Annotated in this window: 55 protein-coding genes, 1 tRNA gene and 3 pseudogenes (1 of these 59 running past the window's edge); 29 read left to right on the top strand and 30 right to left on the bottom strand. The window is 55.1% G+C overall.

Features of this window, described 5'->3' with window-relative positions; genetic code table 11:
- Positions 1-3 precede the first annotated feature (3 nt).
- The 8 genes from GVK32_RS03240 to GVK32_RS03205 all read right to left on the bottom strand — a co-directional run bounded on the left by GVK32_RS03240 (position 4) and on the right by GVK32_RS03205 (position 6,708).
- Positions 4-1,260 (bottom strand): MFS transporter, encoded by a 1,257-nt coding sequence (locus GVK32_RS03240; protein ID WP_159865091.1) that lies wholly within the window; start codon positions 1,258-1,260, stop codon positions 4-6.
- Positions 1,261-1,286: 26 nt separating this feature from the next.
- Positions 1,287-2,483 carry an NAD(P)/FAD-dependent oxidoreductase gene (locus tag GVK32_RS03235; RefSeq protein WP_159865088.1) on the bottom strand — a complete coding sequence of 399 codons (1,197 nt, stop codon included), beginning with the start codon at positions 2,481-2,483 and terminating at the stop codon, positions 1,287-1,289.
- Positions 2,480-3,406 carry a VOC family protein gene (locus tag GVK32_RS03230; RefSeq protein ID WP_159865085.1) on the bottom strand — a complete coding sequence of 309 codons (927 nt, stop codon included), beginning with the start codon at positions 3,404-3,406 and terminating at the stop codon, positions 2,480-2,482. Before GVK32_RS03230 ends, GVK32_RS03235 begins: the two co-directional genes overlap by 4 nt.
- Before the next feature lie 88 nt (positions 3,407-3,494).
- Positions 3,495-4,283, bottom strand: a complete 789-nt coding sequence (locus tag GVK32_RS03225) for an IclR family transcriptional regulator (protein ID WP_159865082.1) — start codon at positions 4,281-4,283, stop codon at positions 3,495-3,497.
- Positions 4,284-4,297: 14 nt separating this feature from the next.
- Positions 4,298-5,047, bottom strand: coding sequence for an SDR family oxidoreductase (locus tag GVK32_RS03220; RefSeq protein WP_159865079.1), 750 nt, complete (start codon positions 5,045-5,047; stop codon positions 4,298-4,300).
- Positions 5,047-6,069 (bottom strand): aromatic ring-hydroxylating dioxygenase subunit alpha, encoded by a 1,023-nt coding sequence (locus GVK32_RS03215; RefSeq protein ID WP_159865076.1) that lies wholly within the window; start codon positions 6,067-6,069, stop codon positions 5,047-5,049. Before GVK32_RS03215 ends, GVK32_RS03220 begins: the two co-directional genes overlap by 1 nt.
- Before the next feature lie 10 nt (positions 6,070-6,079).
- Entirely contained in the window at positions 6,080-6,388 is a 309-nt protein-coding gene (locus tag GVK32_RS03210; protein WP_159865073.1) for a recombinase-like helix-turn-helix domain-containing protein, read from the bottom strand.
- On the bottom strand, positions 6,385-6,708 hold the full coding sequence (locus GVK32_RS03205) for a non-heme iron oxygenase ferredoxin subunit (RefSeq protein WP_041147189.1): 324 nt from the start codon (positions 6,706-6,708) through the stop codon (positions 6,385-6,387). Before GVK32_RS03205 ends, GVK32_RS03210 begins: the two co-directional genes overlap by 4 nt.
- A 429-nt stretch (positions 6,709-7,137) precedes the next feature.
- Here GVK32_RS03205 and GVK32_RS03200 point away from each other — a divergent pair, with 429 nt between their 5' ends.
- Positions 7,138-8,349 (top strand): MFS transporter, encoded by a 1,212-nt coding sequence (locus GVK32_RS03200; protein WP_159865070.1) that lies wholly within the window; start codon positions 7,138-7,140, stop codon positions 8,347-8,349.
- A gap of 3 nt (positions 8,350-8,352) precedes the next feature.
- Here the strand turns inward: GVK32_RS03200 and speB are convergent, their stop codons facing one another.
- From speB to GVK32_RS29465, 4 genes and pseudogenes are all read right to left on the bottom strand, one after another.
- On the bottom strand, positions 8,353-9,273 hold the full coding sequence (gene speB / locus GVK32_RS03195) for an agmatinase (protein ID WP_159865067.1): 921 nt from the start codon (positions 9,271-9,273) through the stop codon (positions 8,353-8,355).
- Between the two features lie 203 nt (positions 9,274-9,476).
- A complete protein-coding gene (gene speA / locus GVK32_RS03190) occupies positions 9,477-11,453 on the bottom strand; it encodes a biosynthetic arginine decarboxylase (RefSeq protein WP_076946677.1) in 1,977 nt (658 codons plus the stop codon).
- An 8-nt stretch (positions 11,454-11,461) separates the two neighbouring features.
- Positions 11,462-11,593, bottom strand: a complete 132-nt coding sequence (yqgB, locus tag GVK32_RS03185) for an acid stress response protein YqgB (protein ID WP_128879443.1) — start codon at positions 11,591-11,593, stop codon at positions 11,462-11,464.
- A gap of 88 nt (positions 11,594-11,681) precedes the next feature.
- A pseudogene (locus tag GVK32_RS29465) lies at positions 11,682-11,777 on the bottom strand (hypothetical protein); the annotation flags it as partial.
- Positions 11,778-12,294: 517 nt separating this feature from the next.
- Here GVK32_RS29465 and metK point away from each other — a divergent pair.
- From metK to ruvX, 8 genes are all read left to right on the top strand, one after another.
- The gene (gene metK, locus GVK32_RS03180; protein ID WP_159865064.1) at positions 12,295-13,449 is read left to right on the top strand and encodes a methionine adenosyltransferase; all 1,155 of its coding nucleotides are present in this window, start codon (positions 12,295-12,297) and stop codon (positions 13,447-13,449) included.
- A 392-nt stretch (positions 13,450-13,841) separates the two neighbouring features.
- On the top strand, positions 13,842-15,236 hold the full coding sequence (locus tag GVK32_RS03175) for a sugar porter family MFS transporter (RefSeq protein ID WP_159865061.1): 1,395 nt from the start codon (positions 13,842-13,844) through the stop codon (positions 15,234-15,236).
- Positions 15,237-15,312: 76 nt separating this feature from the next.
- Positions 15,313-15,813, top strand: coding sequence for a SprT family zinc-dependent metalloprotease (locus tag GVK32_RS03170; protein WP_159865058.1), 501 nt, complete (start codon positions 15,313-15,315; stop codon positions 15,811-15,813).
- A 94-nt stretch (positions 15,814-15,907) separates the two neighbouring features.
- On the top strand, positions 15,908-16,615 hold the full coding sequence (gene endA / locus GVK32_RS03165; protein ID WP_159865055.1) for a deoxyribonuclease I: 708 nt from the start codon (positions 15,908-15,910) through the stop codon (positions 16,613-16,615).
- 92 nt (positions 16,616-16,707) lie between these two features.
- Positions 16,708-17,439, top strand: a complete 732-nt coding sequence (gene rsmE / locus GVK32_RS03160; protein WP_076946674.1) for a 16S rRNA (uracil(1498)-N(3))-methyltransferase — start codon at positions 16,708-16,710, stop codon at positions 17,437-17,439.
- Between the two features lie 20 nt (positions 17,440-17,459).
- Complete coding sequence (gshB, locus tag GVK32_RS03155; protein WP_076946673.1) at positions 17,460-18,407, top strand: glutathione synthase; 948 nt, start codon at positions 17,460-17,462, stop codon at positions 18,405-18,407.
- A gap of 330 nt (positions 18,408-18,737) precedes the next feature.
- A complete protein-coding gene (locus tag GVK32_RS03150; RefSeq protein ID WP_159865052.1) occupies positions 18,738-19,301 on the top strand; it encodes a YqgE/AlgH family protein in 564 nt (187 codons plus the stop codon).
- Complete coding sequence (gene ruvX, locus GVK32_RS03145; RefSeq protein ID WP_041147200.1) at positions 19,301-19,717, top strand: Holliday junction resolvase RuvX; 417 nt, start codon at positions 19,301-19,303, stop codon at positions 19,715-19,717. Before GVK32_RS03150 ends, ruvX begins: the two co-directional genes overlap by 1 nt.
- Before the next feature lie 44 nt (positions 19,718-19,761).
- On the opposite strand, the gene GVK32_RS03140 is transcribed toward ruvX, so the two are convergent.
- Both GVK32_RS03140 and GVK32_RS03135 read right to left on the bottom strand, forming a co-directional pair.
- Entirely contained in the window at positions 19,762-20,415 is a 654-nt protein-coding gene (locus tag GVK32_RS03140) for a LuxR C-terminal-related transcriptional regulator (RefSeq protein WP_159865049.1), read from the bottom strand.
- A 347-nt stretch (positions 20,416-20,762) separates the two neighbouring features.
- Positions 20,763-21,743 (bottom strand): type IV pilus twitching motility protein PilT, encoded by a 981-nt coding sequence (locus tag GVK32_RS03135; protein WP_159865046.1) that lies wholly within the window; start codon positions 21,741-21,743, stop codon positions 20,763-20,765.
- A gap of 16 nt (positions 21,744-21,759) precedes the next feature.
- Here GVK32_RS03135 and GVK32_RS03130 point away from each other — a divergent pair, with 16 nt between their 5' ends.
- The 8 genes from GVK32_RS03130 to GVK32_RS03095 all read left to right on the top strand — a co-directional run bounded on the left by GVK32_RS03130 (position 21,760) and on the right by GVK32_RS03095 (position 28,575).
- A complete protein-coding gene (locus GVK32_RS03130) occupies positions 21,760-22,464 on the top strand; it encodes a YggS family pyridoxal phosphate-dependent enzyme (RefSeq protein ID WP_159865043.1) in 705 nt (234 codons plus the stop codon).
- A 17-nt stretch (positions 22,465-22,481) separates the two neighbouring features.
- Positions 22,482-23,048 (top strand): YggT family protein, encoded by a 567-nt coding sequence (locus tag GVK32_RS03125; protein ID WP_041147204.1) that lies wholly within the window; start codon positions 22,482-22,484, stop codon positions 23,046-23,048.
- Complete coding sequence (gene yggU, locus GVK32_RS03120) at positions 23,045-23,335, top strand: DUF167 family protein YggU (protein WP_041147205.1); 291 nt, start codon at positions 23,045-23,047, stop codon at positions 23,333-23,335. Before GVK32_RS03125 ends, yggU begins: the two co-directional genes overlap by 4 nt.
- A 26-nt stretch (positions 23,336-23,361) precedes the next feature.
- Positions 23,362-23,955 (top strand): XTP/dITP diphosphatase, encoded by a 594-nt coding sequence (locus GVK32_RS03115; RefSeq protein WP_076946669.1) that lies wholly within the window; start codon positions 23,362-23,364, stop codon positions 23,953-23,955.
- The gene (hemW, locus tag GVK32_RS03110) at positions 23,948-25,087 is read left to right on the top strand and encodes a radical SAM family heme chaperone HemW (RefSeq protein ID WP_159865040.1); all 1,140 of its coding nucleotides are present in this window, start codon (positions 23,948-23,950) and stop codon (positions 25,085-25,087) included. Before GVK32_RS03115 ends, hemW begins: the two co-directional genes overlap by 8 nt.
- A gap of 314 nt (positions 25,088-25,401) precedes the next feature.
- Complete coding sequence (locus GVK32_RS03105; protein WP_159865037.1) at positions 25,402-26,448, top strand: substrate-binding domain-containing protein; 1,047 nt, start codon at positions 25,402-25,404, stop codon at positions 26,446-26,448.
- 62 nt (positions 26,449-26,510) lie between these two features.
- Complete coding sequence (locus GVK32_RS03100; RefSeq protein WP_041147209.1) at positions 26,511-27,323, top strand: ATP-binding cassette domain-containing protein; 813 nt, start codon at positions 26,511-26,513, stop codon at positions 27,321-27,323.
- 4 nt (positions 27,324-27,327) lie between these two features.
- Positions 27,328-28,575 (top strand): sugar ABC transporter permease, encoded by a 1,248-nt coding sequence (locus GVK32_RS03095; protein ID WP_159865034.1) that lies wholly within the window; start codon positions 27,328-27,330, stop codon positions 28,573-28,575.
- A 65-nt stretch (positions 28,576-28,640) separates the two neighbouring features.
- Here the strand turns inward: GVK32_RS03095 and GVK32_RS03090 are convergent, their stop codons facing one another.
- From GVK32_RS03090 to trmB, 3 genes are read right to left on the bottom strand one after another with little or no spacing between them, the layout of a single operon-like run.
- Entirely contained in the window at positions 28,641-29,360 is a 720-nt protein-coding gene (locus tag GVK32_RS03090) for a DUF2884 domain-containing protein (protein WP_041147211.1), read from the bottom strand.
- 50 nt (positions 29,361-29,410) lie between these two features.
- Positions 29,411-29,737, bottom strand: a complete 327-nt coding sequence (locus GVK32_RS03085) for a YggL family protein (RefSeq protein ID WP_041147212.1) — start codon at positions 29,735-29,737, stop codon at positions 29,411-29,413.
- Positions 29,737-30,456, bottom strand: coding sequence for a tRNA (guanosine(46)-N7)-methyltransferase TrmB (gene trmB / locus GVK32_RS03080; protein WP_133600957.1), 720 nt, complete (start codon positions 30,454-30,456; stop codon positions 29,737-29,739). Before trmB ends, GVK32_RS03085 begins: the two co-directional genes overlap by 1 nt.
- Positions 30,457-30,592: 136 nt before the next feature.
- On the opposite strand from trmB, the gene mutY reads away from it, so the two are divergent.
- From mutY to GVK32_RS03060, 4 genes are all read left to right on the top strand, one after another.
- Complete coding sequence (gene mutY / locus GVK32_RS03075; RefSeq protein WP_159865031.1) at positions 30,593-31,651, top strand: A/G-specific adenine glycosylase; 1,059 nt, start codon at positions 30,593-30,595, stop codon at positions 31,649-31,651.
- A gap of 28 nt (positions 31,652-31,679) precedes the next feature.
- The gene (locus GVK32_RS03070) at positions 31,680-31,955 is read left to right on the top strand and encodes an oxidative damage protection protein (protein ID WP_041147215.1); all 276 of its coding nucleotides are present in this window, start codon (positions 31,680-31,682) and stop codon (positions 31,953-31,955) included.
- Between the two features lie 49 nt (positions 31,956-32,004).
- The gene (gene mltC / locus GVK32_RS03065) at positions 32,005-33,087 is read left to right on the top strand and encodes a membrane-bound lytic murein transglycosylase MltC (RefSeq protein WP_159865028.1); all 1,083 of its coding nucleotides are present in this window, start codon (positions 32,005-32,007) and stop codon (positions 33,085-33,087) included.
- A gap of 240 nt (positions 33,088-33,327) precedes the next feature.
- A complete protein-coding gene (locus tag GVK32_RS03060) occupies positions 33,328-34,581 on the top strand; it encodes a nucleoside permease (protein WP_159865025.1) in 1,254 nt (417 codons plus the stop codon).
- Positions 34,582-34,652: 71 nt separating this feature from the next.
- Here GVK32_RS03060 and GVK32_RS03055 read toward each other — a convergent pair whose 3' ends face one another.
- On the bottom strand, positions 34,653-36,791 hold the full coding sequence (locus tag GVK32_RS03055) for an ornithine decarboxylase (protein WP_159865023.1): 2,139 nt from the start codon (positions 36,789-36,791) through the stop codon (positions 34,653-34,655).
- 431 nt (positions 36,792-37,222) lie between these two features.
- On the opposite strand from GVK32_RS03055, the gene GVK32_RS03050 reads away from it, so the two are divergent.
- The 3 genes from GVK32_RS03050 to GVK32_RS03040 all read left to right on the top strand — a co-directional run bounded on the left by GVK32_RS03050 (position 37,223) and on the right by GVK32_RS03040 (position 38,877).
- Positions 37,223-37,936 (top strand): DUF554 domain-containing protein, encoded by a 714-nt coding sequence (locus tag GVK32_RS03050; protein ID WP_123708816.1) that lies wholly within the window; start codon positions 37,223-37,225, stop codon positions 37,934-37,936.
- 105 nt (positions 37,937-38,041) lie between these two features.
- Positions 38,042-38,117, top strand: a tRNA-Phe gene (locus GVK32_RS03045).
- 316 nt (positions 38,118-38,433) lie between these two features.
- Positions 38,434-38,877, top strand: a complete 444-nt coding sequence (locus GVK32_RS03040; protein WP_227697805.1) for a transposase — start codon at positions 38,434-38,436, stop codon at positions 38,875-38,877.
- Here GVK32_RS03040 and uxaC read toward each other — a convergent pair.
- From uxaC to rspA, 5 genes are all read right to left on the bottom strand, one after another.
- Positions 38,874-40,280: a glucuronate isomerase gene (uxaC, locus tag GVK32_RS03035; protein WP_159865020.1), complete on the bottom strand. Its 1,407-nt coding sequence runs from the start codon at positions 40,278-40,280 to the stop codon at positions 38,874-38,876. The two genes, GVK32_RS03040 and uxaC, sit on opposite strands and share 4 nt — an antisense overlap.
- Before the next feature lie 70 nt (positions 40,281-40,350).
- Positions 40,351-41,631 carry a TRAP transporter large permease gene (locus GVK32_RS03030; protein WP_159865017.1) on the bottom strand — a complete coding sequence of 427 codons (1,281 nt, stop codon included), beginning with the start codon at positions 41,629-41,631 and terminating at the stop codon, positions 40,351-40,353.
- Positions 41,628-42,098, bottom strand: a complete 471-nt coding sequence (locus GVK32_RS03025) for a TRAP transporter small permease (protein ID WP_159865014.1) — start codon at positions 42,096-42,098, stop codon at positions 41,628-41,630. Before GVK32_RS03025 ends, GVK32_RS03030 begins: the two co-directional genes overlap by 4 nt.
- A 53-nt stretch (positions 42,099-42,151) precedes the next feature.
- Positions 42,152-43,129 (bottom strand): C4-dicarboxylate TRAP transporter substrate-binding protein, encoded by a 978-nt coding sequence (locus GVK32_RS03020; protein ID WP_159865011.1) that lies wholly within the window; start codon positions 43,127-43,129, stop codon positions 42,152-42,154.
- Between the two features lie 32 nt (positions 43,130-43,161).
- Positions 43,162-44,376: a starvation-sensing protein RspA gene (rspA, locus tag GVK32_RS03015; protein WP_159865008.1), complete on the bottom strand. Its 1,215-nt coding sequence runs from the start codon at positions 44,374-44,376 to the stop codon at positions 43,162-43,164.
- A gap of 571 nt (positions 44,377-44,947) precedes the next feature.
- Between rspA and GVK32_RS29025 the strand changes: the two are divergent.
- Positions 44,948-45,088 (top strand): annotated as a pseudogene (locus GVK32_RS29025) (integrase); the annotation flags it as partial.
- Here GVK32_RS29025 and GVK32_RS03005 read toward each other — a convergent pair.
- Positions 45,084-45,239 (bottom strand): annotated as a pseudogene (locus GVK32_RS03005) (integrase core domain-containing protein); the annotation flags it as partial. The pseudogenes GVK32_RS29025 and GVK32_RS03005 overlap by 5 nt on opposite strands.
- 380 nt (positions 45,240-45,619) lie before the next feature.
- Between GVK32_RS03005 and hxlB the strand changes: the two are divergent.
- Genes hxlB through tkt form a run of 3 tightly spaced genes read left to right on the top strand, consistent with a single transcriptional unit; the run spans position 45,620 to position 49,788 of the window.
- Positions 45,620-46,177: a 6-phospho-3-hexuloisomerase gene (gene hxlB / locus GVK32_RS03000; RefSeq protein ID WP_159865005.1), complete on the top strand. Its 558-nt coding sequence runs from the start codon at positions 45,620-45,622 to the stop codon at positions 46,175-46,177.
- A gap of 44 nt (positions 46,178-46,221) precedes the next feature.
- On the top strand, positions 46,222-47,739 hold the full coding sequence (gene ptsG, locus GVK32_RS02995; RefSeq protein WP_159865002.1) for a glucose-specific PTS transporter subunit IIBC: 1,518 nt from the start codon (positions 46,222-46,224) through the stop codon (positions 47,737-47,739).
- A gap of 51 nt (positions 47,740-47,790) precedes the next feature.
- Complete coding sequence (gene tkt, locus GVK32_RS02990) at positions 47,791-49,788, top strand: transketolase (RefSeq protein ID WP_159864999.1); 1,998 nt, start codon at positions 47,791-47,793, stop codon at positions 49,786-49,788.
- A gap of 48 nt (positions 49,789-49,836) precedes the next feature.
- Here tkt and GVK32_RS02985 read toward each other — a convergent pair whose 3' ends face one another.
- From GVK32_RS02985 to GVK32_RS02960, 6 genes are all read right to left on the bottom strand, one after another.
- Positions 49,837-50,685 carry a MurR/RpiR family transcriptional regulator gene (locus GVK32_RS02985; RefSeq protein WP_159864996.1) on the bottom strand — a complete coding sequence of 283 codons (849 nt, stop codon included), beginning with the start codon at positions 50,683-50,685 and terminating at the stop codon, positions 49,837-49,839.
- A gap of 182 nt (positions 50,686-50,867) precedes the next feature.
- Entirely contained in the window at positions 50,868-51,179 is a 312-nt protein-coding gene (locus GVK32_RS02980) for a hypothetical protein (protein ID WP_159864993.1), read from the bottom strand.
- Positions 51,180-51,292: 113 nt separating this feature from the next.
- Positions 51,293-52,561: a glycerate kinase gene (locus GVK32_RS02975; RefSeq protein WP_159864990.1), complete on the bottom strand. Its 1,269-nt coding sequence runs from the start codon at positions 52,559-52,561 to the stop codon at positions 51,293-51,295.
- Positions 52,562-52,620: 59 nt separating this feature from the next.
- On the bottom strand, positions 52,621-53,412 hold the full coding sequence (locus tag GVK32_RS02970; RefSeq protein ID WP_159864987.1) for an alpha/beta fold hydrolase: 792 nt from the start codon (positions 53,410-53,412) through the stop codon (positions 52,621-52,623).
- An 11-nt stretch (positions 53,413-53,423) separates the two neighbouring features.
- Positions 53,424-54,251, bottom strand: a complete 828-nt coding sequence (locus tag GVK32_RS02965; RefSeq protein ID WP_159864984.1) for a sugar phosphate isomerase/epimerase — start codon at positions 54,249-54,251, stop codon at positions 53,424-53,426.
- Positions 54,251-55,327, bottom strand: a complete 1,077-nt coding sequence (locus GVK32_RS02960; RefSeq protein WP_159864981.1) for a Gfo/Idh/MocA family protein — start codon at positions 55,325-55,327, stop codon at positions 54,251-54,253. Before GVK32_RS02960 ends, GVK32_RS02965 begins: the two co-directional genes overlap by 1 nt.
- 199 nt (positions 55,328-55,526) lie before the next feature.
- On the opposite strand from GVK32_RS02960, the gene GVK32_RS02955 reads away from it, so the two are divergent.
- Positions 55,527-56,798, top strand: partial view of an SgrR family transcriptional regulator gene (locus GVK32_RS02955; RefSeq protein WP_159864978.1) — the 5' portion only. The gene runs 417 nt beyond the window's last position; 1,272 of the gene's 1,689 nt are visible here — the first part of the coding sequence; its start codon is at positions 55,527-55,529; its stop codon lies beyond the right edge, outside the window.

Here is a 56,798-nt window from a genome sequence, read left to right as displayed (position 1 = left end):
TCCTCAGTAACGTCTTAGCAGCGGCAGCAACAGGAGACAGCCTACGACCGCCATCACCGCCAGAAAGATCAGTCCGGAATCCATGCTGTGGGTGAAGGCGATCAGCGCGCCCATCACCGCAGGCGACAGGGCGCCGGCAAAGTTTCCCAACCCGTTGAAAATCCCGCCCGCCGTGGCGCTGACCCGGGGATGGGTCGCCTTCGCCAGCAGCGCAAAAATATTGGGGGCGCCGGTTCCCCACATGAAGGTGCTAAAGCTCATCGCCGCGATAACCGTCAGCGGACTGGTGAAGTGCATCACCGCCGCGAGGCCCACCGCCGCTCCGGCCAGCGAGATAAAGCAGGCGGCCGCGCGTTTATCCACCCGGTCCGAAAGCAACGCCCCGATAATTTCGCCGAGCAGCATGGCGATAAACGGCATCGACGACAGCCAGCCGGCGTGCTCCAGGTGGATACCCTTGCCCTCAATCAGATAGCCCGGAAGCCAGCCGTTGATGCCCCACAGATAGGTCAGGAAGGCAATATTGAAGATGCAGATCATCCAGAAGTGCGGGCTGACAAACAGCTCCCGACGCGCGTTACGCCGCTCTTCCTGCGAGCTGGCAGCCGCGGAGGTTTTGCCCTCCAGCTGGATCCCGCGCAGGCCGATACGGACAAAAATCAGCACCGGTACCGTCAGCATCGCCATCGCAAAGAAGGTGCTTTGCCAGCCGAAGGTGCTGAGCAGCCAGATGGAGAGCGGGAAGCCGATGGCCGCGCCGACCGGCGTGCCGAGCAGCCACAGCATGGTGGCGCGTGCCTGCAGACGCTGCGGGAAGGTGTGGCGCACGATAGCGAAGGCCAGCGGAAACAGCGGCCCCTCGGCGATACCGAGCAGCACGCGCAGCACGATCATGGTGCTGTAGCTGTGGGTGAATCCCATCATCACCATCAATACGCACCACGCCACCATCATGCCGGTGAGCAGGCGCAGCGGCGCGATACGATCGCCCAGCCCGCTGAGCAGAACCGAGGAGAAGCCGTAGCTCAGTAAAAAGGCGCTCATCAGGATGCCGAGGCGCGTGGTATCAAAACCGATGCCCATCGCCTGCTGGAAGTGGCTATCGGAAAACAGCGCCGCAATGCTGATTTTATCGAAGAACGCCAGCAGTACGCAGGCCAGCAGCGCGAGCGGAATAGCCCAACGAACAGCTTTTTCAGGCGCGTGGACGCCCTCACCGCCCGCCACGGAGGGCGCGGTGTTTGTCTCTAATGTGGTCATCTCTCCCCCTTAAGGGTGTGCGGGTGTTATCGCAATGACATCAGCGAAAAGGTCAGATCGTCGAGCGGCACGGCGGAAAGATCTCTCCCCGCCGCCATCCAACGCTTCGCCAGCTTGACGGTGCGCGCATCGTTAAACGCCACCAGCTGGCTGAGCCGGCCGTCGCTATCGAGCGAGAAAAACAGCGGCCCTTTGGCATCGCGGCGAATCACCGTCCGGGTTCCCGGCTGGGGGATCCCGAGGATCTGAATATTGTGCGCGTATTGATCCGACCACAGCCACGGCGCTTCGTCGTAGCCCTCGGCCTGCGGATCGAGCATCGCCTTCGCCGTCGCTACCGCCTGATTCTGGGCAAAGGCCCACGACTGAATGCACAATCCGTACTGGTGATGGCGGGCAACATCGCCGGCGGCGAAAATAGCCGGATCGGCGGTTCGCCCCTGGGCATCGACCACGATCCCGCGATCGACGGGCAGGCCCGCCTCCTGCGCCAGCTCCAGATTAAGCTCGACGCCGATCCCCACCACCACCGCGTCGAAGGTCTGACGTCGGCCGTCGCAGCGGATCACCGGCAGGCCGTCGCTATCTTCGAGGCCCAGCGCGCCGCACCCCGTGCGGACGTTGACCCCCCGATCGCGGTGCAGCCATTCCAGCTCCTGCGACACCTCGCTGCTTACCGAGCGCATGCACAGCGCCTGCTGCTGTTCGTAGAGCGTGACCTCGACGCCGCTTTTACGCGCCGAGGCGGCAATCTCGAGGCCAATCCAGCCGCCGCCGACGATCGCCAGCCGGGTGCTGGCCGCCAGACGCTGCTTCAGGCGCCGGGCATCCTGCCAGTGGCGCAGGGTGTAGACCTGGGGATGCTGCGCCCACGCCTCGCCGGGTAGGCGGGCGCGGCCGCCGGTAGCGATCAGCAGGCGGTCGTAGGCCAGCCGCTCGCCGCCGCTCAGGCGCACGGTTCTCGCCTCACGGTCGATGGCTTCCGCGCGCTGCGGGCGATACCACTTCAGGTTCAGCGCCTGCTGAGCTTCTGCGCTAAACAGACGCGGCAGCGCCGGTTCGGCCTCCAGCAGCGCCGCCTTCGACAGCGGTGGGCGCTCGTAAAAATCCCACTCCTCCTCGGCGATGATGCAAATCTCGCCGTCAAAGCCTTCATCACGCAGCGTTTTTGCCGCCCAGCCGCCGGCCTGGCCGCCGCCGATAATCACTATCCGCACCGTCATACCGCCTCCGGCTTTTTCTGCTGGCGGCGGGTGTCGTGGTCGATACCGCCCTCCACCGCCCACTCGGTAAAGGAAACCAGGGAGTGTTCCAGCTCGCGCGGCTGCCAGTTTTCCGTCAGATAGTCGTCGTTGGTGTAGTACTCGAACGCGCCGCCGGTCGGGCTGTTGACGTACCAGAAGTAGGCCGAAGAGACCGGGTGGCGGCCGGGGCCGATAAAGGTGCTCCACTGGCTTTTGTTCATCGCGATCCCGCCGCCGATCACTTCGTGGATATCGCGCACCGTAAAAGCGACGTGGTTAAGGCCGCGCCTGCGGGTCGGCAGCTGTAATAAGAAGAGATTGTGATGCCCGCCGCGCACGCCGCAGCGCAGGAACACCGCGCGGTTGATATAGCGATCGGACACCTGGAAACCGAGCACCTCGCGGTAGAAACTCTCTACCGCCGCCAGCTCCTCAACGAAGAACACCACGTGGCCGATGTTGATCGGCTGGGCGCGCTCGTAAACCGGGCTCGGCGTATCAATTCGCCGCACGTCGCCCCACTGGTTTATCGGCTCGACGTCCAGCTCAACCGGCGTCTGCTGGCTCACCTGAACCCGCAGCGTCATGCCGTTCGGATCCTGGCATTCGAGGGCGCCGTCCACTTCGCGAAAGGCCGGCTGCTGCGCCAGCTTCGGCCGCAGCGCCTCCAGCGCCGCCCGGTCCGCTACGCCCCAGGTCATCCGGCGCAGGGTATTGCCCGCCTCAAAGGCGGGCGGCAGATCCGGGCTGTTTATCGAGTTGAGCATGATCTGGGCGCCGCTCAGGGTGGTAAAACCCCGGCCGCCGGCATCGCTCGTCAGGCCAAAATCACGCATAAATTTGGCGCTGTGGGTCAGGTCGTCGACGCCAAATTCCAGCTTTTCAATTCCGGTTACACTCATCGTTCGTTGCCTCTTTACCGTTCGGTCGCCCGGATTTGGGCGTAAAACATGCCCGACGCACCCAAGCGCCTGCATTTAACGTATTGATTTAAATAGCCTGAGCTAAATGCCCGAGGAAGCCAGAAATTTTGTCCGCCGCCATGCTGACATCGTTTTGCAGCCGCTCGCGATCGGCCTGCGGGATCTCATCCGACGGCACCAGAACGCTCACCACCGCCGCCACCTGTCCACTGCGATCGTAAACCGGGTAAACGATGGAGGAGATGCCGTGACGGTAGAAGGACTCGCCGATCACAAAGCCCCGCGCCTTATCCTGCTGCACCATCTGCCACAGCGCTTCGCGGTCGTGAATTTGCCCTGGCGTATTGCCCGGCAGCCGCTCGTCAGGGAACAGCTGCTCGAACTCGCGGCGGGAGACATCGGTTAGCAGCATGCGGCCAAGCGAAGTGCAGTGGACCGGCAGGCGGGTGCCGATGCTGACCTGATTAATGCGCGAGCCGGCGGCGCTGACCCGGGCGATGTAGATAATGTCCCGCCCGTCGCGGATCGCCAGGTGGCTGCTGCACTGGCTGGTATCGCGCAGCTGCTCAATCACCGGCTGACCGACCTGCGCCACATCCAGCGAGGCGATGTATTCAAAGCCAAGACGCAGGACGTTCATCCCGAGCGAAAAGGTATTGGTGCGCGGATTGCGCTCCAGAAAGCCCATATATTCCAGCGTCTGCACCACGCGATAAGCGGTCGCTTTCGGCATATCCACCAGCCGATGCAGCTCGGAGAAGGTCAGATCGCGATGCTGCTCGCCAAACGCCAGCAGCAGCTCCAGCCCCCGCTCCAGGCCCGGCACCAGATACTTCACTTCCCGCTCGTTTGCCATACCGCCTCGCCTCTTTAGTTAAAAACAAATCCGCCGTTGACCGGAATCAGTTGCCCGGTGATAAACCGCGACAGCTCGCTGAGCAGCCACACCACGCTGCCGGTGACATCTTCCGGCTGCTGTGCGCCGCTCAGGGCCCGGCCGTTCTCATACAGCTGATGACGTTCAGCCGGAACGTACTCGGTGGCCTCCACGCGGGTCAGCCCCGGGGCGATAGCGTTAATGCGGATGCGCTTCTCCCCGAGCTCCCGCGCCATTGAGCGGGTCATGGCGATCACCGCGCCTTTGCTGGCGACGTAGGCCATCAGGCGCGGCGCGCCCCACAGCGCGGTGTCCGACGCCACGTTAACGATCCCGCTGCCTTCACGCAGCAGCGGCACCGCCGCCCGGGTCACCAGCCACGTGCCCTTGACGTTAACCGACATCACCCGATCCCACAGATCCGGATCGTAATCGATCATATTTTTGCCGCCGACGCCGGTGGCCATCGCGGCGTTATTCACCAGTCCGTCAATGGGACCTCGTTCGCCAATCGCGCTAAACGCCTGCGCGATTGAGTGCGGATCGGCGAGATCGATAACGCAAGACTCGATGGCAAAACCTTGTTCACTGAGCCCATGCGCGCGCTCGGCCAGTTCGCCCTCGAGGATGTCGCACATCACCACCTTCGCGCCCTGCTCCGCACAGGCTTTGGCGAAGTGATAGCCCAGCCCGCGCGCGGCCCCGGTCACCACGATACGTTTTCCGTTCAGCAGCCCGTTCATCAGGCGGCGCCCTGCTGTTCTTCGCGCGCCGCCAGCTGCTCTTTAGCCGCTTTTTGCATCATGCGGCGCAGGCGCGACAGTCCGACGTCGTGCTGATAGAGATATTCGTGGTCGCGGGCGTTCGGCGCCAGGCTCTCCAGCACCACGCGATCCTGCTCGAGCACTTCCCAGTGCAGTTTTTCCAGGCGGTTGCGGTACATGAAGCGCCACATATCGCGCTGCCAGCCCTGCACGCCGCGGATACGCCAGAAAAAGACCCGACAGTTGTCGTTATCTTCCGGCACCACCATGCCGACGATAAAGAAGTGGCCTCCTGGCCCAAAGCGTTTCTGATACGGGATCGACAGGCGCATCCAGCAGGCGCCGCTGTTGCCGAGCTCTACCCAGTCAAAGTTGACGCCGCTCTGCCCCTTCTTCTCAAAAATAAAGCCGGTTTTGGTCGGCTGAAGCACCATGTCCGCTTTACGCTCCCCTTCCGCCATCGAGTGCGAAGAGGAGTGCAGATAGGTACCGTGCATCGGATCCATGACGTTTTCCAGCGCGTACTGATAGTTGCATTTCCACGCGGCGGTGCAGAGGAAGTTGCTGTATTTGTCGCCGTTAGCCAGCTCTTCCGGGAAGGTCAGCTCCTCCGGCTGCTGGTTCGCCGTGGCGCCAAACCATAAGAAGATCGCCCCGTGCGCTTCCTGGACGTTGTAGCTACGTACGCACTGCTGGCCCACCAGCGGGCATTTATCGACTGCCGGTACATCTTTCACTTCGCCGTTGCCGGCCACTTCCACCCCGTGATACCAGCAGGCAATCCGATCGCCGAGGTTCCAGCCCATCGACAGGCGCGCGCCGCGGTGCGGGCAGCGGTCTTCCAGCGCCTGCAGCTGGCCGTCTTTATTACGCCAGATAACGATCTGCTCGCCGAGGCGGGTGATGCCTACCGGCGCGGACTGCACCTCCCAGCTTGCCAGCACCGGATACCACAGGCCGCGTAAACCTTTATCGAGATAGTTTTGTACCGTTGTCGTCATCGCTATGTCCTCAGTATCCGTTTACCTGCAAAAAAGCCTCGAAGCTGGCCTCGCTCCACGGTTCGCCCTGCTGGTCGTGCATTCTCAGGTCGTTCAGCCCGTCTACCAGCTGCGCCAGGCTCTCTGCGCCCTGCTCAAACAGCCCTTCAAGGGTGGCGATAAGCTGCAGCTCCCAGTTTTCCGGGACGCGGCTGCGGGTTTGCCAGATAAGGTTGTGATAGTCGCCCGGCTTATGAATGTTGCCGTTCCCGCCTTCTGCAGGTGGCGTAAACTGGCGGCTTTCCGGCAGCGCCGGGTTGAAGTTCAGGGTTTCGCTCATGCCACGCTCTCCTCGATAAAAGTAATCTGAATCTGATTGTCGAATACCCGCACCGGGTAACGATTGAGGCTACGACCGCCCGGACCGTGCAGGCATTGACCGGTTTTCACATCGAATACCGCTTCATGCAGCGGGCATTCAACCTTGCCGTCTTCCACAAAGCCCTGGCTTAACAGCGCATAGGCATGGGGACACACGTCCTCCAGCGCGTAATACTCGCCATCAATCAGATAAATGCCGATCTCTTTACCGTCGATATTGCCGCTATAAGGGAAATCTTCCTGTACCTGCTCTGCGTCACATACGCCTATCCAGCTCATCACGATCCTCCAGGCTTTGTTTCATATATGAAACTCTGTTTCTTATTTAATACGGTCAATATAAAAGCGTTCAATCTTTCGTCAAGCGGCAATGTGAAGGATTTGTTAACCGACCGTGATTTAATTATCTAAGTGTGCAATCGATCACGAAAAATTGCGGTAATATGAAATTGTGATATTTAAAAGGTGGGCGTGAAAATAAATTCAGCAGGCGCTTAACTTTTCGAAAATGACTATTGACTTCTTTTCCATACAATCATTAAAAATGATAAAGCCGGCTAAACATAAAGTTTCACCGGTGAAACAACTTTCAATAAATTCTTTTTAAAACAACGAGTTTCACCTGTTAACCATTTTACATCCGTAACTATCACCGTTATTTAAAAACAGCGTCCTTGATTCATAATTGACCGGGAGAAAAGAATAATCATGACCGCAAGATGGCAGGGAACAATCGCGCTGATGTTGTTAATTATCATCTCTTATATTGACCGGGTAAATATCTCAGTGATGATACTTAACCCCGAATTTGCGGCCCACTTTCAGCTAAATGAAAACAGAATGTTACAGGGAATGCTGATGACCTGCTTTCTCGTGGGCTATGGAGTGTCGGCACTACTCTTAACGCCGGTGATTGAAAACCGGCTGCACTATCGGCAGGGGCTATTAATCAGCATCGCTATCTGGGCCGCGGTGTGCGCCGTTTCTCCGCTGCTCGGATCGCTGTTCGGGATGCTGATCGCCCGCGTTATCCTAGGTATTGCGGAGGGGCCGCTGTTTTCGCTCAAAACGCGGTTTATCAGCGACAGCTTCGCCGCCGACGAGATCGGCAAACCGAACGCGGTCACCGCGCTCGGGGTCTCGCTGGGGCTGGCGGTGGGCTTCCCGCTGGTCACTTTTTTAATCGGGCATCAGGGGTGGCAGGGCTCTTTTTACAGCCTGGCCGCGCTGAACCTGCTGCTCGGCGGCGGGCTGATCTGGCGCTTCCTGCCGGCTCCTGCTGCGACGACGCAAAGGTCTCGCGCCGGCTTTAAGCAGACGTTTCAGCTGGCCTGGCGTACGCCGCTCCTCGGCTGGATCCTGCTGGTCGAGATCGCCACCCTCAGCTATCTGTGGGGCAGCAGCGCCTGGCTGCCGGCGTGGCTACGCGATGAGCATCACTTCTCGCTACAGGCCACCGGCGTTCTGGCGGCGATCCCCTTTCTGCTCAGCCTGGGCTCTAAATTTCTGGGCGGCGTGCTGCTCGATAAAATGCGTCCCGAGCAGGCTCCGCTGCTGTTTATAAGCGGCGGCCTTCTGACGGCCTGCTCGATACTGGCGCTGATGCTCAGCCACCAGCCGGCGTGGCTAGCGCTGTTTATGCTGTCGGCCAATATATTCTGGGGGCTTCAGGGGGCGGCGATACCGGCGGTGGTGCAGCATCACGCGGCGAAGGGGGCGGTAGGCAGCGCCTACGGCATCATTAACGGTATCGGCAATATCTGCGCGGCGTTTATCCCGCTGCTGATGGGGCTGGTGATGAAGTCGGTCGGGTCGGTCAGTTCAGGATTTTCGGTACTGGTGGCGTCACAGGTCGTTACCCTGCTTGCCGGAGGCGTGCTGCTGCTGCGCATGCGTCGCGCAGCAGCAGTGAGCGCTTAGGGCTTATTCGCCCTTTTTCGCCGCCTGGATATAGAGCATTTCCAGCGCCAGGGTCGCCGCCGCCAGGGCGGTGATCTCGGACTGATCGTAGGCCGGGGCCACTTCCACCACGTCCATCCCAACGATGTTCAGATCCTTCAGGCCGCGCACCAGCTTGATCGCGCGATCCGAGGTCAGCCCACCGATCACCGGCGTACCGGTACCCGGCGCAAACGCCGGATCCAGGCAGTCAATGTCGAAGGTCAGATAGACCGGCATATCGCCAACGATCTGTTTGATCTGAGCGATAACATCGTCAGCGGTGCGATCGTTAACCTGGCCCGCATCCAGCACGGTAAAGCCGTTGTCTTTGTCAAACTCGGTGCGGATACCGATCTGCACCGAGTGGTTCGGGTCAATCAGGCCTTCGTTCGGCGCGGTGTAGAACATGGTGCCGTGATCGAACTCACAGCCGTTGGCGTAGGTGTCGGTATGGGCATCGAAATGTACCAGCGCCATTTTACCGAAATGCTTAGCGTGCGCGCGCAGCAGCGGCAGGGTGACGAAGTGATCGCCGCCGAAGGAAAGCATACGTTTCCCGGCCGCCAGCAGCTTCTCAGCGTGGGCCTGCAAACGTTCGCTCATGTCGCGCGCGTCGCCGAAGGCGTAAACCAGGTCGCCGCAGTCGACAACGTCCAGACGCTCGCGCATGTCGAAGTTCCACGGGAAGCGGTTGCCTTCCCAGGCGAGGTTGGTGGAAACCTGACGGATCGCCGCAGGACCGTGACGCCCGCCCGCGCGGCCGGAGGTTGCCGCATCAAAAGGAACGCCGGTGATCACCCAGTCGGCGTCGCTGTCGTACGGCTGGAAGTTCAGCGGCAGACGCAAAAAACCAAACGCGTTAGAGACCAGGGAATTATCGTATTGATGACCTAAAGTGCTCATGGGTGTGACCTCTTTTTACAGGCGATAGTATTAAAAATGCACATAAAAAAACCCCTCCGCGTCGTTAGGCCCGACGAGGAAGGGTTTGAATAGGGTAACTGCTTGTTGGGCGAATTATCGCCGTTAATGCATGCGGGTTCAAGTCGGTATCGCGTTTGCGTGACCTGTTGCCCCCTCCTTCACCAGAGAGGGCGCGCAGCATGTTACTCGTCTTCCAGATAAGTGTAGCCGTACAGGCCCGCTTCGAACTCTTCGAGGAACTGCTGCTGCAGCGCCTCGTCGAGACCGGAGTTTTTCACCTGATCGCGGAACTGGGTCAGCAGCGTGTTCGGATCCAGCTGCACGTACTGCAGCATATCGGCCACGGTATCCCCTTCGTCGGAGAGCTCAACTTCAACGCTGCCGTCAGGGAAGACGAACACGTCAACCGCTTCGGTATCACCGAACAGGTTATGCATGTTGCCGAGGATCTCCTGGTAGGCGCCGACCATAAAGAAGCCCAGCATCGGCGGGTTATCAGGATCGTATTCCGGCATCGGCATGGTGGTAGCGATCCCGTCACCGTCGACGTAGTGATCGATAGCGCCATCGGAGTCGCAGGTGATATCCAGCAGCACCGCGCGGCGCTCAGGCACCATGTTCAGCCCTTCCAGCGGCATCACTGGGAACAGCTGATCGATACCCCACGCGTCCGGCATCGACTGGAACAGCGAGAAGTTGACGTAAATTTTATCCGCCATCCGCTCCTGCAGCTCGTCAATGATTGGACGGTGCGCGCGGTTGCTCGGATCGAGCTGTTTCTGCACTTCGTGACACATGTTCAGATACAGCTGCTCCGCCCACGCGCGCTCCTGCAGGTTGAAGGTGCCGGAAGAGTAGCCGGTGTGAATATCGTGCAGGTCCATCTGACTGTCGTGCAGCCATTCGCGCAGCGAGCGGCGGTTGCCGGTCTCGTGCATCTCCTGCCAGGTTTCCCACATGCTCTGCAGCGGGCGCGCCGCATCTTCCGCAGGCGGAGTTGCCTCGGTGTATTCGTTACGCTCGACGCCGATAATATTGGAGACCAGCACGGTATGGTGCGCGGTGACCGCACGCCCGGATTCGGTAATCACCGTCGGGTGCGGCAGGCCGTTCTCTTCACAGGCGTCGCCGATCGCCCAGATAATATTGTTCGCGTACTCGTTGAGGCCGTAGTTCACCGAGCAGTCGGACTGCGAACGGGTGCCCTCATAGTCCACGCCCAGGCCGCCGCCGACGTCAAAGCACTGGATATTGACGCCCAGCTTATGCAGCTCGACGTAAAAGCGTGAGGATTCGCGCACGCCGGTGGCGATATCGCGAATGTTGGCCATCTGCGAGCCAAGGTGGAAATGCAGCAGCTGCAGGCTTTCCAGATGCCCCGCCGCGCGCAGAATTTCAACCAGCTGCAGAACCTGCGTCGCCGCGAGGCCGAACTTGGATTTCTCGCCGCCGGAGGACTGCCATTTACCGGAGCCCTGCGAGGCTAAACGCGCGCGGACGCCAAGACGCGGCACCACGTTCAGGCGCGCGGCTTCTTCCAGCACGATGGCGATTTCCGACATCTTTTCGATGACCAGATAGACCTTGTGGCCCATCTTTTCGCCGACCAGCGCGAGGCGGATATATTCACGGTCTTTATAGCCGTTACAGACGATCACGCTGCGGGTCATGCCCGCGTGCGCCAGCACCGCCATCAGTTCGGCCTTTGAACCGGCTTCCAGGCCCAGCGGCTCGCCGGAGTGAATCAGCGACTCAATCACGCGACGATGCTGGTTAACCTTAATCGGGTAAACGAGGAAATAGTCGCCGTTATAGCCGTAGGACTCGCGCGCACGCTTGAAGGCGGCGTTAATCGAGCGCAGGCGATGCTGCAGGATCTGCGGGAAGCAAAACAGTGCAGGCAAGCGCTGCCCCTGCGCTTCACGCGCTTTAACTAATTCGGCAAGATCGACGCGCGCTTGCGGTACGTCAGGATCCGGGCAAACGCTGATATGGCCCAGCTCGTTGACGTCGTAGTAGTTATTACCCCACCAGGCAATATTATAAGTACGTAGCATTTTGCTAGCTTCCTGGGAGCTCATCGCCACCTCCTGCATAGAACGTAGTACACCGTGTTCGCCTGCTGACGAAGGCGAAACCATAGACATGTCGTCAGACATAGCGAACCTCAATTTTTAATAATAAGTGTAAGACAGTTAACTACTATCGCAGTCCAAAGACGCGATAACAACCCATGAACAGTCCTAAACCCCAGCAGATAGTGCTGGCGCTGCGGCTGCGCGACCGGTTTCTTCTTCATATGATAATAAAACACGTACCCGAACCTAATGTGACAGTCCGGAGAAACCACGAGAAAACCCTTGCGATAGCGGCAAGAGAGCCCTTGTTCAGTTTTCTGACGACCTTCCGGCCCTGGAATCCTGAGAAGCGCCGAGATGGGTAGAACATCGGCAGGTGTGCATGAAAGAGATGCAGATTGCGGGATAGTGACGCGCGACGGAACGACGCGACGAATCAGGTGAAAAACGTGGGTTCATTATCTGGTATCACCTCCACACTGCCCCGAAACGGGCCAGCGACAAGCCAAAGCTATCTATCTGGCAGCAGGCGCAAAGGCCGCTGCGGGATTCTGTCAATACAGAGTGCTTAACCCGGCTGGAAGTGGCGTCACGAGGTACTCTTCGTGCGCTGTCATAATGAGCCGTGCGCGGCGTTTTATACCGAGAAGCAGGCTAAAATGCAAAATAAAAATATGCGCGTTGCCGCATCTGGCAGGAAAAATTTCCACCGGCTATTACGCATAAATGCGATGCGCATCAAAAAAGTCTGGAAATGGGATTAAGACTTGACCTAAAATAGCCGTCCAGAAGTTAATCCATCTATACTGATTAACACTCAGACTGCTCGTGTCACTACCTGCAGGCTTTGGTAGAATCATCCACCAAAGCTAATCCACACAACAGTATGAGCTATACGAATACTCCACAGGTAAAATAAAACATGGCAAAACACCTTTTTACGTCCGAGTCCGTATCAGAAGGGCATCCAGACAAAATTGCTGACCAAATCTCCGATGCCGTGCTTGACGCGATCCTGGAACAGGATCCGAAAGCCCGCGTTGCGTGTGAGACCTATGTCAAAACCGGCATGGTTTTGGTTGGCGGTGAAATCACCACCAGCGCATGGGTTGATATCGAAGAGATCACCCGTAATACGGTTCGTGAAATTGGCTACGTGCATTCCGATATGGGCTTTGATGCCAACTCCTGCGCCGTGCTGAGCGCAATCGGCAAGCAGTCTCCGGACATCAACCAGGGCGTTGACCGTGCCGATCCACTGGAGCAGGGCGCGGGCGACCAGGGCCTGATGTTTGGCTATGCCACTAACGAGACCGACGTGCTGATGCCGGCACCGGTCACCTATGCTCACCGTCTGGTGCAGCGTCAGGCTGAAGTGCGTAAAAACGGCACGCTGTCGTGGCTGCGTCCGGATGCGAAGAGCCAGGTGACCTTCCAGTATGACGACGGCAAAATCGTCGGCATCGACGCGGTGGTACTGTCGACCCAGCACGCGGAAGATATCGATCAGAAATCGCTGCAGGAAGCGGTGATGGAAGAGATCATCAAGCCGGTTCTGCCGACCGAATGGCTGAGCAACGCCACCAAATTCTTTATCAACCCAACCGGCCGCTTTGTTATCGGCGGCCCGATGGGTGACTGCGGCCTGACCGGGCGTAAAATCATCGTTGATACCTACGGCGGCATGGCTCGTCACGGCGGCGGCGCGTTCTCCGGTAAGGATCCGTCTAAAGTTGACCGCTCCGCGGCTTACGCAGCGCGCTATGTGGCGAAGAACATCGTCGCTGCAGGCCTGGCCGATCGCTGTGAGATTCAGGTTTCCTACGCAATCGGCGTGGCTGAACCGACTTCTATCATGGTTGAAACCTTCGGCACCGAAAAAATTGCGACCGAGCAGCTGACTCTGCTGGTGCGCGAATTCTTCGACCTGCGTCCGTACGGCCTGATCCAGATGCTGGATCTGCTGCATCCGATCTACAAAGAAACCGCGGCATACGGCCACTTTGGTCGCGAACATTTCCCATGGGAAAAAACCGACAAAGCTGCTCTGCTGCGCGAAGCTGCCGGCCTGAAATAACCGCGCGCTTCACCGTTTCAAAGGCCAGCCTCGTGCTGGCCTTTTTCTTTACTTCTTCCCCTCTTCGCGCCGCGCCCCTCCGCCCTCCGATTCCTAAGCTGTGCAGAAAATGAAAGCGATTACATCAGATTGGAAGCCATTAATTAGCTCCAGATCAGCGTTAATGAAGCAGTATTTCACAATGTTACATACCATTTCAGGAAAGTCTGATTTCCGTTTTTCACCCCATTGACTAAAATTACATACTACATTGATTTATATAAATATTTATTGATTACGTTTCTTTACCTTGGTGTAAGCGATTACACAGGCGTGATTGCAATCACATTTTTTTGCTACGCACTCCCCTACTCTAAGCAGCGACAGAATCAATAACTCAACTGGAGGGCGTTATGCCTGACAACAAAAAACAAGGGCGCTCGAACAAAACGATGACGTTCTTTGTCTGTTTCCTCGCCGCACTGGCCGGCCTGCTTTTTGGCCTTGATATCGGCGTCATTGCGGGTGCCCTACCCTTTATTGCCAACGAGTTTCAGATTACCGCTCACACTCAGGAATGGGTGGTGAGCTCCATGATGTTCGGCGCCGCGGTCGGTGCGGTCGGCAGCGGCTGGCTCTCCTTCAAGCTGGGCCGTAAGAAAAGCCTGATGATCGGCGCCATCCTGTTCGTTGCCGGCTCGCTGTGCTCCGCCGCCGCGCCGAATGTTGAAGTGCTGCTGATCTCCCGCATACTGCTCGGCCTGGCGGTAGGCGTCGCCTCCTACACCGCCCCGCTGTATCTCTCGGAAATTGCGCCGGAGAAAATTCGCGGCAGCATGATCTCGATGTATCAGCTGATGATCACCATCGGTATTCTCGGCGCCTATCTGTCGGATACCGCGTTTAGCTACAGCGGCGCATGGCGCTGGATGCTCGGGGTCATTATCATCCCGGCCATTCTGCTGCTGATTGGCGTCTTCTTCCTGCCGGACAGCCCGCGCTGGTTTGCCGCAAAACGCCGCTTTGTCGACGCTGAGCGCGTGCTGCTGCGCCTGCGTGATACCAGCGCGGAAGCCAAACGTGAGCTCGATGAAATCCGTGAAAGCCTGAAGGTCAAACAGTCCGGCTGGGAGCTGTTTAAAGAGAACAGCAATTTCCGCCGCGCGGTGTTCCTCGGGGTCCTGCTGCAGGTGATGCAGCAGTTCACCGGGATGAACGTCATCATGTACTACGCGCCGAAGATCTTTGAGCTGGCGGGCTACGCCAACACCACCGAGCAGATGTGGGGCACGGTTATCGTCGGCCTGACCAACGTGCTGGCGACCTTTATCGCGATCGGCCTGGTTGACCGCTGGGGCCGTAAGCCAACGCTGATCCTCGGCTTTATCGTCATGGCCGTCGGCATGGGCGTGCTGGGCAGCATGATGCATATCGGCATCCACTCCACGACCGCGCAGTACTTCTCCGTGCTGATGCTGCTGATGTTTATCGTCGGCTTCGCAATGAGCGCTGGCCCGCTAATCTGGGTCCTGTGTTCAGAAATTCAGCCGCTGAAGGGCCGCGATTTCGGCATCACCTGCTCCACGGCCACCAACTGGATTGCCAACATGATTGTCGGTGCGACCTTCCTGACCATGCTGAACTCGCTGGGCAGCGCGAACACCTTCTGGGTCTATGGCGGCCTGAATATCCTGTTCATCTTCCTGACCCTGTGGCTTATTCCGGAAACCAAAAACGTTTCGCTGGAACATATCGAACGTAACCTGATGAAGGGCCGTCCGCTGCGTGAAATCGGCGCTCGCGACTAGTCATCACCGCGCTTCCTCCCCCCGGGAGGAAGCTTCTTCTTGCTCTCCTCTCCTCGCCGCACTATCCTCTGGCGCTATGAAGACACCCCGAATTCCCATCGCTACGCAGCAGGCCGTAATGCGCAGCCTGCGGGAAAAACTCGCCCTCGCGAACCTCAAGCTTGAGCGCCGCTATCCGGAACCCGTGCTGGTCTATCAGCAGCGGGGAACCTCCGCCGGCACCGCCTGGCTGGAGAAGAATGAAATTCGCCTCAACCCGGTGCTGCTGCTGGAGAACCAGCAGGCGTTTATCGATGAGGTTGTGCCGCACGAGCTGGCGCACCTGCTGGTGTGGCAGCATTTTGGACGCGTGGCGCCGCACGGCAAAGAGTGGAAGTGGATGATGGAAAGCGTGCTGGAAGTGCCGGCCCGCCGCACCCACCGCTTCGAACTGGACTCCGTGCGGCAGAATACTTTCCCCTACCGCTGCCAGTGCCAGCAGCACCAGCTCACCGTTCGCCGTCACAACCGTGTGACGCGCGGCGAAGCCACCTACCGCTGCGTTCGCTGCGGCGATCTGCTGGTCGCCGAAGAGTAAATATCGGCTATAACTGGAAATTTTCTGATCTGACTGATTGCATCTGACAATCGCATTCGCTACGTTGCGGGCTCGTTTTGACACGGAGTTCACGATGTCCCGTACTCATATTTTTGCCGCAGCGCTTTTGACTGCGGCCTTTAGCGGTCAGTCAATGGCCGAAGGGATCCATAGTTTTTCCCAGGCAAAAACCGCCGGAGTGAAGGTTAACGCCGATGCCCCCGGCGACTTCTACTGCGGCTGCAAAATCGACTGGCAGGGTAAAAAAGGCGTAATCAATCTACAATCCTGCGGCTATAAAGTGCGTAAAAACGAAAACCGCGCCAGCCGCGTCGAGTGGGAGCACGTCGTCCCGGCGTGGCAGTTTGGCCACCAGCGCCAGTGCTGGCAGGACGGCGGGCGTAAAAACTGCGCCAAAGATCCGGTATACCGCAGGATGGAAAGCGATATGCACAACCTGCAGCCGGCGGTTGGCGAGGTCAACGGCGACCGCGCTAACTATATGTACAGCCAGTGGAAAGGCGGCGAAGGCCAGTACGGCCAGTGCGCGATGAAGGTCGATTTTAAAGAGAAGGTCGCCGAGCCGCCGGCGCGCGCGCGCGGGGCGATTGCGCGGACCTACTTCTATATGCGCGATAGCTATCAGCTCACGCTTTCCCGTCAGCAAACCCAGCTTTTTACCGCCTGGGATAAGACCTACCCGGTCACCCGTTGGGAGTGCGAACGCGATGAGCGTATCGCTAAAGTTCAGGGCAACCACAATCCTTACGTCCAGCAGGCTTGCCAGGCGCAAAAGAGCTAACCTACACTAGCGGCAATTGTTAATTTGCAGGTCCCGCTATTCTCTCGCCGCAGCGGGGAACCGGGGCCTGCGCGAAGAACGGAATATCAAGCATGCGCACTCCCCGCATCCACCACCCCGAACCGATTATCGTCGGCAGCCAGATAGCCCTTTCCGACGACGCGGCGAACCACGTTGGTCGCGTACTGCGAATGGGTAAAGGCCAGGCCATTCAGCTTTTTGACGGTAGTAATCAGGTATTTGAAGCCACAATCGTCGACGCGGGCAAGAAAAACGTGACGGTTGAGATCGTCAGCGGCGAGCGTGACGACCGCGAATCGCCGCTGCATATTCACCTCGGTCAGGTCATGTCGCGCGGCGAAAAGATGGAATTCACCATCCAGAAATCGATCGAGCTCGGGGTAAGCCTCATTACGCCACTGTTTTCCGAGCGCTGCGGGGTTAAACTGGATGCCGAACGCTTGCAGAAAAAGATCCAGCAGTGGCAGAAAATCGCCATTGCCGCCTGCGAGCAGAGCGGCCGCAACGTGGTGCCAGAAATTCGCCCGGCCATGCAGCTGGAGGCATGGTGTGCGGAGCAGGACGACAGCCTGAAGCTGAACCTGCACCCTCGCGCCAGCGCCAGCATTAACACGCTGCCGCTGCCGGTCGAGCGCATTCGTCTGCTGATTGGTCCTGAAGGAGGGCTGTCAGCGGAAGAGATCGCGATGACCGCTCGTTACCAGTTTACTGATATTCTGTTGGGACCGCGCGTTCTGCGTACAGAGACAACTGCGCTAACCGCCATTACCGCGCTACAGGTGCGTTTTGGCGACTTAGGTTGAAGCGTTAACGGAGAATAATAATGATCAAGCTCGGCATCGTGATGGACCCCATCGCAACCATCAACATCAAGAAAGACACCAGCTTCGCCATGCTGCTGGAAGCCCAGCGTCGTGGCTACGAACTCCATTATATGGAGATGAACGACCTGTACTTAATCAACGGCGAAGCCCGCGCCCGTACGCGCACGCTGAGCGTCGAGCAGAATTACGACAAGTGGTACGAGTTCAGCGGTGAGCAGGATCTGCCGCTGGCGGATCTCGACGTGATTCTGATGCGTAAGGATCCGCCGTTCGATACCGAGTTCATTTATGCCACCTATATTCTGGAGCGCGCGGAAGATAAGGGCACGCTTATCGTCAACAAGCCGCAGAGCCTGCGCGACTGTAACGAGAAGCTGTTTACCGCCTGGTTTGCCGACCTGACGCCAGAAACGCTGGTCACCCGCAACAAGGCGCAGCTGAAAGCCTTCTGGGAAAAGCACGGCGATATTATCCTCAAGCCGCTGGACGGCATGGGCGGTTCCTCTATTTTCCGCGTGAAAGAGGGCGATCCTAACCTGCCGGTGATTGCGGAAACGCTGACCGACTTGGGCAGCCGCTACTGCATGGCGCAAAACTATCTGCCGGCCATCAAGGATGGCGATAAGCGCGTGCTGGTCGTCGACGGCGAGCCGGTTCCCTGGTGCCTGGCGCGTATTCCTCAGGGCGGAGAGACGCGCGGCAACCTGGCCGCCGGCGGTCGCGGCGAAGCCCGCCCGCTGACCGAGAGCGATTGGGAGATTGCCCGCCGCGTCGGTCCTACGCTGAAGGCCAAGGGCCTGATTTTCGTCGGTCTGGATATCATCGGCGATCGCCTGACGGAAATTAACGTCACCAGCCCAACCTGCGTACGCGAAATTGAGGCCGCCTTCCCGATCTCCATCACCGGGATGCTGATGGACGCCATCGAGAAGCGCCTCGCTAAGTAATCCGCGGCTTATAGATGAGCCGGCTTGCATCAACAAAAGCTTAAGAGTAAAAGGGCCAACGCCCTTTTACTCTTCGTTTTTTTGTTATTCGTTATTCGCTCTTCGCTTTTTTACCTTTTTCCCTTCGAGCCGATAGATTCAACGAAAGATTTCGCGCTACGGGAAGGCGGCGACGCAGCGAGCGCCCGGGAGCATAGTTTTACTATGTGACCGGGGCGAGCGAGGAAGCCAACGCCCCCGTAGCGTGAAAGATAAAGTTGAATCGACAGGGCGGCACTTTGCCCGCATACTGGGTGCTGCTTTTTTGAACCAGGAACAGAACCTCTGCCAATGAATTTACAGCATCACTTTTTGATTGCCATGCCTGCTCTTCAGGACCCCATATTCCGCCGCTCCGTGGTCTATATCTGCGAGTACAACGATGATGGTGCCATGGGTATTATCGTCAACAAACCGCTGGAAAATCTGCAGATTGACGGGATCCTCGAGAAGCTGAAAATTGTCGCTGAGCCGCGCAACCCCGATATTCGCCTCGATAAGCCGGTCATGCTTGGCGGCCCGCTGGCGGAAGATCGCGGATTTATTCTGCACTCGCCGCCCTCTGACTTCTCTTCCAGCATTCGTATCTCCGACAATACCGTGATCACCACGTCGCGGGACGTGCTGGAAACTCTCGGTACCGATAAGCAGCCGAGCAACGTTCTGGTGGCGCTGGGCTACGCCTCCTGGGAAAAGGGGCAGCTGGAGCAGGAGCTGCTCGATAACGCCTGGCTCACCGCCCCGGCGGATCAGAATATTTTGTTTAAAACACCGATTGCCGATCGCTGGCGTGAATCGGCAAAACTGATTGGGATCGATATTGTGACGATGCCCGGCGTTGCGGGGCACGCATAATGAGCGGAACCTTACTGGGCTTTGATTTTGGAACCAAAAGCATCGGCGTCGCGATTGGGCAACGCATTACCGGCACCGCCCGCCCGCTTCCTGCACTAAAAGCACAGGACGGGAAGCCGGACTGGAACGTTATCGAAAAGCTGCTGAAAGAGTGGCAGCCGGAAGCCGTTATCGTCGGCCTGCCGCTGAATATGGACGGTACCGAGCAGCCGCTAACCGCGCGCGCGCGCAACTTCGCCAATAAAATTCACGGCCGCTTTGGGGTAAAGATAACCCTGCACGATGAGCGTCTGAGCACGGTGGAGGCCCGCGCAGGGCTCTTTGAGCACGGCGGGTTTCGCGCCTTGAATAAAGGCAGCGTCGACTCAGCCTCGGCGGTGGTTATTCTGGAAAGCTACTTCGAGCAGGGTTTTTAACCCCTGACATGATGGCGCCGAGCCGGCACCATCATCGTGAAGACCTAGTGACGGAGATGCTCGTTAGCCCAGCTCACCGCCTGGGTACGATTCTTCACGCTCAGCTTGCGAAAGACGTTATAGAGATGAGTGCGCACCGTATTCTCGCTAATGAACAGCGCCCGGGCGATATCCATATTGGTCGCACCGCAGCGCAGCTCATTTAAGATCTCACATTCCCGTTCCGTCAGCGGCGAGCTTTCCGCCGGTACCGATGTATGATTCACAGCGTACATCGCCGGGTGCATCACGCTCAATTCAGCCGTCTGTTCGCCGTTCAGCACGGCCTTAACGCCCTCAATTAAACGCGAGACGTCATCGTCATGGCGGAAGACGCCGTAGAGTGCGGGCCACTGCGCCATCTCATAGAGCTCATACTTTTGTACGATGTTGATAATCAACAGGCGCGGGCTCTCTGCGTGCGATCGAATAATATTTCGCCACACGCCGTTCAGTTTTTTATTCGACACGGCAATATCAAATAATATTACACAGTCTTTCGCTAAGCGCTGCGTCAGCGGCTTATTGATATTATGCAGAGCCACTGCGTTCGATAGGGTTTCCGCCAGTCCGCTGACAAAAGACTTACTCTGAATCGAGGGATGAGTAATAAGGATAATCTGACGAGAATGGGAGTAATTGCCTGATAAATTAATCACTTAAAACTCTCCTTAGCAAGCATCCACCATCATAGTGGTTAAATGAATTAAAACAAAAAAATCACATACTCATTAATAAACTGAAATAAATTTACATATTAAAACAATATTTTATAAGAATCATCCCATCCCCACAAACAGCATAAGGTGAATTCATTAAAAGTGTCAAAAGATAATCTTATTTTTTTCCCATCCCTGCGAGAGATAATGCCTAAGCAAATTCCTGGCACTCATTATTTTGACGTAATCATGTACGCTTACCTATATTTAAAATCAATATCAAAGAACATTAATAAAACATTATGATAACAACAAACTGGCATGATGACTGAATATTAAACCTCCGGCTACAGGCGACCGGAGGAGACACGCTGTTGAAAACTTTGCGTAAAAGTCTGCATTCCGCTCTGCTGTCCGGTCTGCATAACGCCGGGAAGTTGATGGGTTTTACCCTCGCGGATCAAATTAGCCACCGCCGGGGTATTTACCAAAAGCTCGAATAGCGCAACTCTACCGCCAGATATATCCGGTAATAATTTTTGCGCCAGTACGGCGCATAAACTTCCCGCCAGCTGGCCGCGAACCTGCTCTTTTTCCTGGGCAGGAAAAACGTCAACCAGACGCTCGACCGCCTGCGCGGCGCCGCGGGTATGCAGCGTGGCCATCACCAGGTGCCCGGTCTCCGCAGCCGTCAGCGCCAGGCGGATGGTCTCGCTGTCGCGCAGCTCGCCCAGCAGAATGACGTCCGGGTCCTGGCGCAGCGCCACCCGCAGCGCCGCCGCAAACGACGGCGCGTGGCGGCCAATTTCACGCTGCTGGACCAGGCAGCGCTTGCTGCCATGGACAAACTCCACCGGATCTTCAAGGGTCAGGATATGGCCGTCGAGGCGCTGATTGAGATAGCCAACCATCGCCGCGAGGGTGGTCGATTTACCGCTGCCGGTCGCGCCGGTCACGAGGATCAGCCCGCTCTCTTCATTGAGCAGCTCGGCTATCGCGGCGGGAACGCAGAGCTCATCAAGCCGCGGGCAGGCTTCCGGCAGAAGGCGCAGCGCCAGCGATAGCCCGCGCGTGTGGGCAAATGCGCTGGCGCGAAGGCGCGGCCCGCCGGGTAGCGCCAGCGCGAAATCAACCTGTCCGCTGGCCTGCCACTGCGCCTGCTGCTCATCGTTGAGCCACTGCGCAAGTATTTTGCCAATCTCCGGCGACGTGAAGGGCGCGGGCTCCAGCCTCCCCTGACGACGCCAGCGCGGCGCCGAGGCATTGCACAGGTGTAGATCGGAGACATTATGCTTTACACTAAGGGCCACTATTTCTTCCAGCTCCATAACTCATCCTCGGAATATGAACGATATTGCGCATAACCTGGCACAGGTCCGGGACAAAATCTCAGGCGCTGCCGCTCGCTGCGGCCGCTCGCCAGAAGAAGTTACGTTGCTTGCAGTCAGTAAAACCAAACCTGCGAGCGCGGTTGAAGAAGCGGTAGCTGCCGGTCAGGTGGCTTTCGGTGAAAACTACGTTCAGGAAGGCGTGGAAAAAATTCGCCACTTTCAGGATGCCGGGGTTCACCATTTGCAGTGGCACTTTATTGGCCCGCTGCAGTCCAACAAAAGTCGTCTGGTGGCGGAGCATTTCGACTGGTGCCACACCGTCGACCGGCTGAAGATCGCCACCCGGCTAAGCGAGCAGCGTCCGGCGCATCTGCCGCCGCTTAACGTGTTGATTCAAATTAATATCAGCGATGAGCAAAGCAAATCAGGGATCCCGCCTGAGGAGCTGGATGCGCTGGCGGCAGAGATCGACGCCCTGCCGCATCTGCAGCTACGCGGATTAATGGCCATTCCGGCCCCTGAGTCAGAGTATGTAAGGCAGTTTGCCGTCGCCCAACAAATGGCGGTAGCATTTGCGCGACTTAAGGCGCACTACCCTGCGGTCGATACGCTGTCTCTGGGAATGTCGGATGATATGGAAGCCGCTATCGCGGCGGGAAGCACTATGGTGCGCATCGGTACCGCAATTTTCGGTGCGCGCGACTACAGCAAAAATTAAGGAATCTGAGGAACGCCATGAAGACGTTGACTTTCCTGCTTTCAACGGTCATTGAACTCTACACTATGATCATGTTGTTACGCGTCTGGATGCAGTGGGCACGCTGCGACTTTTACAACCCCTTCTCGCAGTTTGTGGTGAAGGCAACCCAGCCGGTGGTTGGGCCGCTGCGCCGTATTATCCCGGCCCTGGGGCCGCTCGACAGCGCCTCGATGCTGCTGGCCTTTATTCTCTGCGTCATCAAAGCCATCGTGCTGTTTATGGTGGTCACCTTCCAGCCGATCATCTGGATTTCCGCGCTGCTGATCCTGATTAAGACTATCGGCCTGCTGATTTTCTGGGTGCTGCTGCTGATGGCGATTATGAGCTGGGTAAGCCAGGGCCGCAGCCCGGTTGAATACGTGCTGATGCAGCTCGCCGACCCGCTGCTGCGCCCTATTCGCAAGCTGCTGCCGTCCATGGGCGGTATCGACTTCTCGCCGATGGTGCTGGTTCTGCTGCTGTACGTGATTAACATGGGCATTTCCGAGCTGCTGCAGGCAACCGGTAACGTTCTGCTTCCGGGACTGTGGATGGCGCTATGAGTGCCGTCGAAGCCTGCGCTGACGGGCTGGTTTTGCGGCTGTATATTCAGCCCAAGGCCAGCCGTGATAGCATCGTTGGTTTACATGGCGACGAGCTCAAAGTCGCCATTACCGCCCCGCCCGTTGATGGTCAGGCAAACGCCCATCTGATTAAGTTCCTCGCCAAACAGTTTCGCGTCGCGAAAAGCCAGGTGCTTCTTGAAAAAGGCGAGCTGGGTCGGCACAAACAGATAAAAATCATTAACCCGCAACAGATCCCGACTCAGGTCGCGGCGCTGACAGAATAAGAGCCTGGCTCTATACAGGATTAATCATGCAAAAAGTTGTTCTCGCCACCGGCAATGCCGGAAAGGTCCGCGAGCTGGCCTCGCTGCTGGAAGATTTTGGTCTGGATATCGTTGCTCAAACCGAGCTGGGAGTAGACAACGCTGAAGAAACCGGGCTGACGTTTATCGAAAACGCCATTCTGAAGGCGCGCCACGCCGCAGAGATTACCGGCCTGCCGGCGATTGCCGATGACTCCGGACTGGCAGTCGATGCGCTCGGCGGCGCGCCGGGGATCTACTCCGCACGCTACTCCGGCGAAGGCGCCAGCGACCAGCAGAACCTGGAAAAGCTGCTCGTCGCCCTGCACGACGTTCCCGACGATAAGCGTCAGGCGCAGTTCCACTGCGTGTTGGTCTACCTGCGCCATGCCGCGGATCCAACGCCGATTGTTTGTCACGGCAGCTGGCCGGGCGTGATTGCCCGCAGCGCGGCAGGCAGCGGCGGCTTTGGCTACGATCCTATTTTCTTTGTTCCGTCCGAGGGGAAAACCGCGGCGGAGCTGAGTCGTGAAGAAAAAAGCGCAATATCCCACCGCGGGCGCGCGCTGAAACTGTTACTGGAAGCATTACGTAATGGCTAACTTGCCACCTCTGAGCCTGTATATTCACATCCCGTGGTGCGTGCAGAAGTGCCCGTACTGCGATTTTAACTCGCATGCGTTAAAGGGCGAGGTGCCGCACGACGATTACGTGCAGCACCTGCTCAACGACCTGCGGGCCGACGCGCACTACGCCCAGGGCCGTGAAGTCAGGACTATTTTTATCGGCGGCGGTACGCCTAGCCTGCTCTCCGGGCCGGCCATGCAGATGCTGCTCGACGGCGTTCGCGCCTGCCTGCCGCTGGCCGCCGACGCCGAGATCACCATGGAGGCCAACCCCGGCACCGTGGAAGCCGATCGCTTTGTTGAGTATCAGCGCGCGGGGGTCAACCGGATCTCCATCGGCGTGCAAAGCTTTAGCGAAGCAAAGCTGCAGCGTCTGGGACGTATTCACGGCCCTAACGAGGCGAAACGCGCGGCGCACCTGGCCACCGGCCTCGGCCTGCGTAGTTTCAACCTCGACCTGATGCACGGCCTGCCGGACCAGTCGCTGGATGAAGCGCTGGACGATCTGCGCCAGGCCATCGAACTCAGCCCGCCGCACCTGTCGTGGTATCAGCTGACGATTGAGCCGAATACCCTGTTCGGCTCCCGTCCGCCGGTGCTGCCGGATGACGATGCGCTGTGGGATATTTTTGAGCAGGGGCATCAACTGCTGACGGCGGCAGGCTATCAGCAGTATGAAACCTCCGCCTACGCCAAACCCGGCTATCAGTGCCAGCACAATCTTAACTACTGGCGCTTTGGCGACTACCTCGGTATCGGCTGCGGGGCGCACGGTAAGGTGACGTTCCCTGACGGACGCATTCTGCGCACGGCAAAAACGCGCCACCCGCGCGGCTACATGGAAGGCCGCTACCTTGAGCGCCAGCACGACGTCGAGGCGGCGGATAAGCCGTTCGAGTTCTTTATGAACCGTTTCCGCCTGCTGGAAGCCGCGCCGCGCGCCGAGTTCAGCCGCTATACCGGCCTTGATGAGAGCGTGATTCGTCCGCAAATTGCCGCCGCCATCGCCCAGGGCTACCTGGCTGAAGACGCGCACAGCTGGCAGATAACCGAGCACGGTAAGCTGTTTTTAAACTCGCTGTTGGAGCTGTTCCTGAGCGAAGACTAAGCATCCGGGCGGCCCTTCGCCGCCCGTTTTTTTCCCGCACGCTCCCCTCTTCTCACCGTCGTTTTTCCCTCCGCGCTTCGGTCAAAGCGCCTGCTTATTTTTTATTCAGTTCTTTGCAGCCAATCACAAATACACATCGATATTTTTCCATTTCTTGACTCCTTTTTTGCGCGGTGGTACTCCTGCTTCATCGGTTGAGCAAATGTAAAACCGAAGTATCCTATATGTGAATTATTGGTAACTCTTATTAAAAAAGTCTTTATGACGTCGGCCCACGCCGGCGGGCTCAAGCATATAAAAAAGAGGGTAAGACAATGAATTACCGCAATGTTTTTATCGCACTTGCAACAATATCCGCCGGGATTACCGCTTCAGCACAGGCAGCGGAATCCGCCACGGTCGCTTTTTTAATGCCCGACCAGGCATCGACGCGCTACGAGCAGCATGATTTTCCGGGCTTCAAGGCGGAGATGAGCAAACTGTGCGCCGACTGCAAGGTCATTTATCAAAACGCCAACGCCAGCGCCACCCTGCAGCAGCAGCAGTTCAACTCGGTGATTGCCCAAGGAGCGAAAATCATCGTTCTCGATCCGGTGGACTCTTCCGCCGCCGCCGCCCTGGTCGCCAACGCCCAGGCGCAGGATGTCAAAGTGATCGCCTACGATCGCCCCATCCCGGCGAAACCGGCTGATTTCTACGTCTCGTTTGATAACGAAGGGATTGGCTATGCCATCTCTAAATCCTTAACCAGCCATCTGAAAGAGAGCGGCGTGCCGCAGGATGCCGGCGTGCTGCAAATCAACGGCTCCCCTACCGACGCGGCGGCGGGACTGATCCGCGACGGTATCCACCGCGGCCTGAAGGAGTCGGGCTACAAAACCCTGGCAGAATTTGATACGCCGGAATGGGCGCCGCCAAAAGCGCAGGAGTGGGCTGCCGGGCAGATAACCCGCTTTGGTGACAAAATTAAAGGCGTGGTTGCCGCCAACGACGGCACCGGCGGCGGGGCGATTGCCGCCTTCAAAGCCGCTGGCGTACAGCCGGTACCGCCGGTCACCGGCAACGATGCCACCATCGCCGCGCTGCAGCTCATTATTGCCGGCGACCAGTACAACACTATCTCCAAACCGTCTGAAATCGTCGCGGCGGCGGCGGCGAAAGTGGCCGTTGAGTTTATTCAGGGTAAGAAGCCTCAGGCCAGCACCACCCTGTACAACACCCCTTCGCAGCTCTTCACCCCGGCGGTGATCACCGCGAAAAATATTAAAGCGGAAATCTTCGATAAAAAGATCCAGACCTACGCTCAGGTTTGTACCGGCGAATACGCCGCAGCCTGCCAGAAGTTAGGCATCGGAAAGTAATTTTGCCCACGCGCCCGTCATCCAACGGCGGGCGTAGTTTCGCAATAGTTGAGGTCTCTTCCATGTCGCAAGAACAAGAGAAAATATCCACGGCCGGGCAGCCGATCCTGAAGCTCAGCAACGTCTCTAAACACTTTGGCGCCGTCTGCGCCCTGGCGGATATCGAGCTGGAGGTCCACGCAGGTGAAGTGGTGGCGCTGGTGGGCGATAACGGCGCGGGAAAATCTACGCTGGTCAAAATTCTCGCCGGCGTGCATCAGCCTACCGACGGCACCATTGAGTTCGACGGCAGGGTCGTCACGCTTGATAGCCCGGGAAAAGCGCTGGAATACGGCATCGCCACGGTTTTTCAGGATTTAGCCCTGTGCGAAAACCTGGACGTGGTGGCCAACCTGTTTTTAGGCCAGGAGATCTCGCCTTTACAGCTGGATGAGGTCGCCATGGAGGTGCGAGCATGGACGCTGCTGCAGGAGCTGGCGGCCCGAATTCCGTCGGTGCGCGAACCCATCGCCTCGCTCTCCGGCGGCCAGCGCCAAACCGTCGCCATTGCCCGCTCTCTGCTGATGAATCCAAAAATCATCATGCTGGATGAGCCGACCGCCGCCCTCGGCGTCGCCCAGACGGCGGAAGTGCTCAACCTGATCGAGCGCGTTCGCGAACGCGGCCTCGGCGTCATTATTATCAGCCATAACATGGAAGACGTGCGCGCGGTTGCCGATCGCATCGTGGTGCTGCGCCTCGGGCGTAATAAGGGAATCTTCACCCCCGACGCGTCCAACCAGGATCTGGTCGCCGCCATTACCGGCGCAACGGAAAATGCCGTGTCGCGCCGCGTTGAACGTAAATCACAGTTAAGTTCTTCGGGAGTGATTTAATTTTATGAACAGCAAGACAGAATCCCGCCCGGCCCTGGATCGCAGCGATGAGCGCGTCCAGCACAACGATGGTCTGTTCGGCGTGGCGCGTGCGCAAATCAATCGTATCAAGACCGGCGACCTCGGCACCGCCCCGGTGATTGCCGGGCTGATCGTTATCTCCCTGGTGTTTACCTGGCTCAACCCGGTGTTTATTGCGCCGAATAACCTGGTTAACCTGCTTTTTGACTGCGCTACCGTAGGCTTTATCTCGCTGGGGATCGTCTGCGTGCTGATGCTGGGCGAAATCGACCTTTCCGTCGGCTCGATGAGCGGCCTGGCCTCGGCGATTGTCGGCGTCCTGTGGGTCAACGCGGGCTGGCCGGTCGCCGCGGCTATTGGCGTCGCGCTGCTGTGCGGTATCACCGTCGGCCTGATGTACGCCCTGCTCTACAACCGCGTCGGGATGCCGAGCTTCGTGGCGACGCTCGCCGGCCTGCTGGCGCTGCTCGGGATGCAGCTGTACATTCTCGGCCCCAGCGGCAGCATCAACCTGCCCTACGCGTCGCCGCTGGTTCGCTTCGGCCAGCTGATGGTCATGCCGGGCTGGTTCTCCCATGCCATGGCGCTTCTGCCCGGCCTGGCGCTGCTGACGTTTGGCCTTAAAACCCGCGTACGGCGCCTGCAGGCCAACCTCTCCGCGGAGTCCGTTAGCTCGCTGCTGCTGCGCACGGTGCTGCTGACGGTGATTTTTGAGGCCGCCGTTTTCTACCTCAATTTGGGTCGCGGCGTGCCGTGGATTTTCGGTCTGTTTGTCGCGGCGGCGATGGTGCTCAACTATGCGCTGAAGCGGACAAAATGGGGACGCTCGATGTTTGCGGTCGGCGGCAACCGCGAGGCCGCGCGTCGTTCGGGGATTAACGTCAGGGCCATTTACGTCAGCGCCTTTGTGCTCTGCGCGACGCTGGCGACATTCGGGGGGATTCTGGCGGCTTCACGCCTGGCCTCAGCCAGCCAGCAGGCTGGTACCGGCGACGTTAACCTCAACGCCATCGCTGCGGCGGTGATCGGCGGCACCAGCCTGTTTGGCGGGCGCGGTAGCGCCTGGTCCGCGCTGCTGGGGATCATCGTTATTCAGTCGATTTCGAACGGTCTGACGCTGCTGAATCTGCCCTCATCGCTGCGCTATATCATTACCGGCTGCGTGCTGGCGATTGCGGTGATTATCGACTCGCTGGCCCGCCGCTCGCGCGTATCGCACGGACGTGCCTAATCGGGACGGTGAAAAAAAGAATATTGCGCGGCCCGGACGTTGCGGGCCGGCAATGAAAGAAAAGGTTATTTCAGCGAGCTCACCAGCGTCTTGCGGCTATCTTCAAGGGAAACCACCCGGCTGCAGACGTCTTTACCGAACTGCTGGAAATCCGCCTCCTGGTTCTTCCACTCTTCCTGAATCGCCGTTTGCAGGCCGCCAAGGCTGCCGAGGATCCCCTGCAGCGGGTTACCGCCGCCCTTGAGGACCGCCTTCGCGCCCATTTCGTTAATGCTGTCCTGCAGGATGCCGCCCATCGCCTGATTGACCAGCTGCTGGCCGTCGGCGCGGACCTGATCGATCGCTTTATAATGGAAGGTCAGCCCATCGCTGCGGCGTTCAATAATACGATTCATCTGCGTTTTTAGCTGCGCGTCCAGCTTGGTCAGACGACCGTGCATGCTGCTGCTGGTTCCCACCTGTTCGGTGATGATTTTATCCAGCGCCTTACGACCTTTTTCAACCCGCGCGCGGGCGCCGTCGTCAATCCACGGCAGGCTGCTGCGCAGGCCGGCCTGATAATCCTGAGCCTGCTCGCGCTGGGCCGCGTTCAGGGAATACTGTTTTCCGTTATAGGTCAGGCTGCCGTCCGGCATAATCACCAGATCGCCGTTCTCCCCTTTCACCTGCACCTTCTGCGGGCTGAGGATCACGTCGTCGCGCGGCGTGACGCTACACTGGTAGTCCGCATGCGCGGTCAAAGCGGTGACGGACAGCGCCACCGCCAGCAGCGTTTTGCGCATCATAAAGCTCCCTTCAGACAAAACGGGTCGGCAATTGCCGACCCTCGTCAAACTTAGTCCCACCAGATGTCAAAAAGTTCGCTGGTGCGCACGTCGGCAAGCTGACGCTCTTCCAGCCACTTGCGGACAATGGCCTGATGCTCTTCGGTACATTTACCGATTTCCTGCAGGCAGATCAGACCTTCCCAGGAGAGGTAGCCGCTGCCGTCAAACGCCAGCTTGTTCGGCTCGATCACTTCATTGATCAGGTCATTCACGGTCTGGTCGATATGCTCTTCGCTGCTCCCGTCCGGGAAACGCCAGGCGACGGAGAAGCCCACTTCCTGAAACTCGTCGATATGCATTTTCTTACGCAGACGACGGCTACGATTCTTTGCCATTATTTCACCCTCTCGAACATTAAGTCCCATACGCCGTGGCCAAGACGATGACCACGCTGTTCAAATTTGGTTACCGGGCGCGATTCCGGGCGCGGTACATAGTCGTTGCTTTCCGACCGGTTGCGGTAGCCGTCGAGCGACGACATCACTTCCAGCATATGCTCGGCATACTGTTCCCAGTCGGTCGCCATATGGAAGACGCCGCCGAGCTTGAGCTTGCTTTTAACCAGTTCAGCGAACGGCGCCTGCACGATGCGGCGTTTATTATGCCGCGCTTTGTGCCACGGGTCCGGGAAAAAGAGCTGCACCATATTAAGGGAGTTATCCGCAATCATGGTGTGCAGCACCTCGACCGCATCGTGACACATCACGCGCAGGTTTTGTACACCCTCTTCCTCAGCGGAAGCAAGACACGCTCCGACGCCCGGAGAGTGAACTTCAATCCCGAGGAAATTCTGCTCCGGTTTCGCCCTGGCCATCGCCACCAGCGAGGAGCCCATGCCAAAACCGATCTCTAAGGTAACCGGCGCCTCGCGGCCAAACAGCGAAGCTAAATCAAGCGGCGCATCGGTGAACTCAACGCCCATCACCGGCCAGATATTATCCAACGCGTGCTGTTGCCCTTTAGTCAGGCGGCCCTGGCGGCGGACGAAGCTACGAATGCGGCGCAGAGGGCGGCCGTTTTCATCGAACTCCGGAGATATGACGTCGTTTTTCATAAAGGTTAGGTCTGCTTGTGAATGTGTTCGGAAAACGGGCATTATCCAAAGTTACCCGACGGATGCAAGGGTTTACAGCCTCTCGCCCTTGTGCTGCAATCTGCCACCCTGTTATCGCAATTCCGGAGCTGCAGCTTTGACTTTTCTCGCCGCGCAATTTTCAACCCAGGTGCTGGAGTGGTACGACAAATACGGGCGTAAAACCCTGCCATGGCAAATCGGCAAAACGCCCTACAAAGTATGGCTCTCCGAGGTGATGTTGCAACAAACGCAGGTGGCAACGGTAATCCCTTATTTTGAACGCTTTATGGCGCGTTTCCCAACGGTTATCGATCTGGCCAGCGCCCCGTTGGACGAAGTCCTGCATCTGTGGACCGGCCTCGGCTACTACGCCCGGGCGCGTAATTTACATAAGGCGGCGCAGCAGGTGGCCAGCCAGCACGGCGGCGAATTCCCGCAGACCTTTGACGAAGTGGCCGCGCTGCCCGGAGTCGGACGCTCGACGGCGGGCGCCATTTTATCGCTCTCTCTTGGTAAGCATTTTCCGATTCTCGACGGCAACGTGAAGCGCGTGCTGGCCCGCTGCTATGCGGTAAGCGGCTGGCCGGGAAAAAAAGAGGTAGAGAAGCAGCTTTGGGGGATTAGCGAAGAGGTGACGCCAGCCAAAGGGGTCGAGCGTTTTAACCAGGCGATGATGGATCTGGGAGCGATCGTCTGCACCCGCTCGAAGCCTAAATGCGAGCTGTGCCCGCTGAATAACGGCTGCGAGGCCTACGCCAATAATTCATGGACTCAATATCCCGGCAGGAAACCGAAGCAGACCATTCCGCAACGCAGCGGCTATTTTCTGCTGATGCAGCACGGCGACGAGGTGTTTCTCGCCCAGCGCCCGCCGGTAGGTCTGTGGGGCGGATTATTCTGTTTTCCGCAGTTTGAAGACCAGGAGGCGCTGCGCGAGTGGCTGGCACAGCGGCAGATTCAGGCCGATAATCTGACGCAGCTGACCGCCTTTCGCCACACTTTCAGCCATTTCCACCTGGATATTGTGCCGATGTGGCTTACAGTGCACTCATCAGGCGCATGCATGGATGAAGCCGGCGCACTCTGGTATAACTTAGCGCAGCCGCCGTCGGTCGGTCTGGCGGCTCCCGTGGAACGCCTGTTGCAACAGCTTAAGGCCGGGGCGCTGGTATAGCGTTCAGGCGAATTAAAGAGGATTAATCATGAGCAGAACTATTTTTTGTACTTTCCTGCAGCGCGAAGCGGATGGCCAGGATTTCCAGCTCTACCCGGGCGATCTCGGTAAACGCATCTATAACGAGATCTCCAAAGAAGCCTGGGCCCAGTGGCAGCACAAGCAGACCATGCTGATCAACGAGCAGAAGCTCAACATGATGAACGTAGAGCACCGCAAGCTGCTGGAGCAGGAGATGATTCAGTTCCTGTTTGAAGGGAAGGATGTGCATATCGAAGGCTATACGCCGCCGGAAAAACGGTAAGGGCCTGACGGCTTTTACCACCACCAACACAACGCACACTCCCGGAATGATGAAAAAATATTTAGCGCTAGCGCTCATTGCGCCTTTGCTCGTTTCGTGTTCCAGCTCGAATAAAAAGGGGGCCGGGTATGACGAAGCGTGGGTAAAGGACACCAACGGTTTCGATATCCTGATGGGCCAGTTCGCCCACAACGTCGAAAATATTTGGGGTTATAACGAAGTCCTGCTCGCCGGGCCGAAAGACTACGTTAAATATACCGACGGTTATCAGACCCGTAGCCACATCAACTTTGATGAGGGTACCATCACCGTCGAGACTATCGCCGGTACCGATCCCACCGGCCGCATTCGTCAGACCATCATCAAAACGCTGCTGATGGGCGACGATCCGGGCTCCATTGACCTCTACTCCGACACCGACGATATCCAGATTTCGAAAGAGCCGTTCCTGTACGGCCAGGTGGTGGACAATCACGGCGATCCGATTCGCTGGGAGTGGCGCGCGTCGCGTTACGCCGACTATCTGCTGCAGACGCGGCTGAAAAGCCGCAGCAACGGCCTGCGGATGATTTACAGCATCACCATCAGCCTGGTACCGAACCACCTCGATAAGCGCGCGCATAAGTATATCGGAATGGTGCGCCAGTCGGCGCGGAAGTACGGCATTGACGAGTCGCTGATCCTGGCGATTATGCAGACCGAATCCTCCTTCAACCCTTACGCCGTCAGCCACGCCGACGCGCTGGGACTGATGCAGGTCGTCCAGCACAGCGCCGGGAAAGACGTGTTCCGCTCCCAGGGGAGATCGGGCCTGCCGAGCCGCAGCTTCCTGTTCGATCCGGCCAATAATATCGACACCGGCACCGCGTATCTGGCGATGTTGAACAACGTCTATCTCGCCGGCATCGACAACCCCACCTCGCGGCGCTACGCGGTGATCACCGCCTATAACGGCGGCGCGGGGAGCGTACTGCGGGTCTTCTCCAGCGATAAGGTCCAGGCTGCCAATATCATTAACAGCATGACGCCGGGCGACGTCTACTCGACGCTCACCACCCGCCACCCTTCAGGGGAATCCCGCCGCTACCTCTATAAAGTCAACACGGCGCAGAAGTCCTACCGCCGCAAATAGGGTTTTGCCCTCTACCCGGCTCTCGGCACGCGCGAGAGCCGGGATCGTCTCGTGTCATTTCACCGCGCGCCATACGAAAACGTTATTTGCATCACAATCTAATCTGCAAATTAATATGGATTGCATTTATTTGCGGAAGGTAACAAAACATGATGCCGCTTACTGATAGAATTTCATCAAATCGTAGTCCTGAATGTAACCATAACAACAGATCCCCCGCTTACTCGTGAGGAAAATAACATGAACCTTAAGCTGCAGCTTAAAATATTGTCGTTTCTGCAGTTCTGCCTGTGGGGTAGTTGGCTGACTACGCTAGGCTCCTATATGTTTGTGACGCTTAAGTTTGACGGAGCGTCGATCGGTGCCGTATACAGCTCGCTGGGTATTGCGGCCGTGTTTATGCCCACGCTGCTGGGTATCGTGGCGGATAAGTGGATCAGCGCCAAGTGGGTCTATGCGCTATGTCATCTGGTCGGGGCGGGGACGCTATTTATGGCGGCTCAGGTCACCACGCCGGGGGAGATGTTCCTGGTTATTCTCCTCAACTCGCTGGCCTATATGCCAACGCTGGGGCTGATTAACACCATTTCCTACTATCGTCTGAAATCCGCCGGTATGGATATCGTCACCGATTTCCCGCCTATCCGTATCTGGGGAACCATCGGTTTTATCATGGCGATGTGGGCCGTTAGCTTCGCCGGCTTCGAGCTAAGCCATATGCAGCTTTATATCGGCGCAACGCTCTCCGTCGTGCTGGCGCTGTTCACCCTGACGCTGCCGCATATCCCGGTCTCTAACCAGCAGAAAAACCAGAGCTGGAGCACCATGCTGGGCCTGGACGCATTTGCCCTGTTCAAAAACAAGCGGATGGCGATTTTCTTTATCTTCTCCATGCTGTTGGGCGCAGAGCTGCAGATCACCAACATGTTCGGTAATACCTTCCTGCACAGCTTCGACAATAACCCGCTATTCTCGGGCAGCTTTATCGTCGAGCATGCGTCGGTAATGATGTCGATTTCCCAGATCTCCGAAACCCTGTTTATTCTGACCATTCCGTTCTTCCTGAGCCGCTACGGCATCAAGAACGTCATGCTGATCAGTATCGTGGCGTGGATGCTGCGCTTCGGCCTGTTCGCCTACGGCGACCCAACGCCGTTCGGCACCGTGCTGCTGGTTCTGTCGATGATTGTCTACGGCTGCGCCTTCGACTTCTTCAACATCTCGGGTTCGGTATTTGTCGAGAAAGAGGTGAGACCGGAAATTCGCGCCAGCGCCCAGGGGATGTTCCTGATGATGACCAACGGCTTCGGCTGTATTCTTGGCGGCGTGGTGAGTGGGAAAGTGGTGGAGATGTATACCACCGACGGTATCACCAACTGGCAGCCGGTATGGCTTATCTTCGCCGGATACTCGCTGGTTCTGGCCTTCGCCTTCGTCGCGCTGTTTAAGTACAAGCACGTCAGAGAGCCTGCCGCCGTCCAGCAGAGCGCCTGATAGCAGCCCGGCGGCGCGACGCCTGCCGGGCGACAAAACGCCACGCCCCGCGCTCGCGCCGGGGCGTTTTTTTATGCCTTCAGCACGTTGCCGTACAGCCGCTTGATGCCGTCAGGATCCGTTTCGCTGTAGACGCCCTGCAGCTCCGGCGAGAAGCCGGGCAGCATATTGACGCCCTCCTCCAGCGCGAGGAAGTAGCGCAGCACCGCCCCGCCCCACACCTCGCCCGGCACCACGCACAGCACCCCCGGCGGATACGGCAGCGCCCCCTCCGCCGCCACGCGGCCTTCGGCCTCGCTCAGACGCACGAGGTCAACGTTACCGCGGATAAACTCGCGGTTCGCATCCTGCGGATCCATCACCACCCGCGGGAAGCTCCGCTTGCGGAACATCTCTTTTTGCAGGTCCTTAACGTCGAAACTGACGTACAGATCGTGCATCTCCTGGCATAGCTCGCGGATAGTGTAATCACGATAGCGCACCGGATATTTGTTAAAGATGGTCGGCAGCACGTCGGCCAGCGGGGTATCGGCTTCGATATGCTGTTCAAACTGCGCCAGCATCGCCACCAGCTGCGCCATTTTTTCAGCGCTCTCGGCCGGGGTCAGCAGGAACAGAATCGAGTTCAGATCGCACTTCTCGGGCACAATGCCGTTCTCGCGCAGGTAGTGCGCCAGAATCGTCGCCGGGATCCCGAAGTCGGTATATTCGCCGCTTTGCGCGTCAATGCCCGGTGTGGTCAGCAGCAGCTTGCAGGGATCAACGAAGTACTGATCGCCCGCATAGCCCTCAAAGCCGTGCCAGCTGGCGCCCGGCTCAAAGCTGAAGAAGCGCCGCTCGCGGGCGATGGCTTCGGTCGGATGATCCTGCCACGGACGCCCGGCCACCGTCGGCGGAACAAAGGGCTGAATCATCTTACAGCTGGCAAGGATCGCCTTACGCGCTTCGATACCCAGCGCCACGCAGTCTGCCCACAGCCGGCGGCCGCTTTCGCCTTCATGAATTTTGGCATTCACGTCGAGCGCCGCAAACAGCGGGTAAAACGGGCTGGTTGACGCGTGCAGCATAAAGGCGTTATTCAACCGCTTGTGCGGGCAGAATCGTTCCTGGCCGCGCAGGTGGTTATCCTTCTTGTGGATCTGCGAGGTTTGCGAGAAACCGGCCTGCTGTTTATGCACCGACTGGGTGACAAAAATGCCCGGGTCTTCCGGCGTCAGATCGAGCAGCAGCGGCGAACAGTCGGCCATCATCGGAATAAACTGCTCGTAGCCGACCCAGGCGGAATCAAACAGGATGTAGTCGCACAGGCTGCCAATTTTATCCACCACCTGACGGGCGTTATAGATGGTCCCGTCGTAGGTGCCAAGCTGAATCACCGCCAGGCGGAACGGCCGCGGCGCATCGGCCTTTTCCGGCGCCACTTCACGGATCAGGTTGCGCAGATAGCCTTCATCGAAGCAGTGGTCATCGATGCCGCCGATAAAGCCGAACGGGTTGCGCGAGGCCTCCAGGTAGACCGGCGTGGCCCCGGCCTGAATCAGCGCGCCGTGGTGGTTGGATTTGTGGTTATTACGATCAAACAGCACCAGGTCGCCGCGGGTGAGCAGCGCGTTGCTGACCACCTTATTCGCCGCCGAGGTGCCGTTAAGGACGAAATAGGTTTTGTCGGCGTTAAACACCTTCGCCGCGAACTTCTGCGCATGCTTGGCGGAGCCTTCGTGGATCAGCAGATCACCCAGCTTGACGTCGGCATTGCACATATCGGCGCGGAAGACGTTCTCACCAAAGAAGTCAAAGAACTGACGGCCCGCAGGGTGTTTTTTAAAAAACGCCCCGTGCTGATGTCCCGGACAGGCAAAGGTGCTGTTGTCCATCTCGACGTACTGGGTCAGGGTATTAAAGAACGGCGGCAACAGGTTGTCTTCATAGCAGCAGGCGGCCGCTTCCAGCTCCAGCCACTCCTGCTCTTTGCCGGCCATCACCGCCGCGACGCCGTCAGGCTTTGCCATTTCGCTGTCGCTTAGCAGATAGACCGGCAGGTTAAACCCGCTACGCTTAAGTAGAGAGAGGATGCCGCTGCGGCTGTCCGCTGCGGTAATGACGACTGCCGCCACATCGGTAAAATCGGTACTGTCCAGCGCCACCACGCGACGGTGGGTGGACAGATGGGGGACCAGCTCGCAGCTGGCGGCAATGTGCATTGATTTCATTAGCGCGAATACCCGTTTCCGGAGAGTAAAAGGCCTCAGACAAGGCATTCATGCCTTGTCCAACGAAATGTCAGGGTCCGACTGGATTCCAGCTCCGACCGCCCGACATCAGTAAAAGCAGACCGGGTCCGCTTTTACTGTTGTCCTGCAGTGAGCATACGCTGCCTTCACCGCATGAGGGGAAGAGGATCGAGACTAAGAGTAGCAAGATGAGGCGGCTTGCGCATCCGCGCGCGGCGGCAATGCGTTGGTGATGCGGTCATCCCGGCTGCCTCATAGTTGAAGAGAAGAAAATTCGCGCAATAATGTCACCTTTGCCATACCCAGGCAAGATGAATTGCATATGCAGTCACACCACGGATCCACAAGCGTTTACGCCGTGATAGGTTCATAATAATGCACTTATTAGGGATAATTAACGGGAGCACACTGTGGTTACAGGACCTTTTATTAACGCCGGTGCGGTGCTGTTAGGCGGCATTATTGGCGCACTTTTAAGCCAGAGATTGCCGGAGCGCATCCGCACATCGATGACCTCTATTTTTGGCCTCGCCTCTTTGGGCATCGGTATTTTATTAGTGATTAAATGCGCCAACCTGCCGGTGATGGTGCTCGCCACCCTGCTGGGCGCCCTGCTTGGCGAAGTGTGCAATATGGAGAAAGGGACCAACGCTTTGGTCGGCAAGCTCCAGCAGATATTTTCGCCCAAGGGCAAGCGGCGGGTTGCCGCCCATGACTCTTTTGTTCAGAGCTACGTCGCGATTATCGTGCTGTTCTGCGCCAGCGGTACCGGAATCTTCGGTGCGATGCGCGAAGGCATGACCGGCGACGCCAGTATTCTTATTGCCAAAGCGTTCCTCGACTTTTTCACCGCCACCATCTTTGCCTGCTCTCTCGGCATTGCCGTCGCGGCGATAAGCGTCCCGATGCTGGCTATTCAGCTCACCCTGGCGGCCTGCGCGGCGTTAATTATGCCTTTGACGACCCCGATGATGATGGCTGATTTCAGCGCCGTTGGCGGAATGCTGCTGCTGGCGACCGGGCTGCGCATCTGCGGTATCAAGATGTTTGCGGTGGTCAATATGCTGCCGGCGCTGGTGCTGGCCATGCCGCTGTCGGCTGCCTGGAGCCTCTTTTTCGCCTGAAGGTGCGTGCTTTTAATGCAATGTGGTGATAGATTGTCCATCCTGCGTTGATTTGATGAAATTTCGTTGACGCAGCGAGGCGAATCGGTTTTAATGCGCCCCGTTGCCCGGATAGCTCAGTCGGTAGAGCAGGGGATTGAAAATCCCCGTGTCCTTGGTTCGATTCCGAGTCCGGGCACCACTTTCACTTCTATGTACGTCTCCAAAACTCCACAAAACTCAAGTATAATCACTGCCATACATCACTTTCGATCATTCCGAACTCCACTGACCTCAACTCGACTCTACCTTAATCAAGTTGCATCTGGGGCTCTTTGCGTTTGACCTGCTCCCCGTTGATTAGTGCACCCCGATGTTAGTAATGTCTTCATAAGCCACATGAGGACTGTAATGGTCTAATCATTCGTAAGCGTCCAGCGGGAACCGTCTGGTCATAATCTGATGAATCCGACAAAGTGGTGTCTACCAAATAAGTAGTGGGAACCAAAGTGTCAGATATGCAGAAAAATGTGACTCCCGGCAGGCGTAAAGGCTGCCCTAATTATTCTCCCGAATTTAAGCAGCAGCTCGTTGCCACCTCCTGCGAGCCCGGTATATCCATCTCAAAACTGGCGCTTGAGAACGGCATTAACGCCAATCTGCTATTTAAATGGCGCCAGCAGTGGCGCGAGGGAAAGCTGCTATTATCTTCCTCAGAAAATCCTCAGCTACTCCCTGTGACTCTCGATGCCACCGCCGTACAGCCAGAGCCGCCCGCAGAGAACCCGGAGGCCCTTAGTATCAGCTGTGAGGTAACATTCCGGCACGGGACGCTTACGAACAAAGCATATTCCCCAGGTGAACAATGTAGAACTCCGGACGGGAACGGTCATATGTCGACACTATTTACTCTGGCATTCAGTCATGTCTTGTCCATAAAACTTATAAACCTGTCCGCTTAAAAATCAAAATAACGGCGGGCATTATCGGCACAAATGTTCCTTATCATTCCCTCTGTCAGTTCCGGATCATCCGGAAGTTCATTGTCATCAACCCACTGACCGATGAGGTTACAGAGGATCCGTCTGAAATAATCATGGCGAGGATAGGAAATAAAACTCCGGGAATCCGTCAGCATGCCAATAAAGTTGCTCAGCAGTCCCTGGTCCGCCAGCGTGTTCAACTGGTTTAACATTCCTCGTTTTGTATCATTGAGCCACCATCCGGCACCAAACTGAACAGGGGAGCGAACGCCGTCTTCGCCGGACTGGAAATTGGCGGCGGCAGAAGCCACCACATCGTTATAAGCGGCGTTCAGGTTATAGAGGATGACTCTGGGCAATCCGCTGTTCTGATCGATAGCATCAAGGAGTCCATTCAGACTTACGGCAAGCCCCGTCTGGTCAACGATTGAGTCAAACCCACAGTTAATACCGATATTTTTGTGATGGCGGGAATGGTTGTTGCGCAGGGCGCCAAAGTGGATCTGCATGGCCCAGTCATACTTTTTGTAGAGCCCTGCCAACATAACCAGAATGGCGCTGTCCCAGCAGACCTGCTCATGTTCTGTCAACGGCGTTCGGGTAAGACGTTTTGCCATGAGAGTGGCAAAGTAGTCTTCTGTTACTGGCTTGAAATGAAGCGCCTGAAGCCCATGATCTGAAATACGGCATCCATGGTTATGGAACCAGACAATCCGACTTTCCAGCGCACTCTGAAAGTGCTGAAGGTCATTAATTTCCTGTTTTGCCGTCTGCTCAAGACGCAGGACAAAATCACAGAAAAGCCCCTCATCCGGCTCAAAGAGTTCATCAGGCCGAAATGTTGGTAATACCCGTGGTTTAAATGAAGTATCGTGTTGCAGCAGACGGTGATAGCGAAGATCGTCCAGAGGCGAATCAGTTGTGCAGAGGATCTCCACGCCGGAGCGTTCGATCAACTCACGAGGTCGAAAAGTATCCTGCTGCAGTTGGCTGTTACAGGCGTCCATCACTTCCCGCCAGTTTTTACTGCTCAGCGGCCCGGCAATCTGAAAATAGGTATTCAGTTCAAGGTGGGTCCAGTGATAAAGAGGATTACCTGGGCAGGCTTCAACTGTGTGGGCCCAGGCCTCAAATTTCTCTTCTGCACTGGCATCTCCCGTAATTTCTCTCTCCGGGATCCCGTTGGCACGCATGGCCCGCCATTTATAATGGTCACCCGCCAGCCAGAGTGCCGTAATATCTGAAAATTGCTGATTTTCATAAATATCTCTGGCGACAAGATGACAATGATAGTCAATGACAGGCATATCTCTGGCAACGCGGGAATAAAGCCTGCGGCCGGTAACGCTTGAGATCATAAAGTTATCATTAATAAAAGCCATTTATATTTATACTCCGGAATTGCTGCCACAAAAAATATGGGCCGGAATGGTCTTTCTCCGGCCGCAATATTTACATCAGGGTTTCAGGTAAAAAGAGGATCAAAGATGGAAAGACCACCAGAAGCCCAATAAACAGGAAAAAGGCCACTAAGTAAGGCAGGGAGGCTCTGACGAAAGCGACGGTATTACAGTTTAGGATCCCGCATACGGTGTACATACAGATACCCACCGGCGGTGTATTAGCGCCAAGTAAAGTGAGTACAACGAAGATGATCCCGAAATGGATCGGATCAAACCCGGCCTCAATGGCGATCGGCAACAGGATCGGGGTAAGCAGCAGAATAATAACACTGCCGTCGAAAATCATGCCGGATACTGCGATAAAGACAAGCAGCAAAAACAGTATACCGTAGCGGTTTTCGGTCAGTGATGTCAGTATCTCTGCCAGAGACTGGGGAATTTGATCAATAATGGTGATATGCCCGAGAATTGCAGCGGACATAATAAGCAGCATTACAACGCCAATATCACTGATCGTATCCTTCAGTACTTCCCACAGTGCCTGGTTATCCAGCTCTTTATAGATATAACGGCCTATGACAAAGGCATACAGCACAATGAAGGCCCCGGCTTCCGTGGTGGTGAAAAAGCCCATGCGAATAACCAGAATCAGAACAATAGGGAACATCAGTGCCCAGAATCCGTTTTTAAAGCTGATCCAGACCTCATGACGCGTTGGCAGACTGGTCATTTCTGGTCTGATGTCCATTCGCCTGGCCATGACGTAGTTTGTCCCCATCAGGATCACCGTCAGCAGCAGTCCGGGGATAACACCGGCCATAAACAGTTTTCCGATAGAAACGTTACCCACAAAGCCATACAAAATAAGCAGAATACTGGGGGGAATGGTCGCAGTGATCAGAGAGCTGAATGCAATCACAACCGCGGTAAAGGGTTTAGGGTATCCCTGTTTTACCATCGGAACCCCGAGAATCCGAGCCTGCATCGCTGCATCCGCAGTTGCTGAACCGGATACCCCACCCAGCAGGCAGGCAAGCAGCACGTTAATCTGCGCCATACCGCCGACCATCCAGCCCGAAATAATACGGGCAAAATCCAACAGGCGGGTGGTGACGCCGGTTTTGTTCAGCAGGTTACCGACCAGAAGGAACAGCGGCGTGGCCATAATCGGAAATGACTGTGTGGGCGCCGAGAATTTCTGAAATGCAATTCCTGGCGGCAGAAAATCATCAAAAAAGAAAAAACTCAGACCGGAAATGGCAATCACAAATCCGACTGGCATTCGCAGAATAAGAAGAACAACAAACAGGAAACAAGTCAGCAGAATCATAATTCAGACACCTCTGAGGATTCCGGACACCCCGATACCATATACAGGATGGTATTAACAAACATCAGGGCACATCCAGTAGGGACTGCGCTGTTCAGCCAGGCCGACGAGAGACCGGTGACCGGAAGCTGGCTTCCGGCAGTGGTGAAGGTAAAGTTGTAGCCGTACCAGACACCACATCCCAGAAAGAGCAGGATCAACGTTTCGTTAAACCATGTACAACAGCGACGAGCGAGGTGCGGGAATAAACGAACCACAGCATCCACACCAATGTGTCTGCGGATCTGGAGAGCATAGTCAATAGCCAAAATCGAAACCCACGCAAAAATAACCATGGCCACTTCCAGAGACCAGATCAGAGGATATCCGACAGCACGTCCGACACCACCAGCCAGAATAATAATCACAATAGAAGCCAGTCCGATCCTTGCAATAGCAAGCTCGGCCTGACGAAAGCGGTTATACATAATTAGTCCCTTCACAAAAAAGAGGTATGCCGGGACATACCTCTATTGCATTATTAATCTGAAATCACTTTATGCACCTGCTCAAGCGCATCCTTCAGCCCCAGCTTTTCAGGAACGGAAGCACAGGCTTGCTTAAACGGCGTGACATCCACCGAATCCACGCTGACGCCGTTTTTAGCCATCACGCCCAGAAGTTCCTGTTCTTTTTTAATGGTTTCATCAGATGCCAGATTTCCCTGTTTTTCAGCCTCTTCGTGCAGAATGGTCTGCAGATCTTCAGGCAGGGAATTAAGCCATTTTTTCGACACGATAACGCCGGTCATTAGATGGATATGGTTTGTTTTAGTGATGTTTTTGGTGATTTCATACAGTTTGGAGCCGTATACCGCCGTTGGCTGAGCTTCTGCGGCATCAACAATACCTGTCTGAACAGATGAGTAGATTTCTGACCAGGAAAGCGGAACAGGCTCACCGCCCATACACTTAATCGTTTCAATGGTGACCGGAGCTTCCAACGCACGAACTTTGACCCCTTTCAGGTCGGCAGGCGTCTGTATGGGCTTATTCGTTACCAGCATACGGGCGCCCTGATACCAGTTAAAAGAAAGTGGTTCCAGGCCGGATACATCCGTCAGGCGTTTTTCCCAGGAATGGAAAACGTCGCTTTCGATGAATTTTTTCTGAGCGGCATAATCCGGGAAAACAAACGGTGCCGGAAGAATAGATAATTCAGGAACAAAGGAAGCCAGACGGGCCCCATCCACAACAATCCCGACGTTACTGCCTGCCTGGGCATGTTGTAGTAATTCATTGTCTGCCCCCAACTGACCAGAGGGAAACAGCTTGATACGGATTTTCTTGTCACTGCGCGTTTCAACCTGTTTTTTAAAGGATTCCAGCCCCTTATAGATGGGATCATCCGGCGACAAAGAGGTGGACAGGTTCAGCGAATAATCTGCTGCCATTACAGAAAAAGACGAAATAGCGGCAGAGAGCATAAGGGTTTTTAACAAACCGATCTTAAATTTCATTTTATTTCTCCTTCAGATAGGGTATTCGTTTTTTACCAGTTCCAGAGCGTGCCATCTTCCAGGCGCGCAACCGGCAAATATGCGGGATCATAGGGATATTTCGCCGCCAGTTTTTCGTCAAACTCGATGCCGAGGCCAGGCTTATCGCCCGGGTGCATGTAACCGTTTTCGAACGACCAGTTGTGCGGGAAGAGTTCAAGCATTTGCTCTGAATACCCCATGTACTCCTGAACGCCGAAGTTTGGCACCCACAGGTCAAAATGCAGTGCTGCTGCATGGCAGACAGGAGACAGGTCAGAAGGACCATGCGAGCCGGTACGAACCTGGTACAGTGAGGCAAAATCAGCAATACGACGCATTCCGGTGATGCCACCCGCGTGGGTGATGGTAGTACGGATATAGTCGATAAGCTGTTCTTCAATCAACTGTTTGCAATCCCAGATACTGTTAAAGACTTCACCGACAGCGATCGGTGTAACAGTATGCTGACGAATCAGACGGAAACATTCCTGGTTTTCGGCGGGGGTCGGGTCTTCCATCCAGAACAGACGATAGTCTTCAATGCTCTTGCCAAAACGCGCAGCTTCAATGGGGGTCAGACGGTGGTGCATGTCGTGCAACAGGTGCTCATTAAAGCCATATTTGTTGCGAACGGCGTCAAACAGATTCGGTATGAAATCGAGGTATTTTTCTGTCGACCACAGTTGTTCCTCTGGCCACTTTCCCTTGGTTGCCGGTTCATAGGCAAGACCTTTACCTTTAGACATACCGTAAGAGGTCTTCATTCCCGGAATACCACACTGAACACGAATGGCCTTGAAGCCCATCTCCTGATGACGCGCATAATCTTCCAGCACATCATCAATGGTGTGACCGGTCGTGTGGCAGTAAACCATCACGCCTTCACGCGATGCGCCACCCAGCAACTGGTATAACGGCATTCCGGCGGCTTTGGCCTTGATATCCCACAGCGCCATGTCAACGGCAGAAATCGCTGACATGGTCACCGGCCCGCGACGCCAGTAAGCGCCTTTATAGAAAAACTGCCAGATATCCTCGATACGGTGGGCATCACGGCCAATAAGCTGTGGGCAAAGATGGTCTTTCAGGTAGGAGGCCACAGAGAGTTCCCGGCCATTCAGAGTGGCATCCCCCAGACCGGTAAGTCCGTCTTCGGTAGTGATTTTCAGTGTGACAAAGTTACGTCCCGGACAGGTAACAAAAACCTCAGCCCTGGCAATTTTCATATTTTATCCCTACTCACGATATTGTTAATTTCAGATTGAAAGTAATGCTAAACCAACTACCATACAAGAATGTTTTAACGTAAGTTTGAGAGCAGTCACATAAGGAACATAGAGATAATCTGGTTATGGAGCAGCCAATCAGAAAACAAATTGAACCGATCCTGACGGGATGTCGTTGAATGCCCGTTTCCATTTTCAGAAAAGGGTGTAGCACTTTGCTTTGAGGTTTTATGCCAGCCAGTGAGAGAGGAGTTTATCTGGCTAAAGGCCAGCACGAGACAGCTTCACGTTTAAAACAGCGTATTACTGCTATTATGCGTTATGCTGTCCAAGAAGATATGATTACCCATAATCCCGCTAATGAACTTGGCGGTACATGAATCACACCTAAAAGAACGCATTACCCAGCGCTTGAACTTGAGCAAATACCTGATCTTTTAAGTCGTATATACTCTAAATAATTCAAGTTGCAGGACGGCGGCAAGGGAGTGAATCCCGATGAGCTTACACCAGTAAGTGATTCGGGTGAGCGAACGTAGCCAACACACATGCAACTTGAAGTATGACGAGTATAGATACGTATAAAGGCCGTAGGCTCACTGTATTAGCTTTAAAGCTCACTATGCTTGTATTCATCCGCTCAAGTGAATTGCGGTTTGCTCGTTGGCCTGAAATATATTTTAAAAATGCTTTATGGGTTATTCCACCAGAGACATGAACCAGTTCTCGTTCAGACATTCCTGCCTTAACCTGCCGTTGAAAGACTCCACCGTCGCATTATCCGTCGGTGTTCCCGGGCGTGAGAAGTCGATCCTAATACCTCTTTCATACACCCATCTGTCCAGCATTTTTCCTGCAAATTCAGAGCAGTGATACCTATTGAATGCATCCAGTTAACGTTTAAGTCTGTCATTTTCTACAACTTGTAATGTCTGTCACAAGTGGAGAAAATCAATGAACACTATTGTTTGTCAGCAACATTAGCCTGTCGGGGACCCTGATTGCCCAGGACTGGGGTATCCAGTTTTTCAACGATTATGACAACTCATTGTTTTTAGTGAGTTAAATCGCTCATCATTTCTTACCCGTCATCACCACATCAAACAAAAACAATATAAATCAATCAATTAGATTAATAATCAATCTTTTTGTGAGCGATAGCACACAAATTAACTCATCTGTGGAAAGAAATATTATTTCATGACACATTTACCTCAAGAAATTTATTTCATGAGGTATTGAGATGGAAACCAAAGCATTCATATCCAAAATAATCAATGAGTTAGACATTGTTAAGGACTCTCTTCAGGAGGAGGATTGCGCAAAACTCATTGCGGCAATACAGGACAGCAAAAAGGTTTTCTGCTACGGACTGGGCCGCGCAGGGTTTTCAATGAAGGCCTTCACTATGCGCCTTATGCATATGGGCAAAGAGGTTTATTTCCTGACCGAAACCATCACCCCCAATTTTGGCCCAGGCGATCTCTTCATTGTCTCTTCAGCCTCAGGTGAAACTGCACAGCTCGTTGCCCTTGCTAAAAAAGCACGTCAGTTGGGGGGGAAAGTCGCTGTGCTTACTACCAATCGTCATTCAACCATCACGGACTATTGCGACGTCACGGTGCAAATTAATGCCCCGTCCAAAAATCAGCAACAATCATCGTTTAGTTCATCGCAGCCAATGGCCTCTCTCTATGAACAGGCATTGCTTATTATTTCCGATGCACTGGTCATGAAAATGGCGTCAGAAAGCGGTTCACCAGAGGAAGAATTATTCAAGCGTCACGCAACGCTGGAATAAACCAATATTATCCGTTAGTAGCTCTGTTCTTTCAGGAGAGTAAAATGAGCGCCAAAATAACATCTCTGTTTAATTTCAAAAAGCTTCAGAAGTTTTCTTCTGCGCTGATGCTCCCCATCGCGATATTACCTGCTGCGGGATTGATCCTTGCTATTGGTACCTCTTTTCATATTGAACTGCTCGCAAACTGTGGCGGCATTATCTTTGCCAACCTCCCACTTCTGTTCTGTGTGGGTATTGTTATCGGGCTGACAGGTGATGGCTCCTCTTCACTCTCAGCCATTACCAGCTACATGATATTAAACGCCACCATGGGTACTAAGCTGGGGATCACTCCTGAATCGGTGGCGGCAAGCAACGGTGATTATGCCTCAATATTGGGTGTACCTACCTTACAGACCGGGGTCTTTGGCGGGTTGATCGTCGCAATATTCGTTTACATGCTCTATAAACGTTTTCACAATATTGAGTTACCTCAGTTCCTGGGTTTCTTCGGGGGTAAACGCTTTGTTCCGATTATTACTGCCGTCGCCGCAATTATTGTGGGTTATATCCTGCCATGGCTTTGGATCCCGGTACAAAAAGGGCTTGCGGAGTTATCAACCCTGGTCACGAGCGGTCACAATGCGAATTTCGCCGCGTTTATTTATGCCGTCGGTGAACGATCTCTGATCCCCTTTGGCCTGCATCATATCTGGAACGTGCCGTTTTATTACAACTTTGGTGAGTACATGACAAAGTCCGGCCAGCTGGTGACCGGTGATATTCCTGTATTTTTTGCCCAGCTGCGTGATGGTGTTCCCCTGACGGCGGGGCTCTTCATGACCGGACGTTTCCCGATCATGATGTTCGCCTTACCGGCTGCCGCACTGGCGATGTATCACGAAGCCAAACCAGAGCGTAAGGCTTTAATCAAAGGTCTGCTGTTATCCGGTGCGCTGACGACTTTCGTCACCGGTATCACAGAGCCACTTGAGTACTCATTCCTGTTTGCCGCCCCTGTTCTTTATATTATCCATATATTTTTATATGCATCCTCATTCGTCTTGATGCACGTCCTGAATGTCCATATCGGTCATCCATTTGCCGGTGGGTTAATTGATTTTGTGCTGAATGGAGTATTACCGAATCGCACGCCATGGTACCTGGTGATCGTTGCCGGGGCGGGTTATGCCGCAATTTATTACTCTGTCTTCCGTGTATTAATCCGCAAGCTGAATCTCAAAACACCGGGACGCGAAGACGAAGAAGTTGCAGTAGAGCTTAATCTCAGCCGGGAAGATCGTCCCTATGAGATTGTCGCTGCAGTCGGTGGTTTCGAGAATATTGAAGATGTCGATGCCTGTGCAACCCGTCTTCGCCTGGCACTCGTGGATGATTCGAAAGTGCAGGACCGACGTCTGAAAGAACTGGGGGCGGCGGGTCTGGTGAAGCTGGGCGACGGTGGCGTTCAGGTCATCTTTGGCGGTAAATCTCAGATACTCCGTGACGAAATCAAAGCTGTGATGGGCAAACCCCGCAATAAGAGTGAATCGACAATGACGCCATCCTGCACGAAATAAATCCGTTAATACCGGGCTGGAAACAGCCCGCTATACAAAGAGAGTTAAAATATGAAATCACAATTACTGGCAAATGCTATCCGTATGCTCAGCGTTGATGCAATTCAAAAGGCGAATTCTGGTCACCCGGGTGCGCCGATGGGAATGGCTGATATTGCTGAAGTTATCTGGCGGCATCATTTACGCCATAACCCGAAAGATCCGCAGTGGTTTAACCGTGACCGTTATGTGCAGTCAAATGGTCATGGTTCTATGCTGCTTTACTCCCTGCTGCATCTCACCGGTTATGATGTCACGATGGATGATATTCGTGACTTCCGCCAGTTACATTCCCGCACGCCGGGACACCCGGAATACGGTTACACTCCAGGCGTAGAAACCACAACCGGCCCGCTGGGCCAGGGTGTGGCAAATGCGGTGGGTATGGCAATTGCGGAGAAAGCACTGGCGGCGCAGTTCAATAAGCCCGGATTCACCATCGTCGACCACCACACCTGGCTGTTCCTTGGGGACGGTTGCCTGATGGAAGGTATTTCTCATGAAGCCTGTGGCCTCGCCGGAACGTTGAAACTGGGAAATCTTATTGCCGTCTGGGACGATAACGGTATTTCTATCGATGGACATGTTGAAGGCTGGTTCTCAGAAGACACTGCGGCTCGCTTCCGCGCCTATGGCTGGCATGTTATTGAAGGTATTGACGGACACGATTCTGAAGCGGTAGACGCGGCAGTGCGCGAAGCGAAAGCGGTGACAGATAAACCCAGCCTTCTTTGCTGCAAAACGATTATTGGCTTTGGTTCGCCGAACAAAGCCGACAGTCATGAATGCCACGGCTCAGCGCTGGGCGCTGACGAGGTCGCTCTGGTACGTGAACGTCTGGCATGGCCCTATGCCCCCTTTGAGATCCCGGCAGACATTTATGACGCATGGGATGCTACAGCAAAAGGTTCAGCAGATCAGAGCCAGTGGGAAGAGCTGTTCACCGCCTACCGCAAAGAATGGCCTGAGCTTGCTGACGAGTTTGTGCGTCGAATGAAAGGCGATTTACCTGCCAGCTGGGAAGAGAATATGAAGAAATATGTTCTCCATCTCCAGGCCCACCCTGCCAGTCTCGCCACCCGCCAGGTCAGTCAGAAATGCCTGAACCATTTCGGTAACCTGCTTCCGGAACTGATGGGTGGTTCGGCGGATCTGTCGCCATCCAACCTGACGCGTTATCAGAACTCCGAGGACTTCACCGCAGAACATCCTGAAGGGAATTACATTTCCTATGGCGTGCGTGAATTCGGTATGTCAGCGATCATGAATGGTCTTGCTCTGCACGGGGGATTCATCCCGTACGGCGGTACCTTCCTGATGTTCATGGAATATGCCCGTAATGCCGTACGTATGGCTGCGCTGATGCAGATCCGTTCCGTCTTCGTCTATACACACGATACGATTGGTCTGGGCGAAGATGGCCCGACTCATCAGCCGGTTGAACAGCTTGCGTCCCTGCGCCTGACGCCAAACATGGAAACATGGCGTGGCTGCGACCAGGTGGAAGTCACTGTTGCCTGGCAGCAGGCCGTTGAACGCAGAAATGGTCCATCCGCGCTGGTTCTGACCCGTCAGCCGCTGGAGCAACAGCCCCGTACCGCAGCCCAGTTGTCCGAAATCGCGCGTGGCGGATATATTCTGAGCGACTGCGAAGGGAAACCGGAGCTGATCCTGATTTCGGCCGGCTCAGAGATTGAGCTGGTCGTGAGCGCCGCGAAGGCTCTGCGTCAGGAAGGCCGTAACGTCCGCGTTGTTTCGATGCCGTGTACCGAGCGCTTCGACAAACAGGATGAGGCATATCAGGAGACGGTATTACCTAAAGATGTACGCAAACGCCTGGCCGTAGAAGCCAGCATTGCCGGTTTCTGGCAGCGCTATACCGGGCTGGACGGTAAAGTGATTGGTATGACGACCTTCGGTGAATCAGCACCCGCGGGCGTCCTCTTTGACCACTTCGGCTTCACCAAAGAGAATGTTCTGGAGCAGGCAAAAGCGCTGTTGCAAAGCTGAAATTGCAGTGAATAAAGGGTATTTCAAAAGGGGCTTAGGCCCCTTTTGTTATCCTTTGAATTTGGAACCCAGGAATTCTTCTCTGCTGCGGTACATCTCATAACGAGATTTATCCTGATGCATGAAGAGCAATACCAACATATCAATCATGCCCATTGCCGGTACTCGCGTTGAGTCAAAGGCTTCAAAGAAAATTTTATCACTGACCGCAGTGGTTAACTGGCAGGTGGAAATTTTAGATAACGGTGATTTTATGTAGTTTGTGACGCAGACAGATTTAGCGCCGCGTTGTTTCACGACATTGAAAATATCCAGCATGAGATTGGTGCTTCCCGAGTTGGAAATCCCAAACGCCACATCACGTTTTCCCATGGCATAGGCGGCATTGAGCTGCATTTCCGGGCTGACATGAACAATGGTTTTAATTCCAAACTGCCCGAATTTATAAGCGCCGTAGACCGCCAGGGGATTGGAGTTACCTGCCCCGAAGAAGTAGAGGGTGTCACATTCGGAAATCAGGGCCAACACACGCTTCAGTACTTTCTCATCAAAAAACTGAGCAGACTGAATGAGGTCTTCTGCCTGCTTCTTCAGCAGAAACGTCGCCAGTGAAACAATATCTGAAAAATCGGTCTCTGACGGATACCCCCCGTCCGGATCGATGACTTCCTTTGCCAGGGCGATTTTCAGATGATAGTACCCCTGATAACCGATCTTTTTGCAGGTTCTGACAATGGTTGCTTCGCTGACTTTACTTTTATCGGAGAGCTCCGACACGCTATAATTCACAACAGCGTCAGAGTGATTAAGAATATAATCCGCCACTTTCTTTTCAGCAGAGTGAAGCGTCGGGTAGTTGCTCTGGATCAGACTTTTAACGGAAATGTTATCATTCATCGTATGCACACGCTGTTGTTATGAATGTGCTGGATTATATCACAACCGTGCGCAGAGGTAATATGCAATGAAAGGTGGCGCGAAAATGCCAGAAAACTGCAGACCGATTACAATTCCCGGTGGGTTATTTTCGCGCCTTATAGGCTTTCAAATGGCAATGAAAAATAATAAAAAATTATAAATCAGGAAGCATGAAGGTTGTCATCCATTTCATTCGCCACACCTTCAATAAGCAAGGCGCAATGAATTTTATCCAGCATCCTAAGTATATTCACCGATGGCTGCATCAGGATTTCATATTTCAACCAGACGATTTCTTTTAACAAGAAACCGTCAAAGGATTTAATATCCAGCGCCCCCGTAAGCCAGCCATCCATGAATATCTTAATAGTTTTTTCACTGTCACCAGCCTGCTGTTTCAGCCTGATTTTACAGGCAACAAGGAAACAGAAATAAAAGTGTTCAAGTTGCTGAAGGCGTTTTCCGACAGGCACACGACTCTCCCTGACAGCGATCATATTTCATTCGGTACGTACGTTGGGTGTGTTCCCTTTAAAGATTAGACGAAGGTCCCTTCGTCTAATTAAAAGTATGCAAACTCAACGCCTCAAATAACCAGCACACACCTGAAATCATTGACATTTGTCAACGTAGGTCCGGTAATAATTGAATCGTCAAGGGCAGCAAAAAAACCATGACCATCATTATTATTGAGTGCATCTCTGGCATTTAATCCGGCTTCAGCGGCACGCTTTAATGTCTGCGGAGAAAGCCAGGCCCCGGCAATTTCCTCCTGACCATCAACCCCGTCGGTATCGCCCGCCAGAGCATAGATGCCAGGCAGTCCGTTAAGCTGGATAGCAAGAGCAAGCAGATATTCAACATTCCTTCCCCCCCGGCCATTCCCGCGTACGGTAACCGTCGTTTCCCCACCAGAGAGAATGACGCAAGGCTTCCTGAACGGCTGGTCATGCAGTGCAACCTGCCTTGCTATACCGGCCATCACCTTACCCACATCCCGGGCTTCCCCTTCAATACTGTCACCGAGAATGTGAGCCGAAATTCCCTGCTTAACTGCCATAGCGGCTGCGCTTTCCAGAGCCAGCTGAGGCGTGGATATCAGGTGTACTTCACTGTTATTCAGCCGCATATCGCCGGGTTTGAGGCTTTCAGACAGTCCTGTTTTCAGGATATGGACAATATGCTCAGGCAAGCTGATGCCGTATCTGCGAATAATATCAAGTGCATCTTCACAGGTTGAGGGATCGCCTACAGTCGGTCCGGACGCGATGTCCCGCGGGTCATCCCCCGGCACATCAGAAATCATCAATGTCACCAGCCTCGCCGGATAGCAGGCTGCTGCCAGACGTCCCCCCTTGATGGCGGAAAGGTGGCGTCGTACACAGTTCATTTCACCGATCGTGGCGCCAGAGCGCAGGAGCTCGCGGTTAATCGCCTTTTTTTCATCCAGACTGATACCGTCAAACGGTAAGGTGAGTAAGGAGGATCCCCCGCCTGAAATCAGACACAGGACGGTATCCTCCGCGCTGAGATGGCTGACCAGCGAAAGCATGCGTTTTGCCGCGCTTAAGCCTGCTTCATCGGGTACCGGATGAGCGGCTTCCATAATATCAATGTGCTGACACGGCACCGCGTATCCATACCGGGTGACCACCACGCCACTTAACTCACCTTCCCAGTTGTCTTCTACCGCCTTTGCCATCGCTGCAGAGGCTTTACCGGCACCGATGACAATCAGCTTTCCCTTTTTGTCATTCGGCAGATATTTCGGAATACTGTGATGAGGCTGAGCGGATTCGATAGCCGCCAGGAACATATTTTTGAGTAACGATTCCGGATTGATTTTATCGTTCATGAATAACCTCATGAGCCTTACATTATTCAGCGTCGCAGGACGCATTTATCAGCGATAACTCAGAAGGTATTGCTTTTCATCACTGCGGTAATATCCCGATTGTAGCGTTCTCTGTCGAGCGTCTTGGGATAGGCAATATCCACATGAGCAATACCCAGTGCTTCACAGATTTCCTCCGCTTTTGCAAGCGGGTGAATTTCATCGTAGAGCGTGCCAATCACCCGGAAAGGAATAGCGGAATTCCTGATAAGCTCGGTATCAAAACAAGGATCGGCGGTTGTCATCATTCGCAGTAATGGAATAACCCGGCCGGGATCCATCGCGAACATATTGATCAGCGAACTGACATTGTCAGGAGATTTACGTGACAGCGTCGCAAAAACTTCCGTATCTCTGAAATGCGCCAGCCCCTTCTCCGCCCCATAAATCTCAATGTAGTTCGCCACAACACTGTGTACCTGCTGGCTTTCCGGCATCCGCCTGATAAAGAATGCCGGCCGTACAAGGGTGACTGACTTGATCCTGTCCGGATAACGCGCCGCGAGGACGGCGCTCATGGCCGCACCAAGGGAAATCCCTGCCACCGATACGCTTTCCAGTTTCAGGTGATCAAGTAGAGCAACAACATCGTCCGCAAACTGGCTGATACTCAGATCGGAGACCGGCCCCAGATCTGACCCACCGTGCCCACGGCAGTTCAGCGTGATAAGGCGATAGCGTTCATCCGTAAAAGTCGACCGTGTCTGGCCGTGATCGCCGGTCAGACCATGTTGAAAAACGATAACCGGCCCTTCGGCCTGGTTATCGAAGTAAGTAAAATTCAGCCCGTCATGCTGGAAGGTATGCAACATACGTTCTCCCTTTACGCCGGTTGCAGATAGGTATCGAGCATTCGGGAAACATCACCGGCCTCTTCCGCTGCCAGACCATGTGTCACCACGCAGCCATCGAACCCGGTTGCACGGAGCTGGTTGATATAGAATGAATAATCGAGAACGCCACGTCCGGCAGTGGTGAATGATCCGTCCGGGGTACGATCTTTCGCATGGGCAATCGCAATATCCTGTCCAAGCAAATTGAGTGCTTCCTGCACGACAGCACGCTGCTCATCAAGCGTGGCTTCTTCAAATAAATTGGCCGGGTCGAAGATGATTTTCAGTAACGGGCTGTCCATATCATCAATCAGTCGACGGGCTTTTTCCGCGGAGTTAACAACATTCGCCAGCTCAGGTTCAACCCCGAGGGCCACCCCATATTTTTCAGCAATATGCAGCGCCTGACGCATAGAGACCACCAGCGTTTCCCATGCCTGTTGAGTGTTATTATCCGGATGGAAGCGCCACTGGTCTTCGGCATCCATACTGCCGGTACACAGGGTCACCAGCGGGCATTCCAGCATCTCTGCCGCAGCACAGATGGCATCGAGACACAGCATGCCATGAGCGATAACCGCAGGGTCCGGGTGCGTCATGTTAAACGTGGCGGAAATCGCCTCCAGCCTCACATTATGTTTGGCGCTGGCCGCTTTGATTTCTTCAACCGTCCGAAGCGAAATCGTTTCCGGCAGCGCCTTCAGGCCCGCGCTGGCAAAATTGAACTGTGTGGCCTGGTAACCCAGGCGGCTCATCAACGCAAAGTTCTGGTCAACATTTTCGGTGCTGAACGTTTTAGAAAAGATCCCCTTATCCATTACACAGATCCTTTTGCATCAGCCACCCGCACGGATTTGCCGGTACGGGTAGATTCCTGGATAGCCACCATGGTTTTCACGGTACGTAAACCTTCCTCAAGCGTTGCTGCGCGCGTGATCGGCTTATCATTGAGGATACAGTCTGCGAAGGCTTCCAGCTGGCGACGATAGAACTGCCCATCCGCGGCCAGCGGTCGGGTGAAGTTCCCGGTCGCTTTGCTGAAGATTTCCACATCGCTGGATTTATAGAACCACGGATTATAGGTTTTCCCGACCACGCTGCCGTTTTCCCCATAAATCTGGAAACCTTCGTGCCAGTCCATATGTACGCCCAGCGTCAGATCAAGCTGCCCGAGAGTACCGTCAGCAAAAGCCACGTTCATCAACCAGCACTGATGACCGGCGCGTTTCAGATAGTGGGCTTCAATTTCGGTAATGTCGCCCGCCAGGTGCATGGCGGTGTCGAGAAGGTGGCTGCCGTGGGACAATAAATTGTATTGTTGCAGGTCAGCTTTCGGTGCAACCTTCGGTTTGCGTTTGGCTTCACTCAGGATCACCTGAGGCTGGACAGCATTGATCGTCAGATAACGCTGGCTGTTATCGCAGTACCAGCCTTTATAGGCAACCAGTTGTCCCATTTCCGTCTGAATAAAATCACGTGCGGCTTCAATACCCCCATCAAAACGCTTCATATGACCAAGCTGGAACAGACGATCGGTTTTGCTGACCACGCTGACCAACTCTTCACATTCCTCAATGGAAATCCCCAGTGGTTTTTCACACAGCACGTGTTTACCGGCATTAATCGCCATGATTGCCAGCGTGATGTGAAAAGCATCGGCAGTTGCAATAATCACCGCATCGACGTTTTCATCGTCCAGCATCTGCTGGTAATCGGCATAGGCTTTGGTTGGCTGCCAGAGCTCTTTCATACGTTCACGAAGATCATCGGCAGCGTCACAAATTGCATATAGCTCGGCATTATACGCCTTGGTACAGGCTTCAAAATGCCCTGCCTGTGAGATGGGTCCGCACCCCAGGACACCCACACGTAATTTTTTCTGTTCTACCGTCATTCTGCTTACCTCAAATAAGTGACCGTTTTTAGAAGCAACCTATGGGCTGTCTCCGGATGTCACTATTATTGGCTTGCCAGAAATAAGGAAAACTGAAATAATAACCGTAAAATGCTTCCCCTTTTATGCCTAAAAAGATATTCATTGTGATATAAATCACAATAAATATCTCGTAATACTAAAAAAATGCGGAAAAAACATGTCCTTAAAATCATCCAGACTGAACGACCTGTACATTCGTCTGCAACGACGATTTCATCCAGAAAAGGATGTCCTGGTGATGGTTTCAGATATCACCGAGGTGCTGGGCTGCACATCGCGTAACGTCAGGCTGGTGCTTAAGGAGATGGCCGGGCACGGCTGGGTACAATGGTCACCATCTTCAGGCCGGGGTAAGCAATCCCGCCTTGTTTTCCTGCGCTCTTCTGGGCAAATTTCACAAAGTGAGATCAGAGAGATGCTCGAAAGTGGCAGACTGGCTGAAATGCTGACGCTGGTCCAGGGCGATACGGCTGAACTGGAAAACCAGATTTACCAACATCTGGGCACCGTGATAGAAGGTGAAAATAAAATCGTACGTGTTCCCTGGTACCGGAGCCTGGACAGCCTTGAGCCCTGGAAACCGCAACGCAGGACTGAGCGACACTTGCTGAGGCAATGCTTCTCCGGTCTGACGCGTTATGATGATGAATTAAATAGAGTTGTGCCGGATCTTGCCCATCACTGGGTCAAGAATGAGGGCGCCACACAGTGGGAGTTTTATCTGAGATCAGGATTGAAATTCTCCGATGGTTCGCCGCTGGAGGCAGCAGACATTGAGAAATGTCTCAGTGCCATGATCCGCTCTCCGGTGTTTTCTCGCCTTTATTCGGGTATCGACAAAATTCTGGTGCTGGATAAGCAACGACTGCGCTTTACTCTCAAAAGCACGGATGTTCATTTCGCTGATTTGCTTTCCCATACCTCTGCTCTGGTTTACGGAAGTGCCAGGGGGAAGGTTATCTACTCCGGACCCTGGCTGGTGAAAAGCCATGACGATTTCAATCTGGTCCTAAAAGTGAACCCCTGGTATCACGGACTCCGCCCCGTTATCGATGAAGTCAATATCATGCGGATAGAGTCGGATATTCTTGATATGGGCCGGATCCAGGTCTTTTATCAGGGGATGAACAGTGGCGAAGCTGAAGGGTCAGAAGCAAAAATTGAACGGGGATCGTGCTTTCTGGTCGTCGACGGAAACGGGAGGTTTGCCGATGAAGAAGATCGTATTTTCCTTAATCATGTTCTCCAGCCTGTCGATATCCTCAAAAACTCATCACATCGTAAAAAAATGAATCTTGCCCTGGCTGTCGCTCAGGGGCTTCTCCCTGGCTGGTACCACCGCATCCTCGATATCGTCCCGCCTATCCGCCACAAGATGTATCGTGAGCTGACGCTGGCGACATTCGAGCAGCCAGAACTGGCAAAACAT

The sequence above is a fragment of the Klebsiella sp. 18074 genome (assembly GCF_902705905.1).
Classification (GTDB): domain Bacteria; phylum Pseudomonadota; class Gammaproteobacteria; order Enterobacterales; family Enterobacteriaceae; genus Klebsiella; species Klebsiella terrigena.
Note: the sequence above shows the minus strand (reverse complement) of the source record. Positions and strands in the feature narration are given on the sequence as shown.

Excerpts from the sequence above, each read along its gene's own strand:
- GVK32_RS03055 (WP_159865023.1), bottom strand. The coding sequence starts at position 36,791 with ATGAAATCAATGCACATTGCCGCCAGCTGCGAGCTGGTCCCCCATCTG.
- GVK32_RS03235 (WP_159865088.1), bottom strand. The coding sequence starts at position 2,483 with ATGACGGTGCGGATAGTGATTATCGGCGGCGGCCAGGCCGGCGGCTGG.
- GVK32_RS03130 (WP_159865043.1), top strand. The coding sequence starts at position 21,760 with ATGAACGATATTGCGCATAACCTGGCACAGGTCCGGGACAAAATCTCA.
- hxlB (WP_159865005.1), top strand. The coding sequence starts at position 45,620 with ATGGAAACCAAAGCATTCATATCCAAAATAATCAATGAGTTAGACATT.
- GVK32_RS03085 (WP_041147212.1), bottom strand. The coding sequence starts at position 29,737 with ATGGCAAAGAATCGTAGCCGTCGTCTGCGTAAGAAAATGCATATCGAC.
- speB (WP_159865067.1), bottom strand. The coding sequence starts at position 9,273 with ATGAGCACTTTAGGTCATCAATACGATAATTCCCTGGTCTCTAACGCG.
- hemW (WP_159865040.1), top strand. The coding sequence starts at position 23,948 with ATGGCTAACTTGCCACCTCTGAGCCTGTATATTCACATCCCGTGGTGC.
- yggU (WP_041147205.1), top strand. The coding sequence starts at position 23,045 with ATGAGTGCCGTCGAAGCCTGCGCTGACGGGCTGGTTTTGCGGCTGTAT.
- GVK32_RS03070 (WP_041147215.1), top strand. The coding sequence starts at position 31,680 with ATGAGCAGAACTATTTTTTGTACTTTCCTGCAGCGCGAAGCGGATGGC.
- GVK32_RS03025 (WP_159865014.1), bottom strand. The coding sequence starts at position 42,098 with ATGTATAACCGCTTTCGTCAGGCCGAGCTTGCTATTGCAAGGATCGGA.
- GVK32_RS03215 (WP_159865076.1), bottom strand. The coding sequence starts at position 6,069 with ATGACGACAACGGTACAAAACTATCTCGATAAAGGTTTACGCGGCCTG.
- gshB (WP_076946673.1), top strand. The coding sequence starts at position 17,460 with ATGATCAAGCTCGGCATCGTGATGGACCCCATCGCAACCATCAACATC.
- GVK32_RS03225 (WP_159865082.1), bottom strand. The coding sequence starts at position 4,283 with ATGGCAAACGAGCGGGAAGTGAAGTATCTGGTGCCGGGCCTGGAGCGG.
- GVK32_RS03030 (WP_159865017.1), bottom strand. The coding sequence starts at position 41,631 with ATGATTCTGCTGACTTGTTTCCTGTTTGTTGTTCTTCTTATTCTGCGA.
- GVK32_RS03230 (WP_159865085.1), bottom strand. The coding sequence starts at position 3,406 with ATGAGTGTAACCGGAATTGAAAAGCTGGAATTTGGCGTCGACGACCTG.
- GVK32_RS03205 (WP_041147189.1), bottom strand. The coding sequence starts at position 6,708 with ATGAGCTGGATAGGCGTATGTGACGCAGAGCAGGTACAGGAAGATTTC.
- GVK32_RS03095 (WP_159865034.1), top strand. The coding sequence starts at position 27,328 with ATGAACAGCAAGACAGAATCCCGCCCGGCCCTGGATCGCAGCGATGAG.
- GVK32_RS03210 (WP_159865073.1), bottom strand. The coding sequence starts at position 6,388 with ATGAGCGAAACCCTGAACTTCAACCCGGCGCTGCCGGAAAGCCGCCAG.
- GVK32_RS03115 (WP_076946669.1), top strand. The coding sequence starts at position 23,362 with ATGCAAAAAGTTGTTCTCGCCACCGGCAATGCCGGAAAGGTCCGCGAG.
- mltC (WP_159865028.1), top strand. The coding sequence starts at position 32,005 with ATGAAAAAATATTTAGCGCTAGCGCTCATTGCGCCTTTGCTCGTTTCG.
- GVK32_RS03105 (WP_159865037.1), top strand. The coding sequence starts at position 25,402 with ATGAATTACCGCAATGTTTTTATCGCACTTGCAACAATATCCGCCGGG.
- endA (WP_159865055.1), top strand. The coding sequence starts at position 15,908 with ATGTCCCGTACTCATATTTTTGCCGCAGCGCTTTTGACTGCGGCCTTT.
- metK (WP_159865064.1), top strand. The coding sequence starts at position 12,295 with ATGGCAAAACACCTTTTTACGTCCGAGTCCGTATCAGAAGGGCATCCA.
- GVK32_RS03220 (WP_159865079.1), bottom strand. The coding sequence starts at position 5,047 with ATGAACGGGCTGCTGAACGGAAAACGTATCGTGGTGACCGGGGCCGCG.
- ruvX (WP_041147200.1), top strand. The coding sequence starts at position 19,301 with ATGAGCGGAACCTTACTGGGCTTTGATTTTGGAACCAAAAGCATCGGC.
- GVK32_RS03170 (WP_159865058.1), top strand. The coding sequence starts at position 15,313 with ATGAAGACACCCCGAATTCCCATCGCTACGCAGCAGGCCGTAATGCGC.
- yqgB (WP_128879443.1), bottom strand. The coding sequence starts at position 11,593 with ATGAAGAAGAAACCGGTCGCGCAGCCGCAGCGCCAGCACTATCTGCTG.
- GVK32_RS03200 (WP_159865070.1), top strand. The coding sequence starts at position 7,138 with ATGACCGCAAGATGGCAGGGAACAATCGCGCTGATGTTGTTAATTATC.
- ptsG (WP_159865002.1), top strand. The coding sequence starts at position 46,222 with ATGAGCGCCAAAATAACATCTCTGTTTAATTTCAAAAAGCTTCAGAAG.
- GVK32_RS02965 (WP_159864984.1), bottom strand. The coding sequence starts at position 54,251 with ATGGATAAGGGGATCTTTTCTAAAACGTTCAGCACCGAAAATGTTGAC.
- GVK32_RS03090 (WP_041147211.1), bottom strand. The coding sequence starts at position 29,360 with ATGATGCGCAAAACGCTGCTGGCGGTGGCGCTGTCCGTCACCGCTTTG.
- GVK32_RS03100 (WP_041147209.1), top strand. The coding sequence starts at position 26,511 with ATGTCGCAAGAACAAGAGAAAATATCCACGGCCGGGCAGCCGATCCTG.
- GVK32_RS03020 (WP_159865011.1), bottom strand. The coding sequence starts at position 43,129 with ATGAAATTTAAGATCGGTTTGTTAAAAACCCTTATGCTCTCTGCCGCT.
- GVK32_RS02985 (WP_159864996.1), bottom strand. The coding sequence starts at position 50,685 with ATGAATGATAACATTTCCGTTAAAAGTCTGATCCAGAGCAACTACCCG.
- GVK32_RS03040 (WP_227697805.1), top strand. The coding sequence starts at position 38,434 with ATGCAGAAAAATGTGACTCCCGGCAGGCGTAAAGGCTGCCCTAATTAT.
- GVK32_RS02975 (WP_159864990.1), bottom strand. The coding sequence starts at position 52,561 with ATGAACGATAAAATCAATCCGGAATCGTTACTCAAAAATATGTTCCTG.
- GVK32_RS03240 (WP_159865091.1), bottom strand. The coding sequence starts at position 1,260 with ATGACCACATTAGAGACAAACACCGCGCCCTCCGTGGCGGGCGGTGAG.
- uxaC (WP_159865020.1), bottom strand. The coding sequence starts at position 40,280 with ATGGCTTTTATTAATGATAACTTTATGATCTCAAGCGTTACCGGCCGC.
- rsmE (WP_076946674.1), top strand. The coding sequence starts at position 16,708 with ATGCGCACTCCCCGCATCCACCACCCCGAACCGATTATCGTCGGCAGC.
- GVK32_RS02970 (WP_159864987.1), bottom strand. The coding sequence starts at position 53,412 with ATGTTGCATACCTTCCAGCATGACGGGCTGAATTTTACTTACTTCGAT.
- trmB (WP_133600957.1), bottom strand. The coding sequence starts at position 30,456 with ATGAAAAACGACGTCATATCTCCGGAGTTCGATGAAAACGGCCGCCCT.
- GVK32_RS03125 (WP_041147204.1), top strand. The coding sequence starts at position 22,482 with ATGAAGACGTTGACTTTCCTGCTTTCAACGGTCATTGAACTCTACACT.
- GVK32_RS03150 (WP_159865052.1), top strand. The coding sequence starts at position 18,738 with ATGAATTTACAGCATCACTTTTTGATTGCCATGCCTGCTCTTCAGGAC.
- GVK32_RS03135 (WP_159865046.1), bottom strand. The coding sequence starts at position 21,743 with ATGGAGCTGGAAGAAATAGTGGCCCTTAGTGTAAAGCATAATGTCTCC.
- GVK32_RS02960 (WP_159864981.1), bottom strand. The coding sequence starts at position 55,327 with ATGACGGTAGAACAGAAAAAATTACGTGTGGGTGTCCTGGGGTGCGGA.
- GVK32_RS03175 (WP_159865061.1), top strand. The coding sequence starts at position 13,842 with ATGCCTGACAACAAAAAACAAGGGCGCTCGAACAAAACGATGACGTTC.
- speA (WP_076946677.1), bottom strand. The coding sequence starts at position 11,453 with ATGTCTGACGACATGTCTATGGTTTCGCCTTCGTCAGCAGGCGAACAC.
- tkt (WP_159864999.1), top strand. The coding sequence starts at position 47,791 with ATGAAATCACAATTACTGGCAAATGCTATCCGTATGCTCAGCGTTGAT.
- rspA (WP_159865008.1), bottom strand. The coding sequence starts at position 44,376 with ATGAAAATTGCCAGGGCTGAGGTTTTTGTTACCTGTCCGGGACGTAAC.
- GVK32_RS03060 (WP_159865025.1), top strand. The coding sequence starts at position 33,328 with ATGAACCTTAAGCTGCAGCTTAAAATATTGTCGTTTCTGCAGTTCTGC.